Source organism: Streptomyces sp. NPDC043996, assembly GCF_056435225.1.
Genome location: NZ_JBWKEY010000006.1, coordinates 115,344 through 173,014 on the forward strand (window position 1 = coordinate 115,344; position 57,671 = coordinate 173,014).

The 57,671-nt window shown below is 71.8% G+C and carries 30 protein-coding genes and 1 pseudogene (2 of these 31 cut by a window edge); 17 read left to right on the forward strand and 14 right to left on the reverse strand.

The features are described 5' to 3' along the window. On the forward strand, positions 1-137 hold the end of the coding sequence (locus AC07A4_RS17630) for a dienelactone hydrolase family protein (RefSeq protein ID WP_478599162.1). Its footprint begins 583 nt before the window's first position; only the last 137 of its 720 coding nucleotides appear in the window; the start codon falls outside the window, past its left edge; its stop codon occupies positions 135-137. A 123-nt stretch (positions 138-260) separates the two neighbouring features. On the opposite strand, the gene AC07A4_RS17635 is transcribed toward AC07A4_RS17630, so the two are convergent. Together AC07A4_RS17635 and AC07A4_RS17640 are read right to left on the reverse strand one after the other, a co-directional pair. After that, positions 261-647 carry a DoxX family protein gene (locus AC07A4_RS17635; protein WP_478599164.1) on the reverse strand — a complete coding sequence of 129 codons (387 nt, stop codon included), beginning with the start codon at positions 645-647 and terminating at the stop codon, positions 261-263. A gap of 169 nt (positions 648-816) precedes the next feature. Further along, positions 817-1,947, reverse strand: a complete 1,131-nt coding sequence (locus AC07A4_RS17640) for a GDSL-type esterase/lipase family protein (RefSeq protein WP_478599166.1) — start codon at positions 1,945-1,947, stop codon at positions 817-819. Positions 1,948-2,121: 174 nt separating this feature from the next. Between AC07A4_RS17640 and AC07A4_RS17645 the strand changes: the two genes are divergently transcribed. The 3 genes from AC07A4_RS17645 to AC07A4_RS17655 all read left to right on the forward strand — a co-directional run bounded on the left by AC07A4_RS17645 (position 2,122) and on the right by AC07A4_RS17655 (position 4,222). Beyond that, positions 2,122-2,619, forward strand: coding sequence for a MarR family winged helix-turn-helix transcriptional regulator (locus AC07A4_RS17645; RefSeq protein ID WP_478599168.1), 498 nt, complete (start codon positions 2,122-2,124; stop codon positions 2,617-2,619). A gap of 105 nt (positions 2,620-2,724) precedes the next feature. Beyond that, positions 2,725-3,294 (forward strand): HdeD family acid-resistance protein, encoded by a 570-nt coding sequence (locus AC07A4_RS17650; RefSeq protein WP_478599170.1) that lies wholly within the window; start codon positions 2,725-2,727, stop codon positions 3,292-3,294. A 235-nt stretch (positions 3,295-3,529) separates the two neighbouring features. Further along, positions 3,530-4,222 (forward strand): alpha/beta fold hydrolase, encoded by a 693-nt coding sequence (locus tag AC07A4_RS17655; RefSeq protein ID WP_478599173.1) that lies wholly within the window; start codon positions 3,530-3,532, stop codon positions 4,220-4,222. A 72-nt stretch (positions 4,223-4,294) separates the two neighbouring features. On the opposite strand, the gene AC07A4_RS17660 is transcribed toward AC07A4_RS17655, so the two are convergent. Beyond that, positions 4,295-5,770: an HNH endonuclease gene (locus AC07A4_RS17660; RefSeq protein ID WP_478599175.1), complete on the reverse strand. Its 1,476-nt coding sequence runs from the start codon at positions 5,768-5,770 to the stop codon at positions 4,295-4,297. Positions 5,771-6,032: 262 nt separating this feature from the next. Here AC07A4_RS17660 and AC07A4_RS17665 point away from each other — a divergent pair, with 262 nt between their 5' ends. Next, on the forward strand, positions 6,033-7,187 hold the full coding sequence (locus AC07A4_RS17665; RefSeq protein WP_478599177.1) for a lipid II:glycine glycyltransferase FemX: 1,155 nt from the start codon (positions 6,033-6,035) through the stop codon (positions 7,185-7,187). A gap of 15 nt (positions 7,188-7,202) precedes the next feature. Here the strand turns inward: AC07A4_RS17665 and AC07A4_RS17670 are convergent, their stop codons facing one another. From AC07A4_RS17670 to AC07A4_RS17695, 6 genes are all read right to left on the reverse strand, one after another. Continuing rightward, positions 7,203-8,564, reverse strand: a complete 1,362-nt coding sequence (locus tag AC07A4_RS17670; RefSeq protein WP_478599179.1) for a UDP-N-acetylmuramoyl-tripeptide--D-alanyl-D-alanine ligase — start codon at positions 8,562-8,564, stop codon at positions 7,203-7,205. Between the two features lie 152 nt (positions 8,565-8,716). After that, complete coding sequence (gene vanX, locus AC07A4_RS17675) at positions 8,717-9,340, reverse strand: D-Ala-D-Ala dipeptidase VanX (RefSeq protein WP_478599181.1); 624 nt, start codon at positions 9,338-9,340, stop codon at positions 8,717-8,719. Continuing rightward, entirely contained in the window at positions 9,333-10,430 is a 1,098-nt protein-coding gene (vanA, locus tag AC07A4_RS17680) for a D-alanine--(R)-lactate ligase (RefSeq protein ID WP_478599184.1), read from the reverse strand. The genes vanX and vanA overlap by 8 nt, the downstream gene beginning before the upstream one ends. Beyond that, positions 10,423-11,418 carry a D-isomer specific 2-hydroxyacid dehydrogenase family protein gene (locus AC07A4_RS17685; protein ID WP_478599186.1) on the reverse strand — a complete coding sequence of 332 codons (996 nt, stop codon included), beginning with the start codon at positions 11,416-11,418 and terminating at the stop codon, positions 10,423-10,425. The genes vanA and AC07A4_RS17685 overlap by 8 nt, the downstream gene beginning before the upstream one ends. A 113-nt stretch (positions 11,419-11,531) precedes the next feature. After that, entirely contained in the window at positions 11,532-12,623 is a 1,092-nt protein-coding gene (locus AC07A4_RS17690; protein ID WP_478599188.1) for a sensor histidine kinase, read from the reverse strand. Further along, positions 12,616-13,311, reverse strand: coding sequence for a response regulator transcription factor (locus AC07A4_RS17695; protein ID WP_478599191.1), 696 nt, complete (start codon positions 13,309-13,311; stop codon positions 12,616-12,618). The genes AC07A4_RS17690 and AC07A4_RS17695 overlap by 8 nt, the downstream gene beginning before the upstream one ends. A 227-nt stretch (positions 13,312-13,538) precedes the next feature. Between AC07A4_RS17695 and AC07A4_RS17700 the strand changes: the two are divergent. From AC07A4_RS17700 to AC07A4_RS17745, 10 genes and pseudogenes are all read left to right on the forward strand, one after another. Beyond that, positions 13,539-13,730, forward strand: a pseudogene (locus AC07A4_RS17700) (hypothetical protein); the annotation flags it as partial. Next, complete coding sequence (locus tag AC07A4_RS17705; protein WP_478599194.1) at positions 13,730-14,041, forward strand: CU044_2847 family protein; 312 nt, start codon at positions 13,730-13,732, stop codon at positions 14,039-14,041. The pseudogene AC07A4_RS17700 and the gene AC07A4_RS17705, both read left to right, overlap by 1 nt. Continuing rightward, positions 14,038-14,895, forward strand: a complete 858-nt coding sequence (locus AC07A4_RS17710; protein ID WP_478599196.1) for a trypsin-like peptidase domain-containing protein — start codon at positions 14,038-14,040, stop codon at positions 14,893-14,895. The genes AC07A4_RS17705 and AC07A4_RS17710 overlap by 4 nt, the downstream gene beginning before the upstream one ends. A gap of 1,070 nt (positions 14,896-15,965) precedes the next feature. Beyond that, the gene (gene afsR, locus AC07A4_RS17715) at positions 15,966-18,974 is read left to right on the forward strand and encodes an SARP-family global regulator AfsR (protein WP_478599925.1); all 3,009 of its coding nucleotides are present in this window, start codon (positions 15,966-15,968) and stop codon (positions 18,972-18,974) included. Between the two features lie 302 nt (positions 18,975-19,276). Next, positions 19,277-20,344 carry a polyprenyl synthetase family protein gene (locus tag AC07A4_RS17720; protein WP_478599198.1) on the forward strand — a complete coding sequence of 356 codons (1,068 nt, stop codon included), beginning with the start codon at positions 19,277-19,279 and terminating at the stop codon, positions 20,342-20,344. Positions 20,345-20,415: 71 nt separating this feature from the next. Beyond that, a complete protein-coding gene (locus AC07A4_RS17725) occupies positions 20,416-21,069 on the forward strand; it encodes an ABC transporter ATP-binding protein (RefSeq protein WP_478599200.1) in 654 nt (217 codons plus the stop codon). Then, positions 21,066-21,866: an ABC transporter permease gene (locus AC07A4_RS17730; RefSeq protein ID WP_478599202.1), complete on the forward strand. Its 801-nt coding sequence runs from the start codon at positions 21,066-21,068 to the stop codon at positions 21,864-21,866. The genes AC07A4_RS17725 and AC07A4_RS17730 overlap by 4 nt, the downstream gene beginning before the upstream one ends. Beyond that, positions 21,863-22,303 (forward strand): SRPBCC family protein, encoded by a 441-nt coding sequence (locus tag AC07A4_RS17735; RefSeq protein WP_478599205.1) that lies wholly within the window; start codon positions 21,863-21,865, stop codon positions 22,301-22,303. The genes AC07A4_RS17730 and AC07A4_RS17735 overlap by 4 nt, the downstream gene beginning before the upstream one ends. Before the next feature lie 596 nt (positions 22,304-22,899). Then, positions 22,900-24,246, forward strand: a complete 1,347-nt coding sequence (gdhA, locus tag AC07A4_RS17740; RefSeq protein ID WP_478599208.1) for an NADP-specific glutamate dehydrogenase — start codon at positions 22,900-22,902, stop codon at positions 24,244-24,246. Positions 24,247-24,569: 323 nt separating this feature from the next. Continuing rightward, the gene (locus AC07A4_RS17745; RefSeq protein ID WP_478599211.1) at positions 24,570-52,187 is read left to right on the forward strand and encodes a non-ribosomal peptide synthase/polyketide synthase; all 27,618 of its coding nucleotides are present in this window, start codon (positions 24,570-24,572) and stop codon (positions 52,185-52,187) included. 21 nt (positions 52,188-52,208) lie between these two features. On the opposite strand, the gene AC07A4_RS17750 is transcribed toward AC07A4_RS17745, so the two are convergent. The 5 genes from AC07A4_RS17750 to AC07A4_RS17770 form a co-directional block, all read right to left on the reverse strand. After that, on the reverse strand, positions 52,209-52,751 hold the full coding sequence (locus tag AC07A4_RS17750) for a S26 family signal peptidase (protein ID WP_478599214.1): 543 nt from the start codon (positions 52,749-52,751) through the stop codon (positions 52,209-52,211). Continuing rightward, complete coding sequence (locus AC07A4_RS17755) at positions 52,748-54,580, reverse strand: ABC transporter ATP-binding protein (RefSeq protein WP_478599217.1); 1,833 nt, start codon at positions 54,578-54,580, stop codon at positions 52,748-52,750. The genes AC07A4_RS17750 and AC07A4_RS17755 overlap by 4 nt, the downstream gene beginning before the upstream one ends. A gap of 80 nt (positions 54,581-54,660) precedes the next feature. After that, on the reverse strand, positions 54,661-55,203 hold the full coding sequence (locus tag AC07A4_RS17760) for a TlpA family protein disulfide reductase (protein WP_478599220.1): 543 nt from the start codon (positions 55,201-55,203) through the stop codon (positions 54,661-54,663). 14 nt (positions 55,204-55,217) lie between these two features. After that, positions 55,218-55,778, reverse strand: coding sequence for a MauE/DoxX family redox-associated membrane protein (locus AC07A4_RS17765; protein WP_478599223.1), 561 nt, complete (start codon positions 55,776-55,778; stop codon positions 55,218-55,220). 115 nt (positions 55,779-55,893) lie between these two features. Further along, the gene (locus AC07A4_RS17770; protein WP_478599226.1) at positions 55,894-56,133 is read right to left on the reverse strand and encodes a hypothetical protein; all 240 of its coding nucleotides are present in this window, start codon (positions 56,131-56,133) and stop codon (positions 55,894-55,896) included. Between the two features lie 276 nt (positions 56,134-56,409). Between AC07A4_RS17770 and AC07A4_RS17775 the strand changes: the two genes are divergently transcribed. After that, positions 56,410-57,108: a response regulator transcription factor gene (locus AC07A4_RS17775; protein ID WP_478599229.1), complete on the forward strand. Its 699-nt coding sequence runs from the start codon at positions 56,410-56,412 to the stop codon at positions 57,106-57,108. Then, on the forward strand, positions 57,105-57,671 hold the 5' portion of the coding sequence (locus AC07A4_RS17780) for a sensor histidine kinase (protein ID WP_478599232.1). 825 nt of this gene lie beyond the right edge of the window; the window shows 567 of its 1,392 coding nt (coding positions 1-567); its start codon is at positions 57,105-57,107; its stop codon lies off the right edge, out of view. The genes AC07A4_RS17775 and AC07A4_RS17780 overlap by 4 nt, the downstream gene beginning before the upstream one ends.

The window sequence follows — 57,671 nt, forward strand, 5'->3', positions numbered from 1 at the left end:
GGCAACGGGCCCTGGACCTGTTCGACGCCTTCGGCACCCAGCAGAAGACGCTGCACGCCAACATGGGCGGGCACACCGGCACCCCGTGGTTCGAGGCGGAGGACGCGGGCCGGTTCTTCGACCGTCACCTGAGGTGAGTCCGGGCCGCCGGGCCTGCGGCGGACGGTAGACGCTGTCGGCCAGAGTGCCGCCCATGCCGCTCACACCGCTCATCGAGGACGGGTCCTGGCCCTCCTCGATGAGCGAGGGCGTCGAACCGGTCAGCCGATGAAGGACTCGGGGCCGAGGCGGCCCCACGCCACGAAGCCGGCCAGGGCGGCGTAGGCCAGGTCCACCGCTATCAGCTTGGTCTCGTGCCGCCGGCTACGCGTGATGGCCGCACCCACCATCAGCACCGTCAGGCCAAGGGCGGCCAGCGGCACCAGGACCGGCGCGATGTCAAGGGCGGCGGGCAGGATCAGACCCGCGGCAGCCACGACCTCGAGTGCTCCGATGGTCTTCACGGCGCTGCTGCTGAAGTCCTCGACCCATCGCCCGCTGGGTCCGCTGGCGGCGATCTTCTCCTTCGGAGTGATGAGCTTGAAGCCGCCGCCGATCAGGTAGGCGACGGAGAGTAGTGCGGTGACGATCCACAGAGCGAGGTTCATGGCGCTTGTCCTTGCCGGATTGCGGGGGGGGGTAGGTGTGTGGCGAGTGCGATCGGCGTCGCAGGGGGTGTCCGTACCAGCTGGATTGGCCATCGCCGAGACCTCCGTCGCTGCTCTTGCGGTGCCGGGTCACTCCGGCGAGCGGTGATACGGCGAAGGGGACGCGCCGTCACAGGCGCAGGTACGAGAGGTCGACGGCGGCCGCCATCGCGTGGGCGCCCGCGTCGTTGAGGTGCAGGTGGTCCCCGCTGTCGAGGTCGGCCCGGATGGCGTCCGGGGCTTGCGGGTCCTGGACGGCCGCGGCCACGTCGACGACGGCGTCGAAGACGGCGGAGGTGCGGATCCACGCGTTGACCTCGCGTCGCACCGCGCGGCCTTCGGGGGTGTCGACGCCGGGGTAGATGGTCCCGGCGTAGGGGCCCATGGTCATGCTGATGGTGCGCAGGCCGTGGGCACGCGCGCGGTCGGCGAGCGTGGTGAAGCCCTCGATCAGGTCTCCGGCGGTGGCCGGGGGTTCGCCGAACGTGCCGGGCAGGCCCACGTCGTTGAGGCCGAAGTGGAAGAGCACGTGGGTGGCGCCGGGCACGCGCAGGACGTCGCGCTCGAAGCGGGCGAGGCCGCGGAGGCCGACTTCGTCGGTGAGCAGGCGGTTGCCGCCGATGCCCTGGTTGACCACCCAGCCGCGGTCGAGTCGGCGGTTCAGCTGGTTGGGGAAGCGCGTGTTGGTGCCGGTGGAGGTGCCGACGCCCTCGAACCAGGAGTCTCCGAACGCGACGGCGATCGCGGTGCCTTCGGGGGCGAGGACGTCGACGCCGGTGACGTAGTAGCGCCCGTCGATCTCCTCGGCGTCGGTGAACCGCGCGGCGACCGCGTTGCCGGGCAGCAGGTAGGCGTGTTGCGACGGGGTGTGGGAGTAGGTCGCGAGGCCGGTGTCCTCGGGGAGGTGGAGGGTCAGCGCCAGGTCGGTCCCGGCGGCGACTTCGAGGGCGACCGGGTCGCTGTGGAGCCGCTCGCCGACGGGGATGACCACCTGTGTCTCGCCGTCGAAGCGCAGTGCGGTGTCGGTGGCGGGGTCAACGGCGCTGCCCGTGGTCCGGACCGCTATCCGTGCCGCCGCGATGACCAGCGGTTCCTTGCCGTATTCATTGCTGAGGAGGACGCGCAGCGCCTGGCCTCCGCCGTCGAGGTGGAGGATCTGGCGCAGCGTCTGGTCGTGGAATCCGCGCGACGGCTTGAGCTGAATGGCCTCGTGAGGGCTGAGTACGGCGGAGCGGAAGCCTGCGACCCAGGTGGTGGTCATGGTGGTGATCTCCTCGTCGTGGCGTGGGGGACGGGGGCGCGGACGGGCAGTGCCGACGGGCGACCCCGTTTAGTTGCTGCGAGGAATATCCGCGCAGCAAGCAGATTTCTACCGCAGGGATATTCCGCGCGTCAACCATCCGCAGCGCAAGTACTTGCGGTTAGGATGCGAGGCATGGAACCCGATGTCTTCGACGACCCTCGACTGACCGCGGCCGGCTTGTTCTTCGAAGCCCACGACGGGCTGATCGCGAAACTGGCGCCGACCCTGGAGAAGTCAGGGCTGTCACCTCTGGACTTCGGGGCCTTGACGCGGTTGAGTCGCACCCCCGGCAGGAGGCTGCGGATGACTGATCTGGCCGCCCAGCTGTCCCTGTCGACCAGCGGCGTCACGCGCGCGGTGGACCGGCTGCAACGCGGCGGCCTCGTCCGCCGCGAGTCAAGTGCCAATGACCGGCGCAGCACCTACGCCGTCCTGACCCCGGAAGGCGCCGAGCGGCTGCGCGGAGTGCTGGGCGGCCACCTCGAGGAGATCGAGCGCTGGTTCACGGGCCTGTTCACCCCGGAACAACTGAGCGACCTGGTGACCAGCCTGCGCACGCTCCGCGATGCTGTGCACCCGGACGCTGTCAAGAACACCGCCCCGCCTTCGGGTGGCGCCGAGGCGCCATAACGGGCGCACCGGGGCGGCTCTCGCCAGCGACACCAGCCGACGGCCATTCGGGGGAAATGGGCACAGTGCTGGCATTAATATGAATAAACGAGGCATCTAGGCCTTATGCATGCTTCCGATGTCACACGTGCCACCCCCAATCTCCTGGACAAGCTCGGCAGGGCGGCTTGGCAAGCCTTGCTGCTGTTGGGTGTGGCCGCCCTCGTGGTCGGTGTGCTGACGCTGGTCTGGCCGGACAAGACGCTCATGGCGGTGGGCGTGCTGTTCGGCATCTATCTCGTTCTCAGTGGCGTGATGCAGATCGTCGCGGCGTTCGGCACGTTCGTTTCCACCGGTATGCGGGTGCTCTACCTCGTCGCCGGTGCGCTGTCGCTTCTCCTCGGCCTGTTCTGCTTCCGGAACTCGTTGCGAGGTTCCGTGCTCCTGTTGAGCCTGTGGATCGGCATCGGCCTGGTGATGTACGGCGTCGCGACAGCGGTGACCAGCGCCGAACTGTCCAGCGGCTGGGGCTTCTTCCTCGGGCTCCTCGCGGCTCTCGGCGGCGGAATCGTCATCGCCTGGCCGGTCTCCGCGATCACCACGCTCGCTGTGTTCACCGGCATCTGGCTGTGCGCCATCGGCTTGGTGGAAGTGGTGCACGCGCTCAGCTTGAAACGGATGCTTCGGCAGGGTTGAGTGCACGGGCGCGGCGCGGGCCTCACCGGCCTCACCGGCCTTCGGGCATAGGGCGAGTGCGCGGAACCGTGCCGTGGGAGCGCTTTGCACCCTGGGGCAAGAGAAGTGCCCAGCTCACAGCCCTCTGCCTCAGACCCTAGGGCGTCAGTCGAAGCGGATCTGCGAGTTCAGCTGGCGCGCCCTAGGCTGAGCGCAGACCCCAGGGGGCCTCACACAGAACCGAGGGATACTCGCCATGGCCACGATTCTGCTCGTGCATGGAGCGATCGCTGACGGCTCGTCCTGGAGCAAGGTCATTCCGCTCCTCCAGGACGCCGGGCACCACACCATCGCTGTCCAGCAGCCCCTGTCCTCGATTCCCGACGACGTCGCCAAGGTCCGGGGAGTCCTGGAGGAACTGGAGGGCCCGGTGGTGGTCGTCGGCCACTCCTTCGGCGGGCTGGTCATCACCCAGGCCGCACACGCCGCCGCCAACGTGAGCGCCCTGGTCTACGTCGCGGCCTTCGCGCCCGACGAGGGCGAGACCGCGGCCAAGCTCGGCGAGCCGTACGGGCAACTGCCCTCGGCCTCGCACTTCCACCTGGACAAGCTCGGCCGACTCACGCTCCCGCAGGACGTCTTCCCGACGTACTTCTGCCCGGACGTGGATCCGGTGGAGGCCCGCGTCATGGCCGCCGTGCAGGGGCCCAGCGACGCGGCCCGGTTCGAGTTCGTCTCCGGCCCACCGGCCTGGCGTGAGCACCCGACGTACTTCGTGGTCGCGGAGAACGACCAGATCATCCCGCCCGACCTGGAGCGCTTCGAAGCCGAACGCATGGGCGCTACCACCACCACGGTGGCGGGAGCCAGCCACTGCGTGATGGTCTCGCACCCCCGCGAAGTCGCGGAGGTCATCCTCACCGCCGCGGCAACCCACGCGGCGGCCTGAACCGGAGGCATCCGGCGGTGAGGGGAACTCGGAGTACGGCCCGGATCTTGGGAGGGCAGCCGAGTGGCAGCGTCAGTTCCTCTGCTCTGGCGAGAGCACGGTGAGTGGTGCGGGGTTGCGGCTGGTCCAGTGGTGGCGGTGGTGGCGAACATAGTCGCCGTTGATGTAGTGCCACGGGTGCCGTTCGAGTGCGGCTAGCGGACGGTCCGCCACGGTGTCGACGACCGTGAGCTCGTCGGTCAAGACGTACGCTCCGGTGTCGAAGAGGACGTGGCAGTTCGGACAGAGACACAGCAAGTTCTCCGTGAGGTCGGGGCCGCCGTGCTCTCTGGCCCGGATATGAGCTGCTTCGCTGTAGCGGTGGCGGGGCGAGGGCAGGAGCAGGGTGGTGGCACATATCTGGCAGGAGTCCTGGTACCACCGCTTGAGCTTGCGGACGGCGTTCTCGCTGTTCTGCGAACGACTCCCATCGGTGTCTTCGTGGCGAGGCCGCCGTTCGGGGGTGTCGGCGTCGTTTGAGGGGACAGGGGGAGCTTGGTCTTCCGACATCGGCAGGCCGCGAAAGGCGTCGTCCACGTCCTTGATGATCTGATCCACCGTGTCGCGGTCCATGGCGACAAGACAGCAGGTGTCGCGAACGGCGCGACGGGCCAGTGACCATGCCGCCTCGACGTGGGCGCTGTGGACGGCGGAGCGTTCGGCTGCGGCGAGTGCGCCGGCTATGCGTGAGACGTGGTCGCTGACTCGGAGGAAGAAGCCGCTGTGTTCCTCGGGCAGAGCCGTGTTCCAGTTGTGCTCGGCATGGCGGATCACGTCCCACATCTTGCCTGCGGCAGGCGTGTAGGGCAGGCACGGCCGGGTGTGAAAGGCCCAGCGGTACGCCGTTGCCAGGTCGTGCTTCCACCTGGCCGACGGGGCCGTCTCCCGAGGGGCGGGCCTGCTGCGCTGGACGAAGTGCAGTGCGCGGGACCAGGTGGCGGCGTCCGTGGACAGGAAGCCGCGCCACGCTTGAAGCGTGGGCGTCCACAGGGCGCCGACATGCGGGGGAGCGGCTGTCCCAGCGGTTCGGTAGCGTCTGGAGCCTCGGGTGGGGATGAAGTGCCTACCGTCCCACGCCGTGCGCGTATGGAGTTCCAGGAGGGGACTCTTCCAGGAACTGCCGGGCCCCGTCGCGAACGGCGAGCCGGTCAGGAGAAGCGCGGAGGTGCCCGTACCGGCGTTTTCCGCACGGCGGGTGAGATGAACTGCCGCACTGTACATCTTGCCGTTCGTCACGTTGTGATGGGTCGTCAGTGGAGCGAGCTCTCCGAGGTAGCGGCGCAGGACATCGACGATCCGCGACGGGGCAGACGCCTCGTCGTGTACGTGGCACATCCAGACGGTCAGCGGGGCACTCGGCCAGGAGGCGATCGAGACGGCGGGGGAGACGGCTGTGGACCACCAGCTGACAGCTCCCGCGTAGAGGTCTGTCGGGTTCAGCCCTGCCGAGGCCGCTCCGGCTGCCGCCATCTCCCCGAGGGGCCCTCGCAGAATGACGTCGTCGTCCAAGGCGCTTCCTTGTCGTCGTGCGGAGAGGTCGGGTGGGCTTGATCTTGCCTGATGCCTCTGACATCGGCCGAAGGAGGCGGTGCCGCGATGAGGCGCGGCCACCTACGCGATGAGGCGCGGCCGCCTAGACGATGCCGAGCGCAGACCTGAGGAGATCCGCGCACGGGCAGCGACAGGCGCGGGGGCGCCTGAGCGACGCATATCGTCGGCCTATCGAAAAGCGGATACGCACCGGCAACACAGGGCCGACTTGGCTGACGTCATGTCCTCCCGCGAACCAGCACCCCTGTCCCACCCTGTGACGCTGACCGTCGCGCCGATCGGCGACGCCGAGCACCTGGCCTTCGTGCGGGCACGGCGGTCGGTGAACTTCGCGCAGACCCCGGCGTGGGGGCGGGTGAAGACAGAGTGGCGCAGCGAGTCGCTCGGATGGTTCGACGGCGGGCGGCTTGTGGGTGCGGGGCTTGTTCTGCACCGGCCGGTGCCCGGCCTGTCACGGTTCACGCTCGCGTATGTGCCATGGGGTCCTGACATCGACTGGTCCGGGGACATCGATGCGTGGCTCGACCCGCTGACGGCACATCTCAAGGCCCGTGGCGCGTTCGCGATCCGGCTCTGTCCGCCGGTGCGGACACACACCTGGGATGCGGCGCGGGTCAAGGACGGCGTGGCCGATCAGGCGGTGCGGCGGCTCATCAGACTCCCCGGCGGGCACGTCGATCCGACCGGTGCCGAGGTGAGCCGGCGGCTCCGGGCGGGCGGCTGGCTGCCGCAGAGCCCTGAGGACGGGTTCGGAGCCGGGCAGCCGCAGTTCACGTACGAGGTGCCGCTGGCGGGAAGGTCCGAGGACGACGTCCTGAAGGCCATGAACCAGCAGTGGCGCCGCAACATCAAGAAGGCCGCGAAGGCGGGAGTCGAGGTCACGGTCGGTGCCGCGTCGGACCTCGCGGCGTTCCATGAGCTCTACGTGCACACCGCCGCGCGCGACGGATTCACGCCGCGGCCGCTGACGTACTTCGAGACGATGTTCGCGGAGCTGAGCGCCGAGGATCCCGGGCGGATCGCGCTCTATCTGGCGCGCCACGAGGGCGAGTTGGTGGCCGCCACGACGCTGGTGCGGGTCGGCGCGCATGCCTGGTACGCGTACGGCGCCTCCTCGACGGCCAGACGTGAGGTGCGTGGCTCCAACGCGTGCCAGTGGGCGATGATCCGTGACGCCCTGGCGGCGGGCTGTGACGTGTACGACCTGCGGGGCATCACGCCGACGCTCGACGCGGACGATCCGCAGGTGGGCCTGATCCGGTTCAAGGCCGGCACCGGGGGGCGGGCGGTGCGGTACGTCGGGGAGTGGGATCTGCCGCTGCGACCGCTGGTCTACCGCGCCTTCGACCTGTACATGCGTCGGCGCGGGCGCTGAGCCCGCGCCGGGCGCTTACCCGAGTGCGGCGGCCACCTCGTCGAGGCGGGCGCCGCGCGACGCCTTGACGAGGACGACGTCGCCGCCGGTGAGGCTCTCGCGCAGCCAGGTGACGGCCGCCTGGTTGTCGGTGAATGTGATCGCCCGCTCCCTCGCGCCGTTGGCGATGGGACGGGCGGCTGTGCCGACGACGGCCACCAGGTCGGCGCGCGCGGCCGCGTACTCGCCCACCGCTCGGTGTGCGGCCTCGCTGTCGGCGCCCAGTTCGAGCATCGCGCCGAGTACGGCGATACGGCGGCGGCCCGCGATCGCGGCGAGCGTGTCCAGGGCGGCTCGGGTGGAGTCCGGGTTGGCGTTGTAGGAGTCGTTGAGCAGGGTCGCGCCACAGGCCAGGGTGCGTGGCTCCAGACGCCACTTGGACAGCGAGACGGTGCTGAGCGCTACCGCCGAGGTGATCAGGGGGATGCCCGCCGCGAGTCCCGCCGTGGCGGCGGCCGCCGCGTTGAGTGCCTGGTGGGCGCCCACGAGCGGCAGCGCGACACGGGCCGAGGCGCCGGAGGCGCGCAGCGTGAAGGCCGCCCGGCCCAGGCGGTCGAGGACCAGGTCCTGGACCCGCACGTCGGCGTGTGCGGCGCGGCCGAAGGTCAGGACCGGCCCTTCGGTCAGCGCGCGCATCGCGACGACGCGGGGGTCGTCGGCGTTGAGGACGGCGGTGCCGCCGGGTGCGAGGCCGCGCACGAGTTCGCCCTTGGTCCGTGCGATGGCCGCGCGCGAGCCGAACTCCCCGATGTGGGCCTGGCCGACGTTGAGCACGACCGCGATGTCGGGTGCGACCAGGCCGGTGAGGTGGGCTATGTCGCCGAGGTGGCGGGCGCCCATTTCGAGGGCGAGGAAACGGGTGTGCGCGTCGGCGCGCAGCATGGTCAGGGGCACGCCGAGTTCGTTGTTGTACGAACCGTGTGTGGCGACGGTCGGCCCCGCGCCCGAAAGGACGACGTTCAGCAGGTCCTTGGTGCTGGTCTTGCCCTGCGAGCCCGTCACCGCGACGACGGTGAGGCGTTCGCGCAGCCGGGCCACGGCGTGGGCGGCGAGTGTCCGCAGCGCGGCCGGTACGTCGTCGACGACGACGGTGGGCAGTGGTGTCGGCCGTGAACCGAGCACGGCGGTCGCACGGGTGTGGCCGGCGTAGTCGTGGCCGTCGACGCGCTCACCGACCATGGCGACGAAGAGACCGCCCGGTTCGCCGTGCCGGCTGTCGAGTACGGCCGGGGCCCTGACGGTGACGGTCGCGTCCCCCGTGACCCGGCCGCCGACGAGCGCGGCGATCTCGGCGAGGGAGAGGGGGTGCGGGGCGCGGGACGGCTGGCGCTGAGTCATGGCTCCAGTGAAGGCGGCGGGGTGTTGCCGGCGCGTATGCGGTTCTCGATACGTCGGCGAAAGGTGGTGGGCTCTGGCGGAGGTGTTCGCTTTCGCCGTTCGGCGTCCGGAGACGCCGAGGCTCCGGCCGGACCGGCGGAGCCTCGGCGTCTTCATCCCAGACTCACCTGTGTGATGGGAAAGTCGAAATAGGTGTCCGGGTAGGGCTCGTCCGTGAGCGTGTAATGCCACCATTCGCATGCGTAGGAGCTGAATCCGCTGGTCTCCATGAGGGCGCGAAGACACCTGCGGTTGTCCGCCGCGGCACGCGAGATTCCTTCCGCTCCGTGGTGCGAGATCGAGTCCATCAGGTCGTGCTCGCCGCCCATGTCGGCGAGGTCGCCGCTTGCCAGGTGGTACAGCGTCAGGTCGACGGTACTGCCGCGGCTGTGGCCCGACTTGGCGGCCACGTATCCGTTCTCGAACATCTCGGGCCGGTCGATATGGGGGTAGTGGCGGCGCTTGGTGCGGCCGTCCTCCGGCTGCTCCGACCAGCGCAGGAAAGAGTCCACGGCACGTTGCGGGCGGTAGCCGTCCCAGAGGAGGAGGCCGAATCCGTGCGAGGCCGCCTCTTCTCGCGCGCTCTGCAATGCCGCACACAGGGCCCGAGTGCCGACGATGCGATTGGCCAGGTAGCCGCTGACCGGTTTCCCGGTGAAGTTGTCCCAGGTGGCGTACTTGGCGTCCCAGCGGACCCCGGGGATGAACTCGTCTATGAAGACGAAGTCGTTACGCATCGGCCTGCTCCGTCGGAGTCAGGCGCCGGGCGAGGGCCCCGGTCACCAGGCGGTCGATCACTTCGGTCAGCGGGACCCCGGCGGCGGCCATCATCCTCGGGTATCGGCTGTACGAGGTCATGCCGGGGAACGTGTTGACCTCGTTGAGGACGACCTGTCCGTCGTCCCTGAGGAACAGGTCCACGCGGGCGAGTCCGCTGCAGCCCAGGGCGCGGTAGACGGCCTTCGCCACTTCCTGGACGCGTGCCCGTGACGCAGCCGGAATGTCGGCGGGGACGATCGGTGTCGCATTGTCGGAGCCAGTCTCGGGTTCGTCCTCTTGGTGAATCCGGAAGAACCCGTGAGACAGGGCGATGCGGTCTACTTCTCCCGCGGTCAGGTCCGTTCCGCCGCCCAGGATGGCGCATCCCACCTCGCTGCCGACGACCGCCTCCTCGATCAGGACTTTCGTGTCGTACCGCCGGGCGACGTCCAGCGCGGCCGGCAGTTCGTCCGCGTTCGCCACCTTGCTGACCCCGAAGGACGATCCCGAGCGAGCCGGCTTCACGAAGACGGGATAGGCGAGCCGGTCGGCGTCGATGTCCTCGCCCGCCGCGACCGTCCAGAAATTCGGTGTGGCGATTCCGGCGTCGGCGGCGACGACATAGGCGAGGGACTTGTCCATGCCCAGCGCGGAACTCTGGACGCCGCAGCCCACGTACGGGATGCCGGACAGCTCGAGCAGGCCCTGGACCGCGCCGTCCTCCCCGAGCTTGCCGTGCAGGACGGGCACCACGACATCCAGGCCGATCGTCTCGTACTTCCCCTGATCGAGCTGCCCCTGATCGAGTTGCCCCTGATCAAGGACGAGCAGTCCGCGCACGCCGCGGTCCGGGGACAGCACGGCACGCCGGTACGCGCCGCTCTCCCAGTCCGTGGCGGGGCCCTCGCAGAGTCTCCAGGCGCCGTCGCGCGTGATCCCGATGAAGTGCGGCTCGTAGGTGTCCGGGTCGAGGTTTCGCGCGATCTCCTGCGCGGACTTGACGGAGACGGGGTGTTCCTCCGAGGAGCCTCCGAAGAGGATCCCGACCTGAAGCTTGGCCTTAGGCATGATGATTTCCGCTTTCGAATTCCAGGCAGTTGGTGATCGAGTTCTCGACCGTTTCGCTCAGGGCGCGGTCCGTGTAATACGCGGTGTGCGGACTGATGAACGCGTTGGGCAGCTCCTGCAGCCGCAGCAGTGGCTTGCTGTCGATGGGCGCGTTCCTTCGGTCGGTGTAGAACACGCCTTCCTCGCCCTCGACGACGTCGAGGGCGACACCGCCAAGGCGCCCGTCCTCCAGCGCCGCGACCAGCGCGGTGGTGTCGATGAGGGCACCGCGCCCGGTGTTGACCACGAACGCGCCGAGTTTCATCCGCTGGATGCGTTCACGGTCGAGGAGGTGGTGCGTCCCGGCGTTGAGCGGCGCGTGGAGCGTGACGACGTCGCTCGACCTCAGCAACGCATCGAGCGACACCTCGTCGCCGGGGTCACCGGATTCACCGGGTTCAGCGGCACGATTTCCGTACGCCAGTATCCGGCACCCGAAGACGCCGAGCCTTTCCATGACGGCCGTGCCGATGCGTCCCGTTCCGACCACGCCGACGGTCAGGTCGCGCAGATCCGTCCCTCGTACGTCGTGCAGCCGGTAGTCGTACACATCCGCACGGCGGACAGTGGACTTGGCGTGACGCACCGCCATCAGCAGCATCATCACCGTGTAGTCGGCGACACTGTCGGGGGAATAGCAGACGTTGCCGACGGAAATGCCGACGCGGCCCGCATAATCCACGTCGATGTGGTCGTACCCGATGCTTCTCGTGGAGATGTAGGAGACGCCGACTCGGCTCAGCGCGCGCATGGTCGCCGGGGTGATCCGGGTCTTGTGCCCGACGCTGATGCACCGGTTTCCGGACGCCAGGTGGACGTTTTCCTCCGACACCGCGGATTCTGTGATGGTCGGCGTCACTCCGAATCGGGGTGCCAACTCCCGGAAGCGTGCGGCTTCGTCCCGCCCGCATCCGAAAGCGGTGATTCCCACTGGTCCGCTGTAGGTCATGCGTCCATTCAAGGAAACGGGGCGTTGCCGAGGCGTATGGAGTTCTCGATATGCTGCCGATACGTTGTCGGTTCGCTGTGCCGGCCCGCCCCGCGTAGTCGGCGGGGCGCTTATCAAGACTGCGGGGACGTGCGCGCGGGCAGTTCCACCGTGATGCGCAGGCCGCCGGTGTCGCGCGGGGTGAGGGTGAGGGTGCCGTCGTGTGCGCGAGTGATGGTGGTGACGATGGCCAAGCCGAGGCCGACGCCACTCTGGTCGGCGTGGATGCGCTCGGTACCCCTCTGGAATGGTTCGGTGAGTGTCGAGACCAGGTGTGGAGTCAGTTTCTCGCCGGTGTTTTCGACCGTGAGCATCACGGTGCCGGGGTAGGCGCTGGTAGTGACCCACACCCTGCCCTCTTCCGGCAGATTGTGGACGACCGCGTTGTGCACGAGGTTCATGGTCAGTTGCAGGAGGAGCGCTGGCGATCCGCTCGTGTGGGTGATGTCGCCGCGGGTCTCGATCGTGACGCCGTTCTTTTCCGCGAGGGGGAGCAGCGTCTCGGTGGCTTCTTCCGCCATGAGGGACAGGTCGACCTGTTCTCGGGTGAAGGATCGCTGGTCGGCTCGGCTGAGCAAGAGCAACGCTTCAGTGAGGTCGATCGCTCGGGTATTGACAGCTTGGAGGCGGTCGAGGACTTCGCCGATGTCGTGTGCTGGATCGGTGCGGGCCACCTCGACAAGTGACTTTGAGATGGCCAGCGGGGTGCGCAGTTCGTGCGAGGCGTTCGCCGCGAATCTCTGCTGCGCGGCGACGTGTGCTTCAAGCCGTGCGAGCATCGCGTCGAAAGCGTCGGCGAGTTCACGGAACTCGTCCTGGCGGCCCGGCATCTGGATACGGTGCGAGAGCGATCCCGCAGCGGCCGTGCGGGTGGCTTTGGTGATACGAGCCAGGGGAGCGAGCATACGACCGGCGAGGAACCATCCTCCCAGGAGACCGAATACGAGGAGGAACACCATGACCGCGGCTGCCGTTGGCGCGAAACCCTGCACGAAGTCGACTACCGGGTTTCTTCTCCATGCCCCCTGTTCGTTGGTTTGCAGCCACCCCTGTTGCACGAGGAACACTCCTGCGGCGGCGAGCGCCAAGGCACCGGCGAGCATGAGGAATCCGGCGTAGCTGAGGGTGAGCTTGAGACGGACGCTCAGTCCAGACGCTCTATCCATGGTTCTGTCCCCCGTCTCCGGCCCGCTGCTGTGCGTCGATTCGGTAGCCGACGCCGGGGGCCGTGGTGATGATCCACGGCTCACCGAGACGCTTGCGCAGTGCTGAGACGGTGATCCGGACGGCATTGGTGAACGGATCGGCGTTCTCGTCCCACGCGCGCTCCAGAAGTTCCTCGGCGCTGACGACACCGCCCTCGGCGGCGATGAGGACCTCGAGTACGGCGAACTGCTTGCGCGTCAGCGCGACGTAGCGGCCGTCCCGGTAGACCTCGCGTCGGAACGGATCGAGGCGCAGCCCCGCGATCTCACGGACCGGAGGCCGACTGTGGGCACGCCTGCGGTCGAGCGCTCGGAGCCTGAGGACGAGTTCCTGCAGTTCGAACGGTTTCGTGAGGTAGTCGTCGGCACCGAGCTCGAAGCCGGATGCCTTGTCGTCGAGGCGGTCGGCCGCGGTCAGCATGAGGATCGGCATGCCGCTGCCCGAGTCGACGATGTGTGTGGCGATCTCGTCACCAGAAGGGCCGGGGATATCACGGTCGAGGACGGCGATGTCGTAGCTGTTGATGCTCAGCAGTTCCAGGGCGGTGTCGCCGTCGCCCGCGAGGTCGGCCGCGATCGCTGCCAGACGCAGGCCATCGCGAATGGCTTCTGCCATATAGGGTTCGTCCTCGACGATCAACACCCGCATGCTCTCGATGGTACGAGCGGGCACGTATCGTCCGCGTATCAAAAACCGGATGCCCACCGTCCGCGTATCAACAACCGGATGCGCGCCGACAACACCGTGCCACCGTCTATCAGCGCATCGCCGCCCTGCGCGACTTGCGACGGCGGCGCCCGCTGCGCTTCGAGCCGCGCACCGCCACCGCGATGTGGACGAGGACCTTGCGCCCCGTCCTGCGGTTGCCGCTCCTGATCGAGTCATCCCCACGCCTGGGCCGACATCGCCGGGTCGCGGAGCGGACCGTGTCGTGGCTGTTCGGGTGCCGACGCCTTCACTGCCGATACGTCGAGAAGTGGTCGCACCGCCCGAGCCGCGAGGTTAGGCTCTCGCCGGGATCATCCACCACCGAAGCAGGTGCCGGGACACGGGGGACGTACGGTTGATGGCCGATGTGAGGGTCGAGACGGTCGCGCTCGACGCAGCCGGGAACAGGCAGATCGCCAGCAGGACGCGGGCGACGTCGTCCCTGGGTGAACGTGCCCCCGAGATCGAGGAGGCGATCGTCCAGGCCTCCGCCATCGCCCAGCAGTCCCTGGCGCAGGTCCCCGAGCGCGACGGCTGGCGGGTCACCAGCATGGACGTCACCTTCGGTCTGACCCTCGCGGCCGAAGCCGGGGTCATCCTGTCCAAGGCGTCGGCGGAGGCCTCGTTCGAGGTCACCCTCACCGTGGAGCGCACCCCGGGGAACCCGTGACGGGCACGGGCTACTGGGTCGACCTTTACCAGGCCGAGCAGCACCTGGGCGGTGGCTTCCTGCTCACCCGCCGGTTCGTGCTCACCGCACTGCACTGCCTGCGCGGCCTGGCCGTCGACGAGAGCGTCGGCATCCAACTGGCCGACGGTGAGCGGGTCCAGGGCCGAGTCTGCCGCCAGGACAAGGAAGCCGACCTGGCCCTCGTCGAGATCGGTGCCGGGCACCAGGTCGCCCTGCCGATCCCCGCGGCCGACGTCGCCCGCGACGGCGACCGCTGGCGCGGCCCCTACCGGCCCGCCGCGCACGAAGCGCACCTCAGCGGGCGGGTGAGCGCGGGCGCCGCGCCACACCTGTGTGTCGGCGGCGCGACCATCGAAGCGCTTCAGCTCACGGCGGACCAGCATCTCGGTGACTACTCCGGCTATTCGGGCGGGCCGGTGGAGGGCGTGGGGGAAGGCGGCACACAGCCGCCCGTGGTCGTCGGCATCCTGATCGAGCAGGCCCCCGACCGTGCCGCCGAGGCCCGCGCCGCCAACGTGCTCTTCGCCGCCACCATCAAGGAAGCGATACGCCGCTTCGACCACCTCGACGTCGTCCACCTCATCGACGTACTCAGGCCGCCGGGCCCCGACGGCGCCCCTTCCGGCCCCGGCCACGATCGTCCGGGCCCGGACCGCGATTCATCCGCCCCGCACGGCGGGACACCCGCCCGATTCATCGGCACGGAGGCCCTGTTGCTCCAGCTCGACGCGTGGGCGCAGCGTAGTCTCATCGATCCGTCCCAGATCGCCGAGCTGAAATTCATGGCTGTGAAGGCGCTCATCGAAGGCCAGGAGAGCGGGGGCGGCGCATGAACGAGGCGGTCTGGCAGGACGCCGTCTACTACGCCACGCTCGCCGTGCAGGGCGACAGCACCGCCACCGCCTCGGCCCTGCACGCCGTCGAACGCCTGCGCACCGACGAGCACGTACTGCGCCATCCGGCCCTCAGCCACGACCTGGCCCTCCTCACGGCCCTCCTTGACAGCATCGGCCAGCAGGCCGCGTCCGGAGCCCTCCTCCAGCACGTGGTGTCCCGACTGGCGTGGGACACCGACGGACTGAACATCGACACCGCCTCGCGCAACCACCTGGCCGTGACGCTGGCGGACCGCGGATATCTGGCCGCCGCCGCGACCGTGCTGTCCTCCGCCCTCCAGTTCGACCCGGACGACGGCGCCTCGGCCGCGCCCACGCTGGCCAACCTCGCGGCGCTCAAGATGCGGCTCAGAGACCTAGCGGGGGCCGAGCGCACGGCCACCCTGGCACGGGAGCGGCTGGCCGGGGCCGACCACTCAGAGGAACAGCCGGACGTCCACCTCCTTGTGCTCGCCGTCCTGACGCAGACGGCGCGACGACAGGGCCGCCACGACGACGCGGACCGGCTGCTCGGCGACCTCGAACGCGCTGTCCGGCATCTCGTGGCCCTGCGGGGCGGCGAGCATCCGCAGTCCCTGTCGGCGCTGGTCGCGCTGGCCACCGCCGAGAGCGAGTCCGCGCGGGCCGCCGGGGACCGCGAGCGGACGCAGCGCGCCGCGCACGTCCTGGCCGTGGCGTCACAGAAGGCCGCGGCGACGATGGGAGCCCACCATCCGCAGTCGGTCGCCGCGCTGCTCAGCCTCGCCGCGGTGGAAGGCGAAACGGCTCAAGAAGCGCGGGACGAGCGTGGGATCGACCAGGCCAGAGCCCTGCTCGCGGAGGCCGCGCGGCGATGGGGCGTCATGCGGCGGGGAACGGATCACGCTCCCCGGGCGGCCGTTCCGGTACCCCAGCCCCCGAGGTTCCGGGAAGCTGAGCTCCGACGACCGGCACCCGAGCCCCCGAGGTCCCAGGAAGCCGAGCTCCGGCGACCGGCGTCCGAGCCGCCGAGGCGTCGGGTCCCCGAGGTGCGCCGACAGCCACCGCGGTCCCTCACGGCCAGGCCCGTCGTCACGGTCAGGGCATCAGACCATGGCGACGAGGGCGCGTCGGAGCTGCGTTTCGGCGTGCTCGGTCCCGTGCGGGCGTGGCGCGGTGCCGAGCCCCTGCCCATGGGTTCGCCGCAGCAACGGGCTCTGCTCGCCGCCCTGTTGCTGCGCGGTGGCCGCACCGCCACGGCTGCCGAGTTGATCGACGCGGTGTGGGGCGAGGACCCCCCGTCGCAGGCGCTGGCAGCCCTGCGTACGTACGCCTCCCGGCTCCGCAAGGTGCTCGCTCCAGGAATGCTGGCCAGCGAGTCCGGAGGGTACGCGCTGCACATCGGGGCCGGATCCGTCGACCTGACGGTCGCGCAGCGCCTGGTGGCGGATGCGGAGAGACTCCGTTCGGTCGGCGAACGGGCGCAGGCGCGTGACATGTTCAACAAGGCCCTCGCAGTGTGGGACGGAGAGTCCCTGGCAGGCGTGCCGGGCCCCCATGCCGAAAAGAAGCGCGTCACCCTGGAGGAGTGGCGGCTTCACATCATTGAGACGCGACTGGACGTGGACCTGGAACTCGGCCTCCATGAGGAGGCGGTTTCGGCGCTCACCGCGCTCACCGCGGCCTATCCCCTGCGCGAGCGCCTGCGCGAGCTGCTCATGTTCGCCCTGTACCGAAGCGGTCGCCGAGCCGAGGCCTTGGCCGTGTACGCGGACACCCGGCGCCTGCTCGCCGACGAACTCGGAGTGGTCCCGGGCGCGGGCCTGTACGACCTGCAGCAGCGGATTCTCGCCGCCGACCCGAGCCTTGAGGACGTGGCCGGGCCGCGCCGCGAAACGAGAGCCAGTGTCGTGCGGCCCCAGCAACTGCCCGCGACGACCCCCGACTTCACGGGCCGCGCCGGCCTCCTGCGTGAACTCGGTGAACGCCTTGCCGACTCCCCGGGACCCGTCCTGGCGATCTCCGCCTTGGCGGGAATCGGGGGCGTCGGCAAGACCACCCTCGCCGTACACGTGGCCCACCAGGCGCGCCAGGGGTTCCCCGACGGGCAGTTGTACGTCGACCTGCAAGGAACCGGTGCCCGGCCGACGGAGCCCGAGACGGTCCTCGGGGCCTTCCTGCGCGCCCTGGGCACGGAGGACTCGGTGATCCCCGACTCGCTCGAGGAGCGCTCGGCACTGTACCGCTCGGTCCTGAACGGCCGCCGGGTCCTTGTGCTCCTGGACAACGCCCGCGACGCCGCACAGGTGAGGCCGCTCCTCCCCAGCACCGAGGGCTGCGCCACGATCGTCACCAGCCGCGTCCGCATGGTGGACCTGACCGGGGCCCATCTTGTGGACCTCGACGTGATGAGCCCGGACGAGGCCCTGCAGCTGTTCACCAAGATCGTGGGGGGTGAACGCGTCCGCACCGAACGCAGCGCCGCCCTCGACGTGGTCGCGGCCTGTGGGTTCCTTCCGCTGGCGATCCGGATCGCGGCCTCGCGCCTGGCGGCCCGCCGTACCTGGACCGTGTCCGTCCTCGCCGCGAAACTCTCCGACGAGCGCCGCCGCCTCGACGAACTGCAGGCCGGGGACCTCGCGGTCAAGGCGACCTTCGGGATGGGGTACGGGCAGCTGGATCCGGCGCAGGCACGCGCCTTCCGCCTCGTCGGCCTCGCCGACGGACCGGACATCTCGCTCGCCGCGGCCGCCGCCATGCTCGACCAGTCGCACGAGGACAGCGAGGAGATCCTCGAATCGCTCGTCGACACCGGCTTCCTGGAGGCGGCGGCACCGGGCCGCTACCGCTACCACGACCTCACCCGGTTGTACGCCCGCGCCTGCGCGGAACGGGACGAGGAATCCCCAAGTGAGCGCCGGGCGGCACTGACCCGCCTCCTGGACTTCTACCTGGCCACCGCGACCGGGGTGTACGCCGTCGAGCATCCAGGTGACCGAAGCGTGGAACATCTGGAACCCATCCGGTATCCCGGCGTCGAGTTCTCGTACCTGGACGACGCGCGGCGCTGGCTGGCGTCCGAGGCGCAGTGCATCCTGGCCTGCGCCCGCCAGCTCGCTCACGGCTCCGAACTGCGCAGGTCGATCGATCTGCTGTGGAGTGTGAAGGACATCGTGGGATCCGGGAACTTCCTCAGGTACCAGGACACGGCGACCGTGGCGCAGCGTGCCGCACGCGAGGCCCGCGACGCCCAAGCGGAGGGGCGTGCCTGTGCCGCGCTCACCGCGGTGCACCTGACGGCGGGGAACCTCCGGGAGGCCGACGCGGAGGCCCAGCGCGCGCTGGCGCTCGCCGTGGCGATCGACGACCCGGTGACCAGCGCCTGGGTGCCTTACGACCGCGGCGTCATCGCGCTCCAAGAGCGCCGCCACACGGAGGCGGACCGCTGCCTTCGGGAGGCCATGTCCCGCTTCCGCGAGGACGACAACCCCTTCGGCCTGGCCAGCGCCCTGTGTCAGCTCTCCCACGTCGAGGCGAGCCTGGGCAACGTCCGCAGCGCGGTCGCGCTCGCCGAGGAGGCCATCGAACGGCTCGGCTCCGAGGCCGACACCCTCGCCCTCGCTGAATCGCGGTACGCGCTGGGGCTCGCGCTGTCCGCCGCCGGGCAGATCCCTGAAGCACTGGAACAGCTGGACCAAGCGCTCGCCATCTACCAGGAGTGCACGCAAGCACTAGGGGAGGGCATGGCCCGCTACCGGCGCGCCGAGATACACCTAGGCTCGGGCCACCCCGCCCAGGCGGCCGCGGAAGCCGAACAGGCACTCGCGGTACTGGGGCGGGTGGGAGGCGCCCGACGCAAGGCCGATGTCCTCGTCGTGCTGGGCGACGCCATGGACGAGCGCGGCGAGTCGGCACGCGCCCGCACGTGCTGGGCCGAGGCCCTGGCGGTGTACGAGCACGTCTCCGGAAAGGAGGGACGCGAACTGAGGGACGGCCTGAACGCACGGTTGAGCGGCCGGGGCACGGGCAGGGAGGCGGGGCGCCTGACGAGGAGGTGATCCGCTGTGCGAGCCGCGTCCGGGCCGGTTCGGCCCCATCTTCGCCGAACCGACGGTCTCGCCCTCCTCCACGGCGACCACCGTGCGCCCCGACAGCGACAGTTCTCAAGGAGCGCTTCGAGGAACGTCTGTGGAATACAGGGGCGCGTTGATTCACCCGCCCGGACGGCACTGCCAGCACCTGAACTGGACCGTTGCCGTGAGCGAGTGGGCTCGTTGGATCAGTCGAGCATCCGGTGGGCCGGTCGCGTCAGACGGCGGTGGGGCCAAGGCCGGTGAGGGACGACGGGCGGGCGAGGACCATGACAGACACGTCGTTGTACGGCGGCAGCCGGACGCGCACGGCCGCTCCCGGGGTGGACGGCGAGGAGCTCCTGCGCCGCGGCGTGGCGCTCGTCGAGCCTCCGCTGCGGGCGGCCATCGACCGGCTGCACCCGTCCACGGCCACGGTCTGCCGCTACCACCTGGGGTGGGACTCCGGGGAGTCGCCCACGTCGGTGCGGCACGTGGCCAAGCGGGTGCGCGCGGCGCTCGCGCTGCTCTCGGCGCGCTCCGTCGGGGCGCCGGAGCGGTACGCCGCCGTCGCCGGTACGGCCGTGGAACTCGTACACCAGCTCTCCCTGTTGCACGACGACATCATGGACGGTGACGCCGAGCGACGCGGCAGGCCCGCAGCGTGGGCCCGGTTCGGCACCGGCGCCGCGGTGCTCGCCGGTGACGCCCTCGTCGTCCAGGCCGTCGCCACCGTCTTCCGCGCGCAGGCTCCCGGCGCCCGCGCCGCCATGGAGGAGGTCATCGTCACGGTGGAGCGGATGGTGGATGGCCAGGCGGAGGACCTCGACCTGGAGCGGCGCGCGCTGCGGGAGGTGTCCGCGAGCAGGTACGCGGGCATGGCGCGCGGCAAGACCGGGGCGCTCTTCGGCTGCGCGGCGGCCCTGGGAGCCGTGCTCGCGGACGCGCCGCCGCCGGTGGTGCGGGCCCTGCGCGGAGCGGGCAGCGACCTCGGCGTGGCCTTCCAGATCCTGGACGACGTGCTCGGCCTGTGGGGCGACAGCGCGGTCACCGGAAAGCCCGTCGGCGCGGACCTGGTCCGCGGCAAGAAGACGCTGCCGCTGGTCCTCGCCGCGACGGTGGACTCCGCCGACGGCCACAGGGTCGCGGAACTCCTCGACTCCGTACCGCTGCCACCGGCCCGCGTCCCCGAGGTCATGCGCCACCTGGAGGCCCTGGGCGGCCGGGAGCGTGCCGAGGCGGCGGCCGCCCGCCATGTGGCGTCGGCCCTCGCCGCGCTCGATGAGGCGGAGCTGCCCGGTGCCGTGCGGCAGGAGTGGAGTTCCCTCGTCGACTGCCTGTCCCGCCGCAGGCGCTGAGGTCCACCGCCCCGTCACGTGCCAGGCGCCGCCGTACGCCCTGGTCCGCCCCCCAGCAGGAGGAGATCCCCGTGCCGACCGCCCCGTACGCCCTGCGCGTACGCGACGTGCACAAGGCCTACCGCTCGCGCCGCGTCCTGAGAGGGGTCACCTTCAGCCTTGAACCGGGCACCCTGGCGGGCGTCGTGGGTGAGAACGGCTCGGGCAAGAGCACGCTGCTGCGCGTCCTGTGCGGGCAGCTCGCCGCCGACGCGGGCCAGGTGGAGCGCCGCGGCTCGCTCGGCTACTGCCCGCAGGACGCGGTGCTCAACGAGGCGCTCACCGTCGACCAGCACCTGCGCTGGTTCCGCACGGCGTACCGCCTGGACGGGCCGGGCCGCGCCGAGGAACTCCTGGACGAGCTGCACTTCACCGAGTACCGGCACACCCGCGTGGGCCTCCTCAGCGGAGGCACCCGGCAGAAGCTGAACCTGGCCCTCGCGCTCCTGCACGACCCCCAAGTGCTGCTGCTCGACGAGCCGTACCAGGGCTTCGACTGGGAGACGTACCTGCGGTTCTGGGACGTGGCGACCCGGCTGCGCGACCGGGGCCGCTGCGTCCTCGTCGTCTCGCACCTGGCCTGGGACGCCGGGCGCCTGGACGTCGTGCACCGGCTGCGCGAGGGCGTGGCCACGCCCTGGAGCGGGGAGGGCCGTCCGGCCGACGCGCGAGGGGCGGCGCGGTGAGCAGGACATGGGAGACCTTCCGCACGGGTGCCGGGTTTGCGCTGCTCGAACACGCCCGCAACCGGCTCGCCCTCGTGCTCGTCGTCGGCTACATCCCGCTCTGGCTGACCCTGGAGCACTGGTTCGTCACCCCCGACCGGCTGCGCTTCCTGCTGCGCGCCGCCGAGCGGACCGTGACCGTCAACGGCAACCACCTGACGATGGTGTCGGGGGCCATCAACACGGTGACGCTCATCGTCGGCTTCATGATGTTCATGACGACCTTCAAGGCCCTCGCCTTCGACCGCAGGCTCGCGCTCGCCGGATACCCCCGCTCCTGTCTGCTGCTGAGCAAGGTCGTCGCGATGGCGGTCGCCTCCGCCCTCATCTCGGCGTACGCCACCGCCGTGGTCTGCTGGTACTGGGACCCGGTGCGGCCCGCGCTCCTCGCGCTCGGCCTGTTCACGGCCGCCGTGAGCTACGGCGGCATCGGCATCCTGCTCGGCGCGTTCCTGCGCAACGAACTCGCCGGTCTCTTCGTCATCATCATGGCCAGCCTGCTCGACACCATGCTCCAGAACCCCATGAGCAATGCGGGAGCCGAGAAGGACGGGCTCCAACTCCTGCCCGGGTACGGCCCCACCCAGGTCGCGGTCGCCGCGAGCTTCACGCCCACCGTCACCCCGTACGGGCACCTGCTGCTCGGCCCCGCCTGGTTCGTCGCCATGTGGCTGCTCGGCACGGCCGCGTTCTTCGCCCGGACCCGCGACCATCTGCCCCCGCCCTCCGTCCCGCTGCCGACAGGGAGAACCGCGTGAACCGCCACGACATCCGCCTCTTGGGCACCTGGCGCGCGCCGCTCGCGCCGGACACCGTGTACGCGAAACTCGCCGACGTGGAGGCCTACCCCACGTGGTGGCCCGCGTTCCGCTCTGTGCGGCAGACCGGCGAGCGGGAGTGCGAGGTGGTGATCAGGTCCGCGCTCCCTTACGTACTGAGGGTCACGTTGACGCCGGTGCTGGAGGACCCCGCCGAGCACGTCCTGGAGGCGGCGCTCGACGGCGACATCTCGGGCACCGTCCGCTGGGCCGTGGCCCCCGACGGGCACCACGGCTGCGTCGCCACGCTCACCCAGCACGTGACCGTCCGCAAGGCCGCGCTTCGGCGCTGGATGCCGCTGGCGCGCCCGGCCTTCCGCGCCAACCACGCGCTGGCCCTGCGGGGCGGCCAGCGGGGTCTGACGGCGATGGGGTGAAGGCCCGAAGGCCCTGGCTCGCGGCGCTCCTCCACCCACCATCGAAGGAGAGGATGCTCCCCTTCACCAGTAGGTGCGTCATGAGTCTCACCGCCATGCCGGGCACGCTGCGGGCCCTTGGTGGCGGGGGTTGAAATGAGGGTGTGGGGATAGGGAAGCCGCGGGTCTACAACACGCTGTTGGTAAGCGGGCGTTGTTCATGCCGGATGCCGACATGTTGATGGCGGCCTAATGGCCTGCGTGCTGATGTCGCCGGACTCGGCGCCCCACTAGCGGAGCTAGGACGCGCCTGGAGGACGGCGCGGGAGGCCGCCCACAGTGCTCGCCGCTTGGTGCTCACCGCCCTCGTAGACGTCACAGCCGTAAACATTGTGAGAGGGGGAAGGGAACTCTCCGTTCTATGCGCGGAATTCAAGCTCGAATCGAATGTGCGCTGAGCCTTCAGTTGGATTTCGCCAAGGCCCCCTCGCGTGCGGGCTCTACTAGATACGCTGCCGCTTGAGCCGCCAGGGCCCGGGTGTTGACCCCGCCTCAAGGCGATTCGTAAACTCGAATACGATTCGAGTTTTACTCGCCTGTCGTTCGGAGACGCATCCATGAACGTCCGTGCACACATCGAGGCCGTCTATGAAGAGGTCCGTCGGCGCGACCCTGGGGAAACGGAGTTCCACCAGGCGGCTCTCGAGGTCCTCGACTCGCTGGCGCCCGCGCTCGAACGGCACCCCGAATACGCGGAGACCGGAATCCTGGACAGGCTGTGCGAGCCCGAGCGGCAGCTGGTCTTCCGGGTGCCCTGGGTCGACGACAGCGGCGCCGTGCGCGTCAACCGGGGGTTCCGCGTGGAGTTCAACAGCGCCCTCGGCCCGTACAAGGGAGGCTTGCGGTTCCACCCGAGCGTCAACCTCGGCATCGTGAAGTTCCTGGGGTTCGAGCAGATCTTCAAGAACGCGCTCACCGGGATGGCGATCGGCGGCGGGAAAGGCGGGGCGGACTTCGACCCCAAGGGCCGCTCGGACGGCGAGATCATGCGGTTCTGTCAGTCGTTCATGACCGAGCTCCACCGCCACCTGGGCGAGCACACCGACGTGCCGGCCGGCGACATCGGCGTGGGCGGCCGGGAGATCGGCTACCTCTTCGGCCAGTACAAGCGGATCACCAACCGCTACGAGTCGGGCGTCCTGACCGGCAAGCCGGTCGGCTGGGGCGGCTCCCACGCCCGCACCGAGGCCACCGGCTACGGCGCGGTGTACTTCGCCCAGGAGATGCTCGCCACCCGGGGCGGCGCCTTCGACGGGCGGCGTGTGGTGGTCTCCGGCTCCGGGAACGTGGCGGTGTACGCCGCGGAGAAGGCGCACGCCCTGGGCGGCCGCGTGGTGGCGTGCAGCGACTCCTCCGGATACCTCGTCGACGAGGACGGCCTCGACCTGGAGCTCCTGAAGGACATCAAGGAGGTGCGCCGCGCCCGGATCTCCGCGTACGCGGAGGCCAAGCCGTCCGCGCGCTTCTCCGCCCGCGGCACCGTCTACGACGTCCCGTGCGACATCGCCCTGCCGTGCGCCACGCAGAACGAACTGCGCCGCGAGGACGCCGTCGCCCTGGTCAAGAACGGGGTCCGCGCCGTCGCCGAGGGCGCGAACATGCCCTGCACGCCCGAGGCGGTGACGGTGTTCCGCGAGGCCGGGGTCCTGTTCGGCCCCGGCAAGGCCGCCAACGCGGGCGGCGTGGCCACCTCCGCCCTGGAGATGCAGCAGAACGCCGCCCGTGACACCTGGACCTTCGAGCAGACCGAGTCCCGGCTCGCCGCGGTCATGCGCGACGTCCACACCCAGTGCCGCGCCACCGCCGAGAGTTACGGCGCGGGCCCCGACGACTATGTGCTCGGTGCCAATGTGGCGGGCTTCTTGAGGGTCGCGGAAGCGATGACGGCGCAGGGCGTCATCTGACGTCGTAGGGGCCCACGCCCCACTCCGCCCTGCCCGGCTCCGTCGGCTGGCCCCTGCCCGGGGCCGCCGGGGGTTCCGCCGCCTCCGCCCTGCGTGACGACAGATGTGTCCCGTTGCCCGGACAAAGGCACTGGTCGAATGCTGGTCGCGTGTTGATCGAATGCCGATCGACGCCGATCGAATGCGGGGCTGGTGCGGGATGAGCACTGGGTGCGCGTTAAACGGGTGTGACGTGAGTGGTTTCGAGTAAGGGATACGGGGGCCGAGCCCCGCCAGGGGGCCGACTGGCGAGGCGGATGGGGGCTTTCGGAGTGGTGGATTCCGTGTCGGTCACGGGAATGCGGGCAGCGACGTTCTCCGAGCTGTTCGACCGGCAGGCGGCCGCGTCACCGGACGCGGTGGCCCTGGTCTTCGGTACGGAGCAACTGACGTACGGGGAGCTGGACGCGCGGGCGAACCGGCTGGCGCGGCTGCTCGTCGCGCGGGGCGTGGGCCGGGAGTCGGTCGTCGGAGTCGCGCTGCGGCAGTCACCACGTTTCTGGGCCTCGGCGCTCGCGGTGCTCAAGGCGGGCGGGGCCTACCTTCCCCTGGACCCGGACTACCCCGCGCGGCGGCTCGCCTTCATGGCGGCGGACTCGCTGGCCAGCCTCGTGCTGTCCGACGTGGCCACGGCCGGGGGGCTGCCCGAGCTCGCGGCGCCCGTCCTGAGCCTGGACGCGGCGGGACCCGCCGCGGAGCTCGCCGCCGCGGACGCCTCCCCGCTGACCGACGCCGACCGGTCCCGCCCCACGGTCGCCAACACCGCGTACGTCATCTACACCTCCGGCTCCACCGGCCTGCCCAAGGGCGTCGCCGTCACCCACAGCGGACTCGCCGGGCTGCGCGCGACGCAGCACGCGCGCGTCGACGTCGGGCCCGGCGCACGCGTCCTGCAGCTCGGCTCGCCCAGCTTCGACATCGCGGTGTGGAACGCGCTCATGGCCCTTACCAACGGCGCTGCCCTCGTCGTGCCCGAGCAGGCGCGCCTCGTCGGCGACGACCTCGCCCGCCTGCTCGCCGACAGCCGCGTCACCCACGCCTCGCTGCCGCCCGCCGTCCTCACCACGCTCCCCGCCGACGCCCCCCGGGCCCTCACCGACCTCAAGTTCCTCACCGTCGGCGGTGAGGTCTGCCCGCCCCACCTGCCCGCCCAGTGGGCACCCGGCCGCCGTTTCCTCAACGGCTACGGCCCCACCGAGACCACCGTCTGCGCCACCGTCAGCGCACCCCTGACCAACGGTCGGGCCCCCATCGGCACCCCGGTCGCCGGGAGCCGTGTCCACGTACTCGACGAGCGGCTTCACGAGGTGGAGCCGGGCACGGCCGGGGAGTTGTACGTGGCGGGCCCGAGCCTGGCCCGCGGCTATCTGAAGCGCCCCGGGCTCACCGCGTCCCGGTTCGTCGCCGACCCCTTCGGCCCCGCGGGCACGCTCATGTACCGCACCGGGGACGTCGTCCGCCAGGGCGACGACGGGCAGCTGGAGTACCTGGGCCGCTCTGACGACCAGGTGAAGATCCGGGGCCTGCGCATCGAGACCGGCGAGGTGGAGGCGGCCCTCGTGGCGCATCCCCTCGTGGCGCAGGCCGTCGTCACCACGTACGACGGAAGCGACGGGCACACGACGCACGGCAGCCGGGGCACGCGGCTCATCGGGTACGTCGTGCCCGCCGACGTCGCGTGGGAGCAGACGGGCCGGGGCACCGGGCACGTGGCCCTGGACGCCGGGATCGGGCCGGGGGAGCTGCGGGCGTTCGTGGCCGCGCGGCTGCCAGAGTCCATGGTTCCGGTGCGGGTCGTGGTCCTTGACGAGCTGCCGCTGACGCCGAACGGCAAGGTCGACAAGGCGGCCCTGTCCGATTCGGTGTGCGAGGGGAGCGCCTACCGGGCGCCGGGGCCGGGAGCCGAGCGGGTCCTCGCGGAGGTGTTCGCCGAGGTGCTCGCGGTGGACCGGGTCGGCGTCGACGATGACTTCTTCGCCCTGGGCGGCGACAGCATTCTGTCGCTGCAGGTGGTGTCGCGGGCGCGGAGCAAGGGGGTGGAGATCACCTCCCGGCAGGTCTTCGAGCGCCGGACGGTGGCCGAGCTCGCGGAGGCGGCCGCCGCCCGCGTCGACGCGGCGCCGGTCTTGCAGGAGCGGGAAGGCGGCGGTACGGGCTGGATGCCGCTGTTGCCGGTCGCGCGCTGGCTCAGGGACCTGGGTCCTGGCTTCGACCGGTTCCTGCAGGCGACGGTCCTCGATCTGCCCCTGGGCATCGACGAGGCGGGCCTGGCCCGGACGCTCGGTGCCGTCGTCGACCGGCACGACCTGCTGCGCTGCCGACTCGTCGAGGAGGGCGGCGGCGGCCTCGCCGTCGCCGGTCCTGGAACCGTGGACGCGGCGTCCCTGGTGCGCCGCGTCGCGTGCGACGGCGACTGGGGCGGACGGCCCGAGCGGGCCGAGGCGTGGCGGACGCTGGTGCTCGCCGAACTCGACGAGGCGGCCGCCCGGTTGCACCCGGCCACGGGCACGGTCGCCCAGTTCGTGTGGTTCGACGCCGGACCCAGGAAGGCCGGACGGCTGCTGCTGGTCCTGCACCACCTGATCGTCGACGGCGTGTCCTGGCGCGTCCTGCTGCCGGACCTCGCGGCCGCCTGGCGCGAGGTCCGCGACGGACGCGCCCCGCGCCTGCCCGCCGTGGGCACGTCGATGCGGCGCTGGGCCCACGCCCTCGTCGAGGAGGCGTCGCACCCCGGCCGGGTGGCCGAGCTCGACCTGTGGCGGTCCGTCGTGGACGGCCCCGACCCGCTGCTCGGCACCCGGCGCCTGGACCCGGCGGTGGACGTGCGGGCCACCGTCCGCGAGACGCGGGTCGAACTGCCCGTGGAGGTCACCGAGACCGTCCTCGCCGAGCTGCCCGCCGCCTTCCACGGCGAGGTCAACGACGGGCTTCTCACCGCCCTCGCCCTGGCCCTCGCCCGGTGGCGGCGGGCACACGGCGCACGGGAGTCGTCGGCCCTGATCCGCGTGGAGGGCCACGGCCGCGAGGAGGCCGCCGCGCCGGGCGCCGATCTGGCCCGTACTGTGGGCTGGTTCACCAGCGCCTTCCCCGTCCGCCTCGACCTGGCGGACACCGACCTGGCCGACGCCTTCGCGGGCGGCGAGGCCGCCGGGCACGCCCTGAAGGCGGTCAAGGAACAGCTGCGCGCCATCCCGGACAAGGGCATCGGCTACGGCCTGCTGCGCCATCTCAACGCGGACACCGCGCTGTCCCTGGCCCCCCACCCCGACGGGCAGGTCTCCTTCAACTACCTCGGCCGCTTCTCCACGGCCACGGACATGCCCGCCGACCTGCGGGGCCTGGGCTTCACCCGGGCCCACGACGTGGCCGACCTGGACGTCCTGGACGCCGCCCACGACCCGCGCATGCCCGCCCTGGCCGAACTCGACATCAACGCCGTCGTCACCGACACCGCCCAAGGCCCGCGCCTGAGCGCCCGGTTCGCCGCCCCCGAAGGCGTGCTCGCCCCGGAGGCCGTCGCCGACCTCGCCGACCTGTGGCGCCAGGCCCTCACCGCCCTGGCCCGGCACGTCACCCGCGCCGACGCGGGCGGCCTCACCCCCTCCGACGTCCCGCTGGTCGCGGTCACCCAGGCCGACATCGACGGCTGGCAGGAGCGCTACCCCGGCCTCGCCGAGATCTGGCCGACGTCCCCCGTCCAGTCCGGCCTCCTCTTCCACAGCCAGTTGCGCACCGCGCGGGACGACCCGGCCCAGGCCGTCGACGGCGGCTCCTTCGACAGCTACCAGGAGCAGTACACGCTGCATCTGCACGGACCGGTCGACGCCGAGCGGATGCGGGCGGCCGGACAAGCGCTCCTGGACCAGCACGCGGCGCTGCGCACCGCCTTCGTCCAGGACGGCGACGGCCGCACGGTCCAGCTCGTCATCGACGGCGCCCGGCTTCCGTACGCGTACACCGACCTCGGCCACCTCGCGGGCGCGGCACAGGACGAAGCCTTCGAGAGCCTGCTCGCCGCCGACTTGGAGGCGCACTTCGACCCGGCACAGCCGCCGATGCTGCGCCTGCACCTGGTGCGCCTCGCCGCGGAGCGCTTCGATCTTGTCCTGTCCTCGCACCACGTCCTGTTCGACGGCTGGTCGGTGCCGATCCTCGTGGGCGACCTGCTGCGCCGCTACGGCGGCGAGGCGGCGCCCGGTGCGCCGCGCGCCCGCGGCTTCGGCGACTTCCTCGCCTGGCTGGCCCACCAGGACGCGGACGCCTCCGCGCGCGCCTGGCGCCAGGAGCTGAGCGGACTGCGGGAGCCGACGCTGCTCGCCCCCGCCGCCGCGTCAGGCCCCAGTGTCGGCATCGGCCTGGCCGACGTGCCCCTGTCCGCGGAGCGGGCCCGTGACCTCACGCGCCGGGCCGTACAGCTGGGCGTGACCCTCAACACCGTGGTCCAGGGCGCCTGGGCGCTGCTCCTCACGCAGGTGACGGGCCGTCAGGACGTGGTGTTCGGCGCGAGTGTCGCCGGGCGCCCGCCCGAGCTGCCCGGCGTGGGCTCGGCCGTCGGCATGTTCCTCAACACCCTTCCCGTACGGGTGCGCTGCGCGCCCTCGGACACCCTCGCCGACCTCCTCACCGGCCTGCAGGACCGGCAGGGCGCGCTCCAGGAGCACCACCACCACGCGCTCAGCGATCTGCACCACCTGACCGGCCACAAGGCGCTGTTCGACACCATCATCGGCTTCGAGTCGTTCCCGCTGGACCGGGCGGCGATCGCCGAGGCGAGCGCCACGGCGGGGATCTCCGTCACCGGCATCCGCATGTTCACCCCGAGCCACTATCCGCTGGCCGTGTTCGTCTACCTCGACGGCCCGCACCCGCGCCTGAACATCCAGTTCCAGCGGCACGCCTTCGACCAGGCCACCGCCGACGCGTACGCGGCGCGCCTCGCCCGCGTCCTGACGCGGATCGTCGAGGACCCCGACGCCAGGGTCGGCCACATCGACGTGCTCGCGCCCGCCGAACGCGGGCGGCTCCTGGCCGACTTCAACGACACGGCGGTACCGGCCGTGCGGCGCTCCCTGGCGGACCTCTTCGCTGAGCAGGTCACGGCGGGCCCGGACCGGCTAGCGATCGTCGGTGACGGCGACAGCGGTGGCTTCAGCGCGGGGCTGACCTACCGGGAGCTGGACGCGCGGTCGAACCGGCTCGCGCGGGTCCTGGCCGCACGGGGCGTGGGCCGGGATTCGGTGGTGGGACTCGCCCTGCCCCGCTCGGCCGAGCAGATCACCGCCGTCCTCGCGATCCTCAAAGCGGGCGGGGCCTACCTGCCCCTCGACCCCGACTACCCCGCGGAGCGCCTGGCGTTCATGCTGCGCGACGCCGCACCGCCCCTGGTGGTCACCAGCGCCGAGAGCGCGCCGAGCCTGCCGGAAGGCGCCTGCCCGTACCTGGTCCTGGACGAGCCGGACACCGAGGCCGCGCTGGCCCGGGAGTCGTCCGAGCCGATGGCCAGCGCGGCGCGCCCCGACCAGCTGGCGTACGTGATGTACACCTCCGGCTCCACCGGCAAGCCCAAGGGCGTCGCCGTCACCCACGAGGCCGTGGTCGATCTCGCCCTGGACCGCCGTTACGCGGGCGAGGCGCACCGGCGGGTGCTGCTGCACTCGGCGCAGGCCTTCGACGCGTCCACCTATGAGCTGTGGGTCGCGTTGCTGCGGGGCGGCACGCTGGTGCTCGCGCCGCCCGGCCGTCTGGACGCCACCGTGCTGGCCCGGGTCATTCGGGAGCGCGGGGTGACGGCGATGTGGGTCACCGCGGGCCTGTTCAAGGTGATCGCCGAGGTGCGGCCGGAGACCTTCGCCGGGCTGAAGGAGATCTGGACCGGCGGTGACGTGGTGTCCCCGGCGGCGGTCCGCGCCACGCTGCGGAGCTGCCCGGACGTCCTGGTCGTGAACGGCTACGGGCCGACGGAGACCACCACCTTCGCCGCCTGCGAGCCCATCACGCCGGAGGGCGCGACGGCCGAGGCGATTCCGATCGGGCGCCCCATGGACAACACGCGCGCCTATGTCCTGGATGCGGCGCTGCGGCCGGTGCCGCCGGGGGTGCCCGGGGAGCTCTACCTGGCCGGGACGGGCCTGGCCCGCGGCTACCTCGGGCGTTTCGGCCTGACCGCCGAGCGCTTCGTGGCCTGCCCCTTCGGCGCGCCCGGCGAGCGCATGTACCGCACCGGCGACGTGGTGGCGTGGACACCGGACGGCCGCCTGGTCTTCCAGGCCCGGGCGGACACCCAGGTCAAGATCCGCGGGTTCCGGGTCGAGCCGGGCGAGATCGAGAGCGTACTGGCCGGGCACCCTGGTGTCGCGCACGCGGTGGTGACGGTCGGCGAGGACCAGACGGGCGAGCGGCACCTGGTGGGCTATGTGGTGCCGGACGTGGACCGCGCGGACCACGGCGCGGATGCCCCCTGGCAGGTCGGCGGGTGGGAGGAGATCTACGACCGGATCTACGACCGGCACGCCTCGGCCACGGGCACGGCGTGGGGCGAGGACTTCATCGGCTGGGACTCCAGCTACACGGGGCGGCCGCTGCCGCTGCCCGAGATGCGGCAGTGGCGTGCCACGGCGGTGGAGCAGATCGCCTGCTGGGGGCCGCGACGGATCCTGGAGCTGGGGGTCGGCTCCGGTCTGCTGATGTCGCAGCTCCTCGCGGACGTGACGGAGTACTGGGCGACGGACCTGTCCTCGCGGGCCGTCGAGCAGATCAGACAGCAGGTCGCGCGGACCGGGTACGCGCACAAGGTCACCGTGCGCCACCAGCTGGCGGACGATGTCACGGGGCTGCCGCGCGGGCACTTCGACACCGTGGTGCTCAACTCCGTCGTGCAGTACTTCCCCGACGCCGCCTACCTGGACCGGGTCCTCGCGCAGGCCTTCGAGCTGCTCGCGCCGGGCGGCCGCATCGTGGTCGGTGACGTGCGCAACGCGAGCACCCTGCGGCTGTTCCGCGTCGGCGTGCAGCGAGCGCAGGACCCGGACGCGGCACCGTCGGTGGCACGGGCGGCGGTGGCCCGCTCGCTCTTGATGGAGCCGGAACTGGTCCTGGACCCGGACTGGTTCACGCACTGGGGCCGACGGCACGGCGCGGCGGGGGTGGACATCCGCCTCAAGCCGGGCCGCGCGGACAACGAACTGACCCGCCACCGCTACGAGGTCACCCTCCACAAGGGCCCCGTCGCACCGGTGGCCGCCGACCGGGCGCCGGTCCTGCGGTGGGGCCGCCAGGTCCGTGACCTCACGGCCCTGCGCGAGCACTGCCGGGCCCACGGCGAGGCCCCGCTGCGGGTGACGGGCATCCCCAACGCCCGGCTCGGCGGGGAGGTCGCGGCGGCCGCCGCGATGTCCGTGATCGACGCGCCCGCCGCGACGGGCACCGCCCTCGACCCGGAGGACCTGCGCGAATGGGCGGCCGAGCACGGCTACGGCGTCCTCCTGACGTGGTCGGCCGCGGCCTTCGAGTGCTTCGACGCGGTCGTCTTCCCCGACGGGCGCGAGGTGGCCGGGCGGCTGGTGTCCGGCGGGTACGTCGCCTCCGGCCGGGCCGAGGGGACGCTGACGAGCGATCCCGCGGCCGCGGGCCGGATCGGCGCCCTGGTGGGTTCGCTGCGCGCGTACGTGGCCGAGCGGCTGCCCGAACAGCTGGTGCCCGCCTCCGTGGTGGCCATCGCCGAGGTGCCCCTGAACGCCAGCGGCAAGCTCGACCGCGGGGCGCTGCCCGCCCCGGACTTCGCGGCGGCGGTCACGGGCCGCGCCCCGACCACGCCGCAGGAGGAGCTGCTGTGCGGCCTGTTCGCCGAGGTCCTGGGCCTTGACCGGGTCGGCGTCGACGACGACTTCTTCGACCTGGGCGGGCACTCCCTCCTCGCGACGCGTCTGGTCAGCCGCGTCCGCACCGTGCTCGGCGTGGAGCTGCCCATCCGCGTCGTCTTCGGCTCCCCGACCGCCGGGGAGCTCGCGGACCACCTGGGACGGGGGGACCGGGTGCGTCCGCCGCTCACCCGCGTCACCCCGCGCCCCGAGCGGGTGCCGCTGTCCTTCGCGCAGCGCCGCCTGTGGTTCATCGACCGCTTCGAAGGCCCCTCGTCCACCTACAACGCGCCGTTCCCGCTGCGGCTGCGCGGCGAACTGGACGCGGCGGCGCTCGCCGACGCCCTGCGGGATGTGGTGGCGCGCCACGAGAGCCTGCGGACCGTGTTCGCCGACGACGAGGACGGCATGCCCGTCCAGCGGGTGCTCCCGGTGCGGGAGACGCGCCTGGAGGTGCCGGTCGTGGACGTGGCGTCCGGGGGCGTCGCCTCGGCGGTCGACGAGGTCGCCGCGTACCACTTCGACCTGGCCGCCGAGATACCGGTCAGAGCCGTGCTGCTGCGTCTGAGCGCGCGCGAGCACGTGTTGGTGTGGCTGGTGCACCACATCGCCTGCGACGGAGCCTCACTGGCGCCGATGGCACGTGACTTGGCCACGGCCTATACCGCGCGTCTGGCGGGTGAGGCGCCCCAGTGGAGGGAGCTGCCGGTTCAGTACGCCGACTACACGCTGTGGCAGCGTGATCTGCTCGGTGAGGACAGCGATCCCGACAGTCTTGTGTCCGCTCAGATCGCCTACTGGCGTGAGGAGTTGGCGGGTCTTGTGCAGCCGTTGCGGCTGCCGACTGACCGGCCGCGTCCGGCGGAGGCCAGTCACCGCGGTGATTCCGTGGAGTTCACTCTTGACGCGCGACTGATGGCCGCGGTCGGTGGCCTGGCCCGTGAGCGTGGGGCGACCACGTCGATGGTGCTGCAGGCCGCGCTCGCCGTCTTGCTGCATGGCCTTGGCGGTGGTGAGGACATCACGATCGGCGCGCCGATCGCGGGCCGCACGGATGAGGGTTTGACGGACCTGGTCGGTTTCTTCGTCAATACCTGGGTGCTGCGGGCCCGGCTGGAGGGCGATCCGGCGTTCGTGGACGTCGTGGATCAGGTGCGGGCCAAGTCCCTGGCCGCGTACGACCGTCAGGACGTGCCCTTCGAACGGCTCGTGGAGGTACTCAACCCCGAGCGCTCCACGGTCTACTCGCCGCTGTTCCAGGTGATGTTCGCCTGGCAGAACGGCCGCGAGGACTTCACGCTGCCCGGCGCGGAGGCGGAGCTGGAGTGGCCGCACAGCCGGACGGCGAAGTTCGACCTGTTCTTCGACCTGGTCCACGAGCCCGGCGACGGCGTGGCCGGGCACCTTGAGTACGCCACGGACCTGTTCGACCGCGACACCGTCCAGCGGCTCGCCGACCGGTTCACCCGGCTCGTGGGACAGCTCGTCGCCGACCCGCGCCAGCGCGTCGGCGCCGTGGAGTTCGCCGACCGGGACGAGCGGGAGCTCGTGCTGTACGGCTTCAACGACACCGCCGCCCCGCTACCGGAGCTGACGGCCGCCGAACTGTTCGCGCGGCAGGCGGCGGCCACGCCCGAGGCCACGGCGGTGGTCTGCGGCGACCACCAGTGGTCGTACGCGGAGCTGGCCGCCCGCGCCGCACACCTCGCGGGCCAGCTCGCCGACCGCGGCGTGGGACCGGAGACCCTCGTGGCGCTCGCGCTGCCCCGCTCGGCGGACCTGGTCGTGGCGATGCTGGGGATCTGGCGCGCGGGCGGCGCGTACGTGCCCATCGACCCGAAGTACCCCAGCTCACGCCTTGACCTCATCCTGGCCGACGCCCGCCCCGCGCTCATCCTCACGGACGCGGACACCGCCGATGTGCTCCCGGATGCCGACGTGCCACGCCTGCTCGTCGACGATCTGGACCAGGCCACCCTCAACACCCCGCCGCAGGAACGCGAGTTCGGCGTGGTAAGCCCACTGAACGCCGCGTACGTGATGTACACCTCCGGCTCCACCGGCACACCGAAGGGCGTCACGGTGACGCACCGCGACGTCGTCAACGGCGTACTGCGGCTCGCCGAGACCGTCGGCGTCCACGCGGGCACGCGGATGCTGGCGGGCACCTCGGTGAACTTCGACGTGTCGGTCTTCGAGATCGTCACCGCGCTCGCGGCCGGAGGGACCGTCGAACTGGTCCGTGACGTGCTGGTCCTCGGCGAACGCGACGGCTGGCGCGGCGGTGTGATCAGCACCGTGCCCTCGGTCTTCGCCGAACTGGTGGACCAGCTCCACGGAAAGATCCACGCCGACGCCGTCGTCTTCGCTGGCGAAGCCCTCCCCGCCCCGCTCGTACGGTCCGTGCGCGACGCCCTGCCCGGAGCACGCGTCATCAACGCCTATGGCCAGACCGAATCCTTCTACGCCACCGCCTTCACCGCCGGTACGGAACGGACCGGCGACGCGAGTACCCCCCTCGGCACACCGCTGGGCAACATGCGCGCCTACCTCCTCAGCTCCGGACTCACCCCCGTGCCCGTCGGCGTCGTGGGCGAACTGTATGTCGCGGGCACCCTCGCCCGCGGCTACCACCGGCAGGCGTCCCGCACCGCCGAGCGCTTCCTGCCCGACCCGTTCGGCCCCGCGGGCACCCGCATGTACCGCACCGGCGACCTGGCCCGTTGGACCCCCCAGGGCCACCTCGTCTACGCCGGTCGCGACGACGCGCAGATCAAGGTGCGCGGCTTCCGCATCGAGCCGGGTGAGATCGAGGCGGCGCTCACCGCCCACCCGGGTGTGGCCCGGGCCGCCGTCGTCACCCGGGACGTGCGCGGCACCGATCAACTGGTCGCCTACGTGGTGCCCGCCCCCAGCGACAACGGCGGCACCGCGGGCGTCCCCGACGGAGAGCTGCGCCGGATCGTGGCCGGACGACTGCCGGCGTACATGGTGCCGTCGGTGTTCATGACGCTGGACCGGCTGCCCCTGACCCCGAACGGAAAGGCCGACCACAAGGCACTGCCGCAGCCCGAGTTCGTCAGGACGGCTCCCTACCGGGCTCCCCGCACCCCCGAGGAACAGCTCCTCGCGGGCGTGTTCGCCGCGGTCCTCGGCACCGAAGACGTCGGCGTCGATGACGACTTCTTCCACCTGGGCGGTCATTCGCTGCTGGCTACGAGGCTGGTCAGCCGCATCCGGGCGACGTTCGGTGTGGAGGTGGGACTGCGCACCGTGTTCGCGCATCCGACCGTGGCCGCTCTCGGGGCCCGCCTGGACGGCACGTCCGGTGTGCGGGCGGCACTGGTGCCCGCTGTGCCGCGTCCCGAGCGGATTCCGTTGTCGTTCGCGCAGCGGCGGCTGTGGTTCCTGCACCGCCTGGAAGGCCCTTCGGCGACGTACAACATGCCCTTCGTGCTGGAGCTGGAGGGCGAGCCGGACATCGCCGCGCTGCGGCGCGCGCTGAACGATGTCGTCACCCGGCACGAGAGTCTGCGGACCGTGGTGGGCACGGTCGACGGCAGGCCGTATCAGGAGGTCGTGGAGGCGCACGAGGCCCGCGTGGAGCTGTCGGTGCGGGAGGTGGGTGAGGTGGGTGAGGCGGGTGAGGCAGGGCTGGCCGACGTGGTCGCGGCTGCCGCGCGGTACTCCTTCGACCTGTCCGGTGAGATCCCGGTGCGGGCCTGGCTGTTCGTGGCCGGGCCCGGCCGGTGCGTGCTGACGCTGGTGGTGCACCATATCGCGGCCGACGGCTGGTCGCTGGCGCCGATGGCGCGCGACCTGGCCACGGCCTATACCGCGCGCCTCGCCGGTGAGGCGCCCGGGTGGGCGCCACTGCCGGTCCAGTACGCCGACTACACGCTCTGGCAGCGTGACCTGCTCGGTGACGACACCGACCCCGAGAGCCTCTTCAGCGAGCAGCACGCCTACTGGTCCGAGCACTTGGCGGGCCTGCCCGAGCTCGTGACCGTCCCGGCTGACCGCCCGCGGCCCGCCGTGCTCACCTACACCGGCGACCTGCTGCGGCACACCCTGGACGCCGGGCTCCACCAGGGCGTCATCGACCTGGCCCGCGCCGCGGGCGCCACCCCGTTCATGGTGCTGCAAGCCGCGATGGCCGCGCTGCTGACCCGGCTCGGCGCCGGGACGGACGTGCCCGTCGGCAGCGGGATCGCCGGGCGCACCGACGAGAGCCTGAAGGACGTCGTCGGCCTGTTCGTCAACACGCTCGTGCTCCGCACGGACACCTCGGGCGACCCGGCGTTCGACGAGCTGCTCGCCCGGGTACGGGAGACGAGCCTGGCCGCCTACTCCCATCAGGACATCCCCTTTGAGAGCCTGGTCGAGAAGCTCAACCCGCGGCGCTCCACCTCGCACCACCCGCTCTTCCAGATCGCCCTGGTGCTCCAGAACAACGACGAGGCCCGCTTCGAGCTGCCCGGGCTGCGGGTGCGCGCCGGGACGACCAGCACGGGCACGTCCCGCTACGACGTTCTGCTGAGCCTCTCCGAGACGTTCGCCAAGGGCACCACACCGGCCGGTGTGGCCCTCCACATCGAGTACTCCACCGAGCTGTACGACCGTGGCACCGTCGAGGCGTTCGTCGCCCGCTGGGAGCTGCTGCTGCGCGCGGTGGTCGCCGATCCGTCACTGCGCATCGGCGACGTGGACCTGCTCACCGGACAGGAGCGCGAACGCCTCCTGACACAACACGGGCAGACCGACGCGGAGATCGCGCGGGCCACCTGGCCGCAGCTGTTCGAGGCCGCCGTACGGGCGACCCCGCACGCCCCCGCGGTCGACGACGGCCACCAGGCTTGGACGTACGGGGAGTTGAACGAGCGGGCCAACCGCGTCGCGCACTGGCTCATCGCGCGCGGCATCGGCCCCGAGCGGACCGTGGGCGTGGCGCTGCCGCGCTCGTGCGAGCAGATAGCCGCCGTCCTGGGCGTGGTCAAGGCGGGCGGCGCCTATCTGCCGATCGACCCCGACCACCCGGCCGAGCGCATCGCCCATCTCACGCGCGACGCGTCCCCGACGCTCGTCCTGGTCACCCGCGCCCTGGCCGAGCGGTGGCCCGACGACGCGCCCGCCCGCCCGGTCGCCGTGGACACGCCGCGGACACGGCAGGAGTGGCGGCGCGCGTTGGCCGCCAACCCCACGGACGCCGACCGCACCGCTCCGCTGTCCCAGGACCACCCGTCGTACGTCATCTACACCTCGGGCTCGACCGGCCTCCCCAAGGGGGTCGTCCTCACGCACCGCGGGCTCGCGTCGCTGCGCGCCACGCAGCTGCGGGACCTGCGGCCCGGCCCTGGCGCGCGGGTCCTGCAGGCCGCGTCGACCAGCTTCGACGTGTCGGTGTGGGACCTGATCACGAGCCTCACCACCGGCGCCGCCCTGGTGCTGCCGACGCAGCCGCGGCTCGCGGGCGACGAACTGGCCCGCGTCCTGGCCGAGTCGCGGATCAGCCACGCCACACTGCCGCCCAGCGTCGTCGGCACGCTCCCCGCCGACGCCCCCGAGTCCCTGACGGAGCTACGGGTCCTCATGCTGGCCGGTGAGGCCTGCCCGCCCGACCTGGTCGCCCGGTGGGCGCCGGGCCGCGGCCTCGTCAACGGCTACGGGCCCACGGAGATCACCTGCGCCGCCTCGATGGCCCACCCCACCGGGGGACCCCGGGTGCCGATCGGCGTCCCGGCCGTCAACGCCCGCCTGTACGTGCTCGACGAGCGGCTCGGCCTGGCCCCGCCCGGGGTGCCCGGTGAACTGTACGTAGCGGGTCCGGGCGTGGCCCGCGGCTATCTGGGCCGCCCCGGCCTGACCGCGGAGCGCTTCGTCGCCGACCCCTGCGGCGGGCCCGGGGACCGCGCGTACCGCACCGGCGACCTGGTGCGGTGGGCGGCCGACGGGCAGCTGGAGTACCTGGGCCGCACCGACGAGCAGATCAAGATCCGGGGCTTCCGCGTCGAACCCGGGGAGATCGAGGCCGCGCTCACCGCCCACCCGGCCGTCGCCCGGGCCATCGTCACCCCCCACGACACCGGCGCGGGCACCGGCACACCCAGCGGCGATCGCCAGCTGATCGCCCACGTGGTGCCCGCCACCGACGACACCACGCCACACGCCCACGTCGCCGAGTGGCGGACCATCTACGACTCGATGTACGCCCAAGCGCCCGACCTGCCGCTGGGCACCGACTTCCACGGCTGGAACAGCACGTACACCGGGCAGCCCATCCCGGCAGCGGAGATGGAGGAGTGGCGCGACGCCACGGTCGCCCTCATCCGCGCGCACGAGCCCCGCGACATCCTGGAGATCGGCGCCGGTTCGGGCCTGCTCCTGGGGCCGCTGGCGCCGACGGTGGCCTCGTACTGGGCCACCGACCTGTCCGCCGCCGCCGTCGACCGCCTCACCGAGCAGACCCGGCACTGGGACCACGTCCACGTGCGCCACAAGCCCGCACACGACTTCACCTCACTGCCCACCGGCCACTTCGACACGATCGTCCTCAACTCGGTCATCCAGTACTTCCCCACGCACCGCTATCTGACCGACGTGCTCGACCAGGCCCTCGCCCTCCTGGCTCCCGGCGGCCGCGTCATCGTCGGCGACGTCCGCCACCACGGGCTGCTCCCGGCGCTGCACACCGCCGCGGCCGCCCGGCGGGGCACGACCGCGACGACGGCGGCGCTGTACGACACCGTGCAGCGCGCGGTGCTCACCGAGGAGGAACTCCTCGTCCATCCGGCCTACTTCACCGACTACGTCCGGCGCCACCCGGCGGTCACCGGCGTCGACGTCCGCCTCAAGCGCGGCGCACACCACAACGAGCTCACCCGGCACCGCTACGAGGCCGTCCTGCACACCGCCCCCGACCCCCTCGACCTGACCGCCGTGCCGACCCGCCGCTGGCCCGGCCAGGACGCCCCGGAAGCCACCGACGTCGTCCTGACCCGCCTCACCACGGACACGTCCGGACCGCTGCGCGTCACCGGCATCCCCAACGCGCGCCTGACCCGTGAGGCGGCCGCCCACCGCGCCGCCACCAGCAACACCCCGCTGGAGCACATCCGGCACCTCTTCGCGCACCCCGACTCCGCCGCAGTCGACCCCGAGAGCGTCCACCGGTGGGCCGCGGCGCACGGCTACGCGGCGCGCACCACGTGGAACGCCCACGCCCTGGACGCGTTCGACGCCGTGCTCCTGCCCGCGGCCGACGGCGGCGGGGTGCTCGTCGGCACGTACGACTGCGCCACGCGGCCCTCGTCGTTCACCAACGCGCCCGCCAGCGCGGCGGCGACCACGAGCGTGCTCACCGAGGTGCACCAGAGCCTCAAGGAACGGCTGCCGGACCATCTCGTGCCGTCCGCGCTGATCCCGATCACCGAGGTCCCGCTCACCCCGAACGGGAAGATCAACTTCCGTGCGCTGCCCGGACCGGGCCACCGCTCCTCCGGTACGGGCCGCGTTCCGCGCACACCGCGCGAGGACATCCTCTGCGCCCTGTTCGCCGAGATCCTCGCCCTGCCCGCGCCCGTCACCATCGATGACGACTTCTTCCATCTGGGGGGTCATTCGCTGCTGGCCACGAGGCTGGTCAGTCGCATCCGTGCGGCGTTGGGTGTGGAGGTGGGGCTGCGCACCGTGTTCGCGCATCCGACCGTGGCCGGTCTCGCGGCGAGCCTGGACGACGGGTCGAGTGTGCGGGCGGCGCTGGCACCCGCTGTGCCGCGTCCTGAGCGGCTTCCGTTGTCGTTCGCGCAGCAGCGCTTGTGGTTCCTGCACTGCCTCGAGGGCCCTTCGGCGACGTACAACATGCCGTTCGTGCTGAATCTGGAGGGCGAGCTGGATGTCCCGGCGCTGCGGTGCGCGCTGAACGACGTGGTGGCCCGGCACGAGAGTCTGCGGACCGTCGTGGGCACGGTCGGGGGAAGGCCGTATCAGGAGGTCGTGGCCTCGGGCGAGGCTGATGTCGAGCTGCCGGTGCGGGAGGTGGGGGAGGAGGAGCTGGCCGCCGCGGTCCAGGCAGCCGCGCGGCACGTCTTCGACCTGTCCGCCGAGATCCCCGTGCGGGCTTGGCTGTTCGTGACAGGGCCCGGCCGGAGCGTGCTCACGCTGGTGGTGCACCACATCGCGGCCGACGGCTGGTCGATGGCGCCGATGGCACGTGACTTGGCCACGGCCTATACCGCGCGTCTGGCGGGTGAGGCGCCTCAGTGGAGGGAGCTGCCGGTTCAGTACGCCGACTACTCGCTGTGGCAGCGTGATCTGCTCGGTGATGACGGTGATCCCGACAGTCTTGTGTCCGCTCAGATCGCTTACTGGCGTGAGGAGTTGGCGGGTCTTGTGCAGCCGTTGCGGCTGCCGACTGACCGGCCGCGTCCGGCGGAGGCCAGTCACCGTGGTGATTCTGTGGAGTTCGCCCTTGACGCTCGGCTGATGGCCGCGGTCGGTGGCCTGGCCCGTGAGCGTGGGGCGACCACGTCGATGGTGCTGCAGGCCGCGCTCGCCGTCTTGCTGCATGGCCTTGGCGGGGGTGAGGACATCGCGATCGGCGCGCCGATCGCGGGCCGCACGGATGAGGGTTTGACGGATCTGGTCGGTTTCTTCGTCAATACCTGGGTGCTGCGGGCCCGGCTGGAGGGCGATCCGGCCTTCGTGGACGTCGTGGATCAGGTGCGGGCCAAGTCCCTGGCCGCGTACGACCGTCAGGACGTGCCCTTCGAACGGCTCGTGGAGGTACTCAACCCCGAGCGCTCCACGGCCTACTCGCCGCTGTTCCAGGTGATGTTCGCCTGGCAGAACCTCGACTTCGACGGTTTCGACCTGCCCGGACTGCGTGTGGGCCTGGAGCACGCGCGCAACGAGTCGGCGAAGTTCGACCTGACCTTCAACCTGGTCGACCTGCCCGAGCGGGAGAGCGTGGTCGGCTGGGTGGAGTACGCCACCGACCTCTTCGACGCCAGCACGGCCCGTGAGCTGGCGGACCGGTACGTCCGTCTGCTCCAGCAGATCACCGCCGAACCGCGCCGACGGATCGGGGCGGTGGACCTGCTCACCACGGACGAGCGGGAGCTCGTGCTGTACGGCTTCAACGACACCGCAGCCCACACTCCCGAGGTGACCGTCGCGGACCTGTTCGCCCGCCAGGTGACGGCGACGCCGGACGCGATCGCCCTGGAGTGCGGCGACGAGCGACTCTCGTACGCGGAACTGGACGCCCGCGCGAACCGGCTCGCACGGGTCCTGACCGCACACGGCGTGGGCCAGGACACGGTGGTGGGTCTGGCGCTGCCCCGCTCGGCGGACCAGGTCGTGACCGTACTCGCCATCCTCAAGGCGGGCGGCTGCTACCTGCCGCTGGACCCGGACTACCCCGCCGAGCGCCTGGCGTACATGCTCCACGACGCCGCACCCGCCCTGGTCGTCACCAACGCCCGCACCGCCGCGGAACTGCCGGAGGGCACCTGCCCCCGCCTCCGCCTGGACGAGCCGGACACCGAGGCCGCGCTGGCCCGGGAGCCGTCCGAGCCGCTGGCCAGCGCGGCACGCCCCGACCAGCTGGCGTACGTGATGTACACCTCCGGCTCCACCGGCAAGCCCAAGGGCGTCGGTGTCACACAGCGGGGCGTCGCGAGTCTGGCACTGGACGAGCGCTTCGCCGGTGAGGGCAGCGAGCGGGTGCTGATGCACTCGGCGCAGGCCTTCGACGCCTCTACCTACGAGCTGTGGATTCCGCTGCTGCGCGGTGGCGCGATCGTCCTCGCCCCACCGGGACGCCTGGACGCTGACACCCTGGCGCGGGTCGTCGACGAGCAGCGGGTCACCGGAACGCTCTTGGCGTCCGGTCTGTTCAAGGTGATCGCCGAGATCCGGCCGGAGGCCTTCAGGGGCTTGAAGGAGGTCTGGACCGGCGGCGACGTGATGTCTCCGACAGCGGTACGGGAGACCCTGCGGGCCTGCCCGGACGTGCGGCTGGTCAACGCCTACGGGCCCACGGAGATCACCATGGCCGCGACCTGCGAGCCGGTCACCCGGGAGGGCGCGCGGGCCGAGGCGATTCCGATCGGGCGCCCCATGGACGACACGCGTGCCTACGTTCTGGACGGGGCGCTGCGGCCGGTGCCGCCGGGGGTGCCCGGGGAGCTCTACCTGGCCGGGACGGGCCTGGCCCGCGGCTATCTGGGCCGTTTCGGCCTGACCGCCGAGCGCTTCGTGGCCTGCCCCTTCGGCGCGCTCGGCGAGCGCATGTACCGCACCGGCGACGTGGTGGCGTGGACACCGGACGGCCGCCTGGTCTTCCAGAACCGCGCGGACACCCAGGTCAAGATCCGTGGCTTCCGCGTCGAACCCGGCGAGGTCGAGGCGGCCCTGACCGCGCATCCCACGGTCGCCGAGGCGGTGGTCGTCGCCCGTGACAGCGCGGGAAGCAGGCGGCTCGTCGCCTATGTGGTGCCCGGCGGCGAGGCCGTGCGGGAGGACTCCGCGGACGTGACGTCCGGGATCGACGCCCAGGAACTGCGGGCCGCCCTCTCGCGGCGGCTTCCGCACTTCATGGTGCCGTCGGCGTTCGTGCCCCTCGACCGGCTGCCGCTGGCTCCGAACGGGAAGGTGGACCGCGGGGCGCTGCCGGAGCCCGAGGCCACCGACGGCACGGCCTACCGGGCGCCGGGCACCGGGCGGGAGGCGGCGCTGGCCGCGGTGTTCGCCGAGGTCCTCGGTGTGGAGCGGGTGGGTCTTGACGATGACTTCTTCGCGCTGGGCGGGGACAGCATCCGTTCGCTTCAGGTGGTCGCGCGGGCACAGGCCAGGGATGTCGACATCACGGCGAAGCAGCTGTTCGAGTGCCGGACGGTGGGGGCGCTCGCTGAAGCCGCGGCTGGCCGTGACCTCGACGGGCTGGCTGGGCCGGATGGGCTGGACGGGCTTGATGGGCTGGACGAGGACGCCGGGGACGATGCGGTCGTGCCGTTGCTGCCGGTCGCGCGGCAGGTCCTTGAGGCGGGCGGCCGGTGGGAGCGGTTCGCGATGGCGATGGCCGTGGAGCTGCCCGAGGGCATGGATGAGGCGGGGCTGCACGCGACGCTCGCCGCGGTGTGCGCGCACCATCCGCTGCTGCGCGCACGGCTGACCGCCGACACCGCCGACACCGCCGACACCGCAGACACCGCAGACACCGCAGACACCGTCCGTAACGATGACGACCACCGGCTGGTCCTGCGTATCGAGGACCCGGCCGCGCTGGATGTGTCCGCGCTGGTGCGGCACATCGGCTGGGAGGTTCCCGCAGCCGACGCCGCGTGGGAGGAGCGGGTCGCGGCGGAGCTGGAGTCGGCGGCCGACCGTCTCGATCCGCGCGGCGGGGTGATGGCGCAGTTCGTGTGGTTCGACCCGGCGCCTGCCGCGGGGGCTGGGGCGCCGGATGCCGGGGGGCGGCTCCTGATCGTCCTGCACCACCTCGTGGTGGACGGAGTGTCCTGGCGCGTCCTGCTGCCGGACCTGGCCGCCGCCTGGGCACAGGTCCGCGACGGCCGCACCGTACGGCTGCCCGCATCCGGCACGTCACCGGCCCGCTGGGCGCGGGCGCTCACGCGCGAGGCACACTCCGCCGGAAGGCTGGCCGAACTCCCGCTGTGGCGCTCTGTCCTGGAAGGACCCGATCCGCTCCTTGGCGCCCGCGACCTCGACCCGCGGGTGGATACCCGTTCCGCGCTGGCGCACGTACGCGTGAGCCTGAGCGCGGCGACGACCGAGACCTTGCTGGGCAGGCTCCCGGCCGCGTACGGCGGCGGAGTGAACGACGGGCTGCTCACGGGCCTGGCGATGGCGGTCGCCCGCTGGCGCCGAGGCCGTGGGGTGGAGGCGTCCTCGACGCTGGTCAACCTGGAGGGCCACGGGCGTGAGGAGGGCGCGCTGGCGGGCGCTGACCTGTCGCGCGCCCTGGGCTGGTTCACGACCGTCTTCCCCGTCCGCCTCGACGTCGCCGGACACGACCTGGACGAGGCGTTCGCGGGCGGCGCGGCGGCGGGCGCGCTCCTCAAGGACGTCAAGGAGCGGCTGCGGGCCCTGCCCGACAAGGGCCTGGGCTACGGCCTGCTGCGCCACCTCAACCCCACCACCGCCACGGAGCTCGACCAGTACCGCACCGGGCAGATCAGCTTCAACTACCTGGGGCACTTCTCCGGTGCGGACATGCCCGAGGAGCTGCGGGACCTGGGCTTCGCCCCGGTCGGCCAGCTGACCGCGCCACGCACCCTGGACGTCCCGGCCCTGTCGGCCCTGGACGTCAACGCGGCCGTGTTCGACAGCGGCGCGGGAGCCTGCCTGGAAGCCGACTTCGCCTTCCCGCCCGGCGTCCTCGACCACACAGAGGCCGGAGAGCTCGCCGGACTGTGGCAAGAGGCGCTGGAAGCGCTGGCCCGGCATGCGCACGCCCCGGACGCCGGTGGACTCACCCCCTCGGACCTGCCGCTGGTCGCGGCCACACAGGCGGACATCGACGGGTGGGAGCGCCGCCATCGAGGTCTGGTGGACGTCTGGCCGCTGACCCCCTTGCAGGCGGGCCTGCTGTTCCACACCGAACTCGGCGCCGGCGCCTGGGACCCGTACCAGATGCAGCTGACCTTCCGCGTCTCCGGACGCGTGGACGGTGAGCGGATGCGCGCGGCCGGGCAGGCCCTGCTCGACCGGCACGCGAACCTGCGCGCCGCCTTCACCACCGACAGCGCGGGCCACCGCGTCCAGCTCATCACCCCCGCGGGCACCGGCCTGCCCTGGCGGGAAGTCGACTTCAGGGCCCTGACAGGACCGGAGCGCGACGAGGCCGTCACCCGTTTCCTCGCCGACGACCACGCCACCGCCTTCGACCCGGCCGTGCCGCCGCTGTTGCGGATGACCTTGCTGCGCACCGGCGAGCGGCAGGCGGAGCTGGTCCTTACCGCGCACCATGTGCTGCTCGACGGCTGGTCGCTGCCGCTGGTGATCCGGGAACTGCTCGTCCTGTACGCCGCCGGGGGCGAGCCCGCGCGGCTGCCCCGCCCGCGGCCGTTCCGCGACTTCCTGCGCTGGCTCGGCCAGCGGGACCCGCGGGCCACCGCCCGCGCCTGGGCGGCGGAGCTGGACGGGGTGAGCGAACCGACGCTGCTCCTGCCCGCCGCCGCCTCCCGCCCCGGCGGCCAGCGCGACACCGCCCGCACGGGCATCGGAGAGATCGAGGTCGGCCTGTCCCCGCAGGAGGCCCAGGAGCTGTCCCGGCGGGCCGCCGAGCTGGGCATCACCGTGAACACCCTGGTGCAGGGCGCGTGGGGCATCCTCATCGGGGGGTTGACGGGCCGTCAGGACGTGGTGTTCGGCGCCACCGTCTCCGGGCGCCCGCCGCAGCTGCCGGGTGCCGAGGACATGCTCGGCCTGTTCATCAACACCGTTCCCGTACGCGTCCACCACACCCCCGGCGCCTCGCTGGCGCAGGTGCTGACCACGCTGCAGAGGCGGCAAGCCGCGCTCCTTGACCACCATCACCAAGGCCTGACCGAGCTGCACCAGACACTGGGCCTGCCCACGCTCTTCGACACCCTGGTCGTCTTCGAGTCCTACCCCGTGGACCACGAAGGGCTCGCACAAGCCCGTACCGCCGCGGGCATCCAGGTCACGGACGTCCGCCCGGACATGGGTACGCACTACCCGCTGACCGTCATGGCGGACGCGAGCCCGCACCCGCGGCTGCTCCTGCACTACCAGCACGCCTTGTTCGAGCCGTCCGCCGCGCACACGGTCGCGGACCGATTCCTGCGGGTGCTGCGCCAGATCGCGGCCGACCCCCAGCAGCCGGTCGGCTCCATCGACGTCCTGGGACCCGATGAACGCGCCCTGCTGCTGGGCACCTTCAGCGGCGCACAGGCCATCGCCGCGCTGCCGGAGACGACGGTGGCCGACCTGTTCGAGCGGCAGGCGGCCACCACACCCGACGAGGTGGCCGTGCTGCACGACGGTGTGTCAGCGACGTACACGGAGATCAACACCCGCGCCAACCTGCTGGCCCGCGCACTGCTCGACCGAGGAGCGGGCCCGGAGACCGTGATCGCGATCGCCCTGCCCCGCACCCCCGAACTGATCGTGGCGCTCCTCGCGGTCCTCAAGGCGGGCGCCGCCTATCTGCCCCTCGACCCCAAGTACCCCAGCGAGCGCCTCGGCCTCATCCTCCGGGACGCGGCCCCCGAGCTGATCCTGGCCGACGCGACCACGGCGGCGGCGCTACCGGCGACGGCGCCGGTCCTCCGGCTCGACCAGCTCGACTTGGCCGACCAGCGCGTCCTCCCGGTGCGGCCGGACGACGACCTCGCCGTCAGGAGGCCGGGCGCTCGATCCCTGGCGTACGTGATGTACACCTCGGGCTCCACCGGCACCCCCAAGGGCGTCCTCCTGGACCACACCACTCTCGTCAACGGCATCCGCCAGCTCGCCGACCGCACCGGCATCACCGCGGGCTCGCGGGTGCTGGCGGCGACCTCCGTCAATTTCGACGTCTCCGTGTTCGAGACCTTCACCACCCTGTGCCACGGCGGCACGCTCGACCTGGCTCAGGACGTCCTGGAGCTGGCCGAACGCGACACCTGGACCGGCACCCACATCAGCACCGTCCCCTCCGCCTTCACCGAACTCCTCGACCAGATCACGGGGACGACGTCGGTGGAGACATTGGTGTTCGCGGGCGAGGCGCTGCCCGCCTCGCTGGTGCGGCGCGCCCGCACGGCCTTCCCCGGCGTCCGCATCGTCAACGCCTACGGCCAGACCGAATCCTTCTACGCCACAACCCACACCACCGACGACACCGGCACCAGCAGCACTCCCATTGGTATCCCGCTGCCGAACATGCGCGCCTACGTCCTCGGCCCCGGCCTCACCCCGGCACCCGTGGGCACGGTGGGCGAGCTGTACGTCGCCGGACACATCGCACGCGGCTACCACCAGCGCCCAAGCCTCACCGCCGAGCGCTTCGTCGCCGACCCCTACGGTCCGCCGGGGGCGCGCATGTACCGCACCGGCGACCTCGCCCGCTGGACGGACGAGGGACACCTGGAGTACGCGGGCCGCACCGACACCCAAGTCAAGGTCCGCGGCTTCCGCGTCGAACCCGGTGAGATCGAGGCCGCCCTCACCACGCACCCCGACGTCCGGCAGGCGGCCGTCATCGCCCACGACACGGACAGCGCCACCGGCACGCGGCTGCTCGCGTATGTGGTCCCGGACGGCACCCTCGACGTCACTGCCCTGCGCGCCCACGCCGCCACCCGGCTGCCCGAGTACATGGTGCCCTCGGCCTTCACGGTCCTGGACCGGCTGCCGCTGACGCTCAGCGGCAAACTGGACCACCGGGCCCTGCCAGAGCCGGAGCCAGAGGCCGACCACGCCGCCTACCGGGCGCCCCGCACCTCCCGGGAGAAGGCCCTGGCGGACCTGTTCACGCAGGTCCTTGGCGTGGAGAGGGTCGGCGTCGACGACAACTTCTTCACCCTCGGCGGACACTCCTTGCTCGCCACCCGCCTCACCGGACGCATCCGCACACAGCTCGGCGTGGAACTGCCGATCCGCGCGGTCTTCGACACCCCCACCGTCACCGGCCTCGCCGCGCGACTCGCCGCCAGCGGGGACATCCGCCCCCCACTGCGCCACCAGCCCGACCGCCCCGACAGGGTGCCGCTGTCCTACGCACAGCGCCGCCTGTGGTTCATCGACCATTTCGAAGGCCCCTCGGCCACCTACAACGTCCCCCTGGCCCTGCGCCTGACCGGCGACGTGCACACCGCCGCGCTCACTGTGGCGCTACGGGACGTGGTGGCCCGGCACGAAAGCCTGCGCACACTGATCGCGCAGGACGACGACGGCACCCCGCACCAGGTGGTCCTGCCCGCCGACGCGGCCCGACTGGACGTGCCCGTGGTGACGGTCGAGGCCGAGAACACCGCGAAGGCGGTCGAGGAGATGGCCCGGCAGCCCTTCGACCTCGCCGCGGACCTACCGCTGCGGGCGCGCCTCCTGCGCCGCGACGACACGGATCACGTCCTGTGCCTGGTCCTGCACCACATCGCCGGAGACGGCCAGTCGCTGGCGCCACTCGCCCGCGACCTGGCCACCGCCTACACCGCCCGCCTCGCCGACCGGACCCCGGACTGGGCGGAACTCCCCGTCCAGTACGCCGACTACGCGCTGTGGCAACACCAGTTGCTCGGCGACCCGGACGACCCGGACAGCCTGCTCGCACGCCAGTCCGCGTACTGGAAGACGGAACTGGCGGGCGTCCCCCAGCCCCTGGCCCTGCCCACCGACCGGCCCCGCCCGCCCCTCGCCAGCTACCACGGCGACCAGGTCGGCTTCACCCTCACCTCCGGACTCCTGCACGCCATCGAAGACCTCGCACGCGAGCACGAGGCGACGGTCTCCATGGTCATGCAGGCGGCCCTCGCCGTCCTCCTGCACCAGCTGGGCGCCGGAGACGACATCCCGCTCGGCACCCCCATCGCAGGCCGCACCGACACCGCCCTCGACCACCAGATCGGGTTCTTCGTCAACACCTGGGTGCTCCGCGCCGACCTCAGCGGCCGCCCCGCCTTCACCGACCTGCTCCACCGCGTCCGGGACAAGGCCCTGACCGCCTACGACCACCAAGACGCCCCCTTCGAACGCCTGGTGGAACTCCTCAACCCCCAACGCTCCACCGCCCACCACCCCCTCTTCCAGACCATGCTCGCCTGGCAGAACCTCGACCAAGCGGCCCTGACCCTCCCCGGCCTGGTCGCCACCGCCCTCCCCACGAACACCCACACCGCGAAATTCGACCTCCTCTTCAACCTGGCGGCCGTCGACGGCACCGATGGCCGCCAGATACGGGGCCTGATCGAGTACGCCACCGACCTGTTCGACCGTGACACGGCGGCCGCCCTCGCGGAGCGGTTCGCGCGAGTGCTGCGGCAGGTGGTCGCGGCACCCGAGGAGCCGGTCACCTCGGTGGACGTCCTGGACCCGTCCGAACGGGAGCGCCTGCTGGGCGAGTTGAGCGGTGCGGGTGCGACCACAGCCGTTCCCGAGGCGACCATCGCGGGCCTCTTCGAACGTCAGGCCGCGGCCACACCGGAGGCGACCGCACTGGTCTGTGACGGCGACTGCCTGTCGTACGACGACGTCAACGTACGTGCCAACCGCCTCGCCCGGGAACTGCTGTCCCGTGGTGCGGGCCCAGAGACCGTGGTCGCCGTCGCGCTGCCGCGCACCCCCGACCTGATCGTGGCCCTGCTCGCGGTCCTCAAGACAGGCGCCGCCTATCTGCCCATCGATCGCACCTACCCCAGCGCCCGCCTGGACTTCATCCTGGGCGACGCCGCCCCAGCCCTCGTCCTCACCGACACGGCGACGGCGGACCTGCTCCCCGCCACCGGCACTCGCCTCCTCCTGGACACCCTCGACCTGGCGGCGCACCCCGCGACCGACCTGTCCCGCCGCGACGCGGCGGGCCGCTTGGCGTATGTGATGTACACCTCCGGCTCCACCGGCACGCCCAAGGGCGTCCTCCTGGAGCACACCACCCTCACCAACGCCGTGCGTCATCTCGCCGACCGCACCGGCATCACCGCGGGCTCGCGGGTGCTGGCCGCGACCTCCGTCAATTTCGATGTCTCCGTCTTCGAGATCTTCGCCACCCTGTGCCGGGGCGGCACCCTCGACCTGGTCCAGGACGTCCTGGAGCTGGCCGAACGCGACACCTGGACCGGCACCCACCTCAGCACCGTCCCCTCCGTCTTCGCCGAACTCCTCGACCAGATCACCCACACCATCTCCGTCGGCACCGTGGTCTTCGCGGGGGAAGCCCTGCCAGCCGCGCTGGCCGACCGCACCCGGGAGGCGTTCGGGGACGTCCGCGTGGCCAACGGCTACGGCCCCACGGAGACGTTCTACGCCACCACCTTCACCGACGACGGGACGGCGACCAGCGGCATCCCCATTGGCACCCCGCTGCCGAACCTGCGCGCCTACGTCCTCAGCCCCTGGCTGACGCCTCTTCCCCCGGGTGCCGTGGGCGAGTTGTACCTCGCGGGGCCGGTCGCCCGCGGCTACCACGCCTGCCCCGGGCTGACCGCCGAGCGCTTCGTCGCCGACCCCTACGGCCCGCCCGGCTCGCGCATGTACCGCACCGGCGACCTCGCCCGCTGGAACCGCGGGGGACACCTGGAGTACGCCGGTCGCGCCGACACCCAGATCAAGATCCGCGGTTTCCGCGTCGAACCCGGTGAGATCGAGGCCACCCTCAGTACACACCGCGACGTCGGGCAGGCGGCCGTCGTCGCCCGGGACACGCCTGCCGGAAGGCAGTTGGTGGCGTACCTGGTGGGGGAGGCCGTCGATGTCCAGGCCGTGCGCGCGTACGTGTCCGGCAAGCTGCCCGACTTCATGGTCCCGTCGGCGTTCGTGCCCCTCGACAAGCTCCCCCTGAATCCCAACGGCAAGCTGGACCGCGCCGCCCTGCCCGCCCCGGACTCCGCCGTCAGCACCGGCGTGTACCGGGCCCCGCGCACCGCGGCCGCGGAGGCGCTGTGTGCGCTGTTCGCGGAGGTCCTCGGGGTGGAGCGGGTCGGCGCCGAGGACGACTTCTTCGTCCGGGGCGGCTCTTCGCTGCTGGTCGTGCGCCTGCTGGCCCGGGTGGAGACCGAACTCGGGGTGCGCGTGCGGGTACGGGACTTCTTCGGCAATCCCACCCCCGCCAGCCTGGCTGGGTTCATGGCGAACACCGCCGACGGCCCTCCGGCCGGCGCCCCCGCCCTGGTACCGGCCTCAGAGGCGCGCCTCGACCCCGCCCTGCGGTTCCCCAGCCCTCCGGGCTTCAGCGCACCGCCGCGGCGGGTGCTGCTCACCGGCGCCACCGGGTTCGTCGGCGCCTTCCTGCTGCGCGAACTGCTCACCCAGACCGACGCCGACATCCACTGCCTGCTCCGCACACCATCGCTGGGGGCCGGACACACCCGCCTCAACGCCGTCCTCGCCTCCTACGGCATCACCATCGACGCCGCCGCCCTGCGACGGGTGCACATCGTGCCCGGCGACCTGGCCCGGCCCCGCCTCGGCCTCGACGCGGCCCGCTGGCGGCAGCTGTGCGACAGCCTCGACACCCTCGTCCACGCGGGCGCCCACGTACACCACCTGGCCCCCTACGAACGCCTCAAAGCGGCCAACGTCGACGGCACCCGCACCCTGCTCCACCTCGCCGCCCAGGGCCGGCCCAAACGCCTCCACCACCTCTCCACCCTGGGCATCCTCGGCCCCACCAGCACCGACCAGCCACACACCGAGGACACCCCCACCACCGACGCCCAGCACCCGGCCACCGACGGCTACACCGCCAGCAAATGGGTCGCCGACCTCATGGTCCACAACGCCATCGCCCGCGGCGCGAGCGCCCGCGTCTACCGGCTCGGCCGCATCTGGGCCGACACCGAGAACGGCGCCATCAATTCCGACGACCTGTTCTGCCGCCTCCTGACCACCTGCGCCGCCCTCGGCTGCCACCCCCGCACCACCCTGCTGAGCACCGACCTGCTGCCCGCCGACACCACCGCCCGCGCCCTGATCACCCTCGCCCTCGACGGCCACCACCACACCGCCACGTACCACCTCCACCACCCGCACCCCACCAGCCCTGACACGTTCCTGCGGATCCTCGACCAGCAGCGCGCCACCCCGTCACAACCAGTAGCACTCGGCACCTGGCTGCACCGCCTCCGAGAAGCAGGCCAGGCCGGAGACGACCTGCCCTTCCTGCCCTACCTCGACGCCTTCCAGCACCTCCACGACACCCTCGAAGACACCACCGACCACCCGTCCCACCCGCCCTACCGCAACGACCACACCCTCCACACGCTCCACACGCTCCACCAACTCGGCCTCACCATCCCCGACATCACCCCCCACATGATCCGCAGCTTCTGGCACCACCTGAGAACACGCGGCCACGTCAACTGACAGCCGTGGGAGGCGGCGAGCCTAGGGGCGTGGGGTTCTGCGGAGCACGGTGCCCAGTACGCGATCGGCGGGGAAGTACCCGGCCTGCCGCGAGTCGTAGCTCACTGCCGCGTTGTCGCCCAGGAGAACGAGACTCCCCGGAGGAACGGTGCCGCCCGAAACCCGGTGCGTGCCGGCGGGCCCGACCGGCAGCACCGGGTCGCCGGGGACAGCGGCCACCCGCTTGATGAGCCAGTGCCGTGCGGAGAGGGGCGCGGGACCCGCCGTGGAACACCGGGCGAGTGCGGCCCTTCGGGGCCCCTGCGGCGGTCTTTCCACCACCACGACCTGCCCCACGGAAAGGCGGTGTCGACGCAGTACGAGTACCCGGTCCCCGTCGTGGAGGGACGGCTCCATGCTCGCGCCCCGCACCGTGACGCGGACGAGGCACCTCCGGAGCAGGGCGAAGGTGAGGAGACCGAGAGGCAGGGCGTACCCAAGGGCGCGCCGGATGTCCGGGCGGGCCGTCACGGTCGGGCCGCCTTTTGAGGCTGCGGGTGCGGGTGCGGGTGCTGGCGCGCTCATCGCACCTCCTCGGCCAGGGCGGCACGGTCCTCCACCGACTGGTAGCCGGTGGCCTGTAGGGCGAAGAGCCGCGCGTACACACCGCCGGACGCCATCAGGGAGCGGTGGTCTCCCTGTTCGACGAGGCTTCCCCCGGCAAGCACCGCGATGACGTCGGCGTCGCGTACGGAACCGAGGCGGTGCGAGATCAGCAGGCTGGTCCGGTGACCGCGGAACCGCCGCAGGGAGGTGTGGATCTCGTACTCCGCTTCCGCGTCAAGACCGGCGGACGGCTCGTCGAGGATCATCAGGTCCCGGGAGTTCCGCAGGAACGCCCGCGCCAGGGCGAGGCGTTGCCACTGGCCGCCCGAGAGCGTGACACCGACCGCGGGATCGTCGTCGTGGCCGGACTTCATCAGCCACTTCCGGGAGAGCAGGGTGTCGTAGCCGACCGGCAGCGCGGAGAGCTTCTCGTGCATGCCCGCGCGCTGGGCGGCCACCCGGATCCGCTCCGGCGCCCGCAACGCCTCGGGGTCGCCGAGGCCGATGTTCTCCGTGGCCGTCATGTCGTACGCCATGTAGTCCTGGAAGACGGCGCCGATCCGTAGGCGCAGCGTCGCCGGGTCCAGGTCGCGCAGGTCCACGCCGTCCCAGAGGATGGCGCCCCGCGTGGGGTCGTAGAACCTGCAGAGCAGTTTCACCAGGGTGGACTTGCCGGAACCGTTGAGGCCGATCAGGGCCAGTGCCTTCCCGTGCGGGAGGGAGAGGCTGACGCCGCGCAGGACCCAGGGATGGCCCTCGGAGTAGCGGAACCACACGTCGCGGAATTCGATGCCCCGCCGCAGCGGGGGCGCCGGGCGCGGCGCGGAGGGCACCGGCAGGTCGGGCCCCGCCGTGACCACCTCGCGATAGTGGTCGAACAGCGACAGGGCCTCGTGGGTGCTCGCCAGGTGCCCCGCGGCGGCGGCCAGGGAGCTCTGCACTCCGGCCACCGCCGCGACGAAGATCGTGATGTTTCCCACGGACAGCCGTCCGGCATGGGCGGCGGTGACCGCCCAGATCAGGCCGCCCCCGGAGACGAGCGCGGCGAACAGCGCGAGACCGGACTGGACGAGGACCTCGCGCCGGTCGAGCGCGCGGCGCACGGCGTTGGTGGCGCGCCGGTCCGCGAGCATCCTGCCCTGGAGAAGAGCGCCGATTCCGTACAGGCGCACCTCCTTGGCGGCTTCCACGCTGGCGAGGAGTCCGCCGTAGAAGGCCTCGCGCCGCTCCGTGGGGCCGACGTCCCAGGACATCTGGGCACGGCGCCTGGACAGGGCGATCTCCGCCGCGAGCGCCGGTGCGCCCGCCGCCAGGACAAGGCCGGTCATCACCGGGCTGAGCAGATACAGCGACCCCACGAAGCCACTGATGGTGAGGGCGGCCTGAGCGAGACTCAGGGACCCGGAGACCACCTGGCTGGGCGCCGCGACGCTGGCGTGCTGGGCCAGGCGCAGCCGGTCCAGGAAGTGAGGGCTCTCGAACCGCTCAAGACCCACGAAGGCGTTGACGGCGGTGAAGAGCCTCTCCTGCGCCAGCAGCCCCACGGCCCGGTCCAGCTCCGCCCGCACATAGCCGATGGCCTGCGGCACGAGACCGGCCGTCACTCCCACCGCGGCCAGGCCCGCGGCCAGGCCGATGAGCGCCGTCCGCGAGGTGCCGCCGTCCATCAGGCCGTCAAGGGCCAGCTTGGTCAGCCAGGCCGTCGCCACGGGGAGCGCCGCCGTGACGAGGGTGAGCAGTACGTAGGCGACCAGGCACCAGGGGGCTGCCTTGAGAGCGACGGCACTGACCAGGGCGGTGTTGCGCAAGGGCCGCAACACGCCTGGGCGCGGCGGCACCGCGGCCGCCGGGTCCGCCCCCGTCGCACGGGCGGACCGCCGGGGTCGGCTCATGCCGGCACAGCCGTCGGCCGGTCAAGCCGTACCTGATTGTCCGCCACCACCAGCTCGCCGTTCCCGTCCCTCTCGACGCTCAGGACGGTGGGGTAGGTCCGCGTCTGGAACGCGGTGCTCAACGCGCCGTCGTGGTCTTCCACCACCACCTGGGCCACCGCTCCGAGCGCGGACACGAAGTCGGCCGACTGTTCGGGGGAGCCGATCACGGCGACCAGCACCGCCGGGCGGCCACCGGGGTGCCGTCGTGCGTACTCCACGAACGCCGGGAGCTTGTCCCTGCACGGCTCGCAGCCGGGGGACAGGAACGCGACGAGCGTCCGGTCGGGCAACAGCGCGGGCACGAGCTGCTCCCCTTCGACCGTCGACGTTTCGAAGGCGTCGACACGTGTGCCCACCGCGATGCGTCCAGCGGGACGGCCGGCGTCGGCGAGCAGTCTGCTCTGCTCGCGGAGCCGCTTGATCACCCCCAAGGTGAGGAGCAGATCCACGGCACACAGTGCCCCGACGAGGATCACGGCCGCGCTCAGAACGGGCATGGCAACTCCTTGGTTCAACGAAGGCCGCGCACCACGCTTTCCGCGGGGTGGCGATCGGGCCGGAGAAGGGCGAGGACGTCGTCCAGCGAAGCGACCAGGAGGCCGACGGTCGCACCTGCCGCTACCGCGAGGACCACCGCGCCCGGATGCGGGTCCGCGGGTGCCGCGATGACCACGGCACTGACACCGGCCAGCGCGCTGAGCACGGCGTTGCGCACCATGTGCGGGACTCCCAGAGGTGTCGTGGACCGGCCGAAGCAGTGACAAGGGCTGCGCGCACCCCGGCGCAGCGCCAGGCCGATGCCGCAGGTGAGCACGGCCAGCAGTCCGGCCGCGAGGGTGAGCCCGGCCACCGCGGCCGCGGCCAGCGGCAGACAGACCAGCAGACAGGTGACGCCCTCGACGACCGTCACCAGCCACGCCGTCGGCCGGACGAGCGTCCGGGGAACGATGCGCATGTCGCCGACCGTCGCCACGAAGGCGCCCCACGCGGACCGGGTCGCGACCTTGCCGACCACCGACATCAGGAAGAGAACACCGATCATCCCGCGCACTCCGGCGGCCAGGTACTCCACTGCTCCTCCTGCGGTTCGTGGCGCCGCCCGGCCCCGGTTCGCCGAGCGGCACCGCTGGCGGGGCCGTGCGGCGGCGAGGCCGCCGCACGGCGTGGATGATCGTGCTCGCTTCGCGTCAGACGCACTGGTAGTGGCCGGGGGTGCAGTAGCCGCACCGGTCGAAGCGCCACGGGGTGGTCCCGTCGCTGCACTCGAGCCGCTGCTGCCACCACCTGTTGTCGGTGGAGCCGCAGCCGCTGGTGCCCTTCACACAGCGGATGCAGATCTTGCACTCGTTGCCGGCCGCCGAAGCCTCCAGCGCCGGGACGAGCCGGTCGAGGAGTCGGCTTCCCAGCCGCTCCAGTTGTTCGCGCATGTCACCCTCCTTGAGGTGGGACTTGTGCATGGCCTGCGCCCGTGGGTTGAGGGAGGCAGGGTCCGGCTGGGTCGCCGATGGTCGGCCTGCGGCGGGTGCCCTGCCGCCGGGTTCGTCTCGGAACAGTGGCAGTACCGCGCTGTGGCGAAGCTGAGGAATCCTGAGGGTCTTTCAGGAAGGCGTCCCTTGGCGTGCTTTGGCGTCCCCTGGCGTGCCTTGGCGTCGCTTGAGTCCTCTCTCAGCGTGGCTTCAGGTGGTTTCCCCGATACTGAGCGCATGCGGATACTGGTCGCGGAGGACGATCCACGGCTGCTGGAGTTGCTCCGGCGCGGTCTGCGGGGTGAGGGCTTCGTCGTCGACTGCACCGAGAACGGGGCACGGGCCCTGGAACTCGTGCAGGAGAACGACTACGACGTGGTCGTCCTGGACATCATGCTGCCGGGGATGAACGGGCTGCGGGTCTGCGCGCGGATGCGGGAGGCCGCGATCTGGGTCCCGGTGCTGATGCTCACCGCCCGGGACGGGGAGTACGACGAGGCGGAGGGGCTCGACACCGGGGCGGACGACTACGTCACCAAGCCGTTCTCGTACGTGGCCTTGGTGGCGCGGCTGCGCGCCTTGGTGCGTCGGGGGCAGCGGGAGCGGCCGGTGGCCATCGAAGTGGGGGACTTGCGGGTGGACCCGGCCGCCCGCCGCTGTCACCGCGGGCAGGTCCCGGTCCCGCTCACCATGCGGGAGTTCGCCGTGCTGTGGTACCTGGCCAGCCGCCGCGGGGAAGTGGTGTCCAAGACCGAGGTCCTGGAACACGTATGGGGCAGCTTCGACGGAGATGTCAACGTCGTGGAGGTGTATGTCAGCTCCCTGCGCCGCAAGATGGACGCCCCGTTCCGGCGGCGTACGATCCACACCGTCCGCGGCGCCGGATACCGGCTCGAAGCCGAACCGGCTGAACCGGCCGAACCAGTCGTCCCATGAGGCGTCTTGGCCGGATCCGGGTCCTGCCGACGCTCAGCATGCGGGCCAAGGCGGCGCTGCTGTCCGCCCTGCTCGTGTCGCTCCCGCTCGCGGCCGGTGCTTTCCTGGCCACGGACTTCTGGCGCCGCTACCTCCTTGAGCAGGCCATGGAATCGACCGTTCTCCGGGCCGATGTCACCACCACCTTCGCCCGGGGCGTCCAGTCGAACGCGGCCAATCTGCCCGCGGGGATACGGCAGTACTGCGTCCCTGGGAAACCAGAGACGCGCCGGACGGGCGACGGCCTCGTCCACAGCGTCATCGAGGACGGCTCCACGGATCAGGGCGCGTTGTCTCTCTGGCTGTGGCCGGAGCTGCGTGACGGGGTCGGCGAGCACCGGAGCCTGCGCCTCGTCTACCCGGAGGATCCCCTTCCCTCGCCCCACCGGCTCGTCACCGTGAACGACCTGAAGAAGGAGCAGGCCGAGCTGGACGCCATGGCGCGCTGGAGCGTCGCCGTCGCGGCGGGCCTTGTCCTGCTCACCGCCGCGGGCGCCTGGTGCGTCGCCGGACGCACCCTGCGG

What these genes read in the sequence shown, in the direction of transcription:
- AC07A4_RS17635 (WP_478599164.1), bottom strand. Translation starts at nt 647, where the DNA reads ATGAACCTCGCTCTGTGGATCGTCACCGCACTACTCTCCGTCGCCTAC.
- AC07A4_RS17640 (WP_478599166.1), bottom strand. Translation starts at nt 1,947, where the DNA reads ATGACCACCACCTGGGTCGCAGGCTTCCGCTCCGCCGTACTCAGCCCT.
- AC07A4_RS17645 (WP_478599168.1), top strand. Translation starts at nt 2,122, where the DNA reads ATGGAACCCGATGTCTTCGACGACCCTCGACTGACCGCGGCCGGCTTG.
- AC07A4_RS17650 (WP_478599170.1), top strand. Translation starts at nt 2,725, where the DNA reads ATGCATGCTTCCGATGTCACACGTGCCACCCCCAATCTCCTGGACAAG.
- AC07A4_RS17655 (WP_478599173.1), top strand. Translation starts at nt 3,530, where the DNA reads ATGGCCACGATTCTGCTCGTGCATGGAGCGATCGCTGACGGCTCGTCC.
- AC07A4_RS17665 (WP_478599177.1), top strand. Translation starts at nt 6,033, where the DNA reads ATGTCCTCCCGCGAACCAGCACCCCTGTCCCACCCTGTGACGCTGACC.
- AC07A4_RS17670 (WP_478599179.1), bottom strand. Translation starts at nt 8,564, where the DNA reads ATGACTCAGCGCCAGCCGTCCCGCGCCCCGCACCCCCTCTCCCTCGCC.
- vanX (WP_478599181.1), bottom strand. Translation starts at nt 9,340, where the DNA reads ATGCGTAACGACTTCGTCTTCATAGACGAGTTCATCCCCGGGGTCCGC.
- vanA (WP_478599184.1), bottom strand. Translation starts at nt 10,430, where the DNA reads ATGCCTAAGGCCAAGCTTCAGGTCGGGATCCTCTTCGGAGGCTCCTCG.
- AC07A4_RS17685 (WP_478599186.1), bottom strand. Translation starts at nt 11,418, where the DNA reads ATGACCTACAGCGGACCAGTGGGAATCACCGCTTTCGGATGCGGGCGG.
- AC07A4_RS17690 (WP_478599188.1), bottom strand. Translation starts at nt 12,623, where the DNA reads ATGGATAGAGCGTCTGGACTGAGCGTCCGTCTCAAGCTCACCCTCAGC.
- AC07A4_RS17695 (WP_478599191.1), bottom strand. Translation starts at nt 13,311, where the DNA reads ATGCGGGTGTTGATCGTCGAGGACGAACCCTATATGGCAGAAGCCATT.
- AC07A4_RS17705 (WP_478599194.1), top strand. Translation starts at nt 13,730, where the DNA reads ATGGCCGATGTGAGGGTCGAGACGGTCGCGCTCGACGCAGCCGGGAAC.
- AC07A4_RS17720 (WP_478599198.1), top strand. Translation starts at nt 19,277, where the DNA reads ATGACAGACACGTCGTTGTACGGCGGCAGCCGGACGCGCACGGCCGCT.
- gdhA (WP_478599208.1), top strand. Translation starts at nt 22,900, where the DNA reads ATGAACGTCCGTGCACACATCGAGGCCGTCTATGAAGAGGTCCGTCGG.
- AC07A4_RS17750 (WP_478599214.1), bottom strand. Translation starts at nt 52,751, where the DNA reads ATGAGCGCGCCAGCACCCGCACCCGCACCCGCAGCCTCAAAAGGCGGC.
- AC07A4_RS17760 (WP_478599220.1), bottom strand. Translation starts at nt 55,203, where the DNA reads ATGCCCGTTCTGAGCGCGGCCGTGATCCTCGTCGGGGCACTGTGTGCC.
- AC07A4_RS17770 (WP_478599226.1), bottom strand. Translation starts at nt 56,133, where the DNA reads ATGCGCGAACAACTGGAGCGGCTGGGAAGCCGACTCCTCGACCGGCTC.
- AC07A4_RS17775 (WP_478599229.1), top strand. Translation starts at nt 56,410, where the DNA reads ATGCGGATACTGGTCGCGGAGGACGATCCACGGCTGCTGGAGTTGCTC.